This window comes from Desulfonatronovibrio magnus (genome assembly GCF_000934755.1).
Taxonomy (GTDB): Bacteria; Desulfobacterota; Desulfovibrionia; order Desulfovibrionales; family Desulfonatronovibrionaceae; genus Desulfonatronovibrio; species Desulfonatronovibrio magnus.
Map to the genome: position 1 here is coordinate 1 of NZ_JYNP01000029.1, position 57,671 is coordinate 57,671.

Here is a 57,671-nt window from a genome sequence, read left to right on the forward strand (position 1 = left end):
ACTGGTTTTAACCATGAACCCTGAACAATTGGACATGCCATGGAACTGAAGATTTTCTGGGTCGTCGACATGACGAATGGGGCTTGTCTAGACATTTACTGACTGGACTATGCCTAGATCCTGATGGGTGTTTGGTGCAGTCATATTAAGAGCTGCAACCAGTAAAAAGAAATAACAGGAATATGTCAAAGATCGGCTAAGCGGCTCGTCGGCCAAGTGCTAACGCGTCCTCAGCAAGAAAACCAAAATTTCTTGCAACAGGAGAGTATTGTCTCTTGACAGAGGGCCTTTTAATGGGAGTTAAATCCAGCGCAGCTGGAACGCAAGGCGTTATTTAACCGGGCAGGGACTATAAAGGCAGACATAAGAGAAAGTCATTCCCTCGCCAAAGGCAATGACATTTTTTTATACCGGCAAGTCGCCGGGTGAACAATGTTTTAGTCTGTCTTTAACGTCTGACTTATCGTCTGTGGTTAAAATAAGATAAGAATTGATCAGAGTGGCCAGACGAATATCGGAAGTTTTTCCAGCAAAGTATGCGGAGACCAAGAAAAGCTGACATACTCCCGGGCATGCTTGAAGGCTAGCATAACCAGGAGAAAGGCTACCCAACATGCATCTCCATGAATGATTGGATAAGCCCTCTGCCGACTTAACTTTCCAGGCTCTAAAGCCGGAAGAGCTACAAATGTTCCCTCCATGGGAACTTTATCTTGACAGCCAATCTGGGAACAATTAGGTTGAGAGTGTGAACATAGTCAGCCGAAAAACACTGAATTGCTATTGCGAGAAATATGCTGATGCGAGAGGAAGCCTTCTATCTTGGTATGATCGCGTTTCGAAGAAAAAATACTCTAATCATGCGAAGCTGAAAGAGGATTTTCCAAGTGCTGATCATGTCGGCGACAATAGGTATGTATTCCATATAAAAGGAAATCATTTCAGGCTGATTGTTTGGATTCGGTTTGAGACAGGTCAGATACTTGTGAAGTGGTTTGGACCTCATGCCGAATACGATAAAATATTAGCAGCAGAGGTGAGTTATGATGATCCGTGCCATTAAAACAGATGCTGACTACGAAGCAGCGCTGGCTCGGGTCGAAGAAATTTTCGACTCGGAACCCGGTAGCCCTGAGTTTGACGAACTGGAGGTCTGGGGTACTCTCATTGGTGCATATGAAGATGAGAATCACCCTGTTCCGCCGCCAACTCCGCTTGAGGCTATTGAATTTGTCATGGACCAGCAGGGGCTGAAACAAAAAGACCTTGTTCCGTTTATTGGTTCAAAAAGCAAAGTATCTGAGGTGCTTGCTGGAAAAAGAAAGCTGACACTGAAAATGATACGTGCACTGCACGAAGGATTGGGTATTCCCGCAGACACTCTCCTGAAGGAGCCGGGTAAAAAATTGCCTGAGACCTTGGCTGACGTTCATTGGAGCCAATTCCCTGTAAGGGAAATGGCCAAACGTGGTTGGATTAAAGATGCCAAAGACTTGATGGATAGAGCCGAGGAGGCTGTGCGAAATCTCATGGCGCAGGTCGGCCAGCCAGACTGCCTGCCCACAGCGTGTTATCGTTGCGGGATTTCCAGGACTGCGGCTGACATCGATATGTATGCTGTTCAGGCGTGGCTGCTTGGGGTTCAGCTCAAGGCACAACATATTGAAACAACAGGTACCTACGACGGCAATCTGGATGAGACCTTTTTAAGTCGTTTGGCCAGGCTGAGTATGTTTAGCGATGGCCCGCAAAAAGCAGTTGAGTATCTCAGTTCAAAGGGGATTAAGCTGGTTGTTGAGCCGCACTTCCCCCATACGAAGCTGGATGGCGCTGCAATCCTGCAATCAGGCGTGCCCATCGTCGCACTGACGTTGAGATACGACAGAATTGATAATTATTGGTTTACTTTGCTTCATGAATGCGCCCATGTGATAAAGCATCTTTCGGAAGACAACAGCCTCATTCTTGACGATTTTGAATCCGAAGCTGTTGATGCAAGAGAACACGAAGCTAATATCCTTGCTCGTGATGCCGTTGTGCCTCTTGAGACATGGGAGAATCATAAAATAACGAAGGTAAAGCACCCCAAGAAGGATCATGTCATTGGCCTCGCAAGTCAGATGGAGGTTCATCCTGCGCTGATCGCTGGGCGTGTTCGATATGAAAGAAAAAAATACAATATTTTTTCAAACCTTGTTGGGAATCGGGATGTGCGTAAATTATTTGCTTAAATAGTTTTTAGCCCTTGAACATATGCATGAAAGCTGGATACGTATCCTGGATCGCTGGGGTCCCCTACCCTTTTCAAAACAATATCCGCCACCTGCCGAGAGAAGCAGTTTTTGAGTGCCTTGAGGGACTGTATGAAGCCAGCCAGGCCATGAATGGCTCCCCTGCAAATTTCAAAGACTGGATACTTTCAATTTTTGGACAGGTAATTTCAGACTGTTTCATGCTTCCATACAACAAAAGACAAGTCGCCGGGTGAACAATGTTTTAGTCTGTCTTTAACGTCTGACTTATCGTCTGTGGCTAAAAATAAGAAAAGAATTTCAAGCAAACTTATTCAACCCTTCGAGTTCAAATGGTGATAACAGGCAAACTTCTTTTGAAGGTTGATTATTGTATGGATTAATAAGGTAAAGCCCCTGGCTTTGGCTGTAATTCTCACAGAATGTGAAAAGCCCCTGAAAGTCAGATACCTTCAGGTGGCTCTTGTACTTGATCTCTACGGGAACTGGACCGCTGTCGTGGTTTAAAACCAAATCAACTTCCTGTCGATTTTTTGTTCGCCAGAATTTCAAGCGATCCGGCTTGAATCCATTTTTTATCAGCTCTGAAATCACAAATCCTTCAAACAAAAAAGAGGCGTCTGGCCGGATTTGCGGGCCGTTGAAGTTATTCAAGAAATAATTTCTTACTCCATTGTCTAAAAAGTAAATCTTGGGCGTTTTGACCAGCTCCTTGTTGCGATTGGTAAAGAAAGGAGTATGGACAGTAATGATGAAGGTTTCCCGCAGGATTTCCACATAATTCTTGGCGGTTTTTTCGTTTATCGAGGCGACTTGAGCCAGCTGACTGTAAGGAGTCTCCTGACCGTTATTTATTGCCAGGTGCTGAATGAGGGTTTTGGCATGTTTGATACGGTCCAGGGCTAAAAAGTCCACCAGATCTTTTTTCACGTAAAGATCAAAAATTGAAGCAAGAACTTCTTCTTTCTCCTGGTCCTGGACCTGGGCGACTTCAGGATAGCCGCCATAAATCATGAATTTTTCAAGTTCAGTAAATACCTCAGGAACCAGCACTTTAAGATTTTTACTTTTAACCCCTGAAATATTGTTGACTTTTTCCAGCAGTTCACTTTGATCGACAAACTCTAAGTATTCCTTGAAGGATAAAGGATACACCCTGACAGTTCGCTTACGTCCGGCCAGACTTTCCTGGACGCGCTCATTAATTGCCAGTGAGGATGAGCCTGAAGCAAATATCTTTACATCAGGATGATGGTCCGCAAGATTTTTTAGAACCAGACTTATATCCGAATACCTTTGAAATTCATCAAGAAAAAGAAAAAAGCGCCGCTCGTGATTGGGTTTGTACCCGTTAAGCTTCAGAATATTCAAGCAATTTTCATAAGTGCTCACTTTTTCATAGTTGGAGTACACATCAAGGTCTAAAAACAGCTTGGGGCAATCTTGAGGAAGCCTTCTATATATTTCACTGAGCAAGGTTGTCTTTCCAACCTGCCTTGCTCCAATCAGAAGCGTAATTTTATTATTTTTACTCTGTTCTTCTAATCTGGAAAATATTTGGCGGTTTTTATACATTTTTATATCACCTTTTTCGGGTTTTCTTTCCGGAAAATATTAAACTATTCCGGAATGAGGGGCAAGAAAAAGATTAATGGCCACAGACAAAAAGGGCAGACGAAATCCATTTCAGCTGGCAATTTGCCAGCTGAAATGGATTTCGTACTTAGTGATGGCCAAAGCATCATTGCCGTGGAAGTCAAGCCGGGCCGCATGGCCCGTCCTTCTGTCTCTCGTTCCGCCAGAAGCTTTTTGGAAGCCTATGCGCCTCGCATGCTTTTTGTGTTCAACCAGACTTTGGATACAACAATTACCGTACAGGATCGACCCGTACGGTTTGTTCCGCTGGAAGCTGCCATCCCGGAAATTGTGAAGCACGCATTGGAAGATGTCCGGTTTTGATAAGTCTGTTGGCCACTCCGAAGAAACGCAAGCCAACAGGGTCAGGCAAAATATACTTTTTCGCTGTCCATGATAGGGAATCTCGGCGGCAGGATTCATAGCATTTAGTACTTGACAATTCAAAGTGGTCCAAGTCATGTCTGACACAGAATTAACATCTCATATAAGGAATTTTTCCACGCGATCCCGAAAGTTCAGGTCGTTATCCTGTTTGGGTCTGTAGCGCATGGTCGCTTGACAGCTTCAAGCAGCCGGCACCCATAAACATGTACGTATGTTTTGATCGGCTCCGCAATGAAAAAGTTATCACCGAGGGGGAGAGTTCATGAGCGAATTACAGCCTTTTACCAACATTCCACCTTTCATTAACCGCGACGTGGAGATGCGTTTTTTGCAGTCATGGATCGAGGAGAAGCCCAAGAATATCTTGTTCTTGTACGGCCCCAAATCCAGCGGCAAGACCACGTTGATTTACCAGTTCATTGAACGTAACCTTCCCCGGACAGAGTATGACATCAAGCATTTTAACCTGCGCAAATTGTTGCTGATCAACTACGAGAGCTTTTTGCGGGCCTTTTTCGAGCGTAAGGACAGCCAACAGGTCAAGGAGACCAGGCAATACGACCTGAAGGTGTTCAAGCTCAGCGTGGAGACGCTCAAGGGGCTGGAGAGCAGGGAGCTGGATCCGTTCATTGTCATGGAAAAGGAGCTGGAAAAAATCAACAAAAAAGGCAAGCGCCCGCTGATTATCATTGACGAGCTGCAGGCCCTGGCCGAAATCTATTTCAACGGCGGCCGAGAGTTGATCAACGAGATGTTTAACTTCTTCGTGGCCATGACCAAGGAATCCCATCTGTGTCACGTACTTATTGCCAGCTCGGACGGATATTTTATTGAACGATTGTACAACGACAGCAAGCTCAGAAAGACCAGCGAGCTGTTCGAGGTGGACTACCTGCCCAAGGAGGATATTGTTTACTGGCTGAACAATCTGGAAAAAGAGTCCAATATCACCGATTTTATCTTGACCAGTGAACAGATTGAATACTTCTGGGAACACTTTGGGGGCAGTATCTGGGAAATATCTAATTTGCTGGGAAAAATGATCTCAATAGCCCAGAAAAGCACTGTGCCCCGGCCCGAAATGGAGCGGATTGTTTCCCGATACATGATGCAGGCAAAGAGTTATTTCAAGGAATACGGAGCACTTGATCCCTCCAGAACTGCTTTGCTTCGTGAAATATATGCCGCTGTTTCCAGGAATGGTTGTTTCGATGAATTGGCTTTGGGCGGTTTACTGAACAATGAAGTTTATGCCGACAAGAAGGCTTTGCAGGAAGAGCTGCGCTACCTGGTGCAACAAAACTTCCTTTACTACAATCCAACTCTTGCGGAATACAAACTCCAGGGGCGAAGCATGGAGATTGGATTGGGGATGTTTTTGCATGAAGTCGACGCAGTGCGCGCATAGCCTGTACCAAAGTCGGGCGTAAAATGATTTTTTACACCCGGCTCTGAAAAGGCTGCCCTTGTGTTTTCTTTCTTCGTGAATTTTGTGCCTTTGTGGTTCTATACAAACTTTTATTTATGCAGGAGTTGACCATGCGTTACAAAAAGGAACCCGCATTTATTAATCGGCAGGCCGAGTTGGGTTATCTCAGTTCCTGGATAGAAGAACGTCCGGAGCATATTCTGTTCCTTTACGGTCCCAAATCCAGCGGCAAGACCACGTTGTTATACCAGTTCATTAAACGTAACCTTCCCCGGACAGAGTATGACATCAAACATTTCAATCTGAGGGAGTTGCTGCTGATCAACTACGAGAGCTTCCTAAGGGCCTTTTTCGAGCTCAAGGACAGCCAACAGGTCAAGGAGACTCGGGCAATACGACCTGAAGGTGTTCAAGCTCAGCGTGGAGACGCTCAAGGGGCTGGAAAGCAGGGAACTGGATCCGTTCATCGTCATGAAGCGGGAGTTGGAAAAAATCACCAGAAAAGGCAAGCGCCCGCTGATTATCATCGACGAGTTGCAGGCCCTGGCTGAGATCTATTTTAATGGTGGCCGAGAGCTGCTCAACGAGATGTTCAACTTTTTCGTGGCCATGACCAAGGAATCCCATCTGTGTCACGTACTTATTGCCAGTTCTGACGGGTATTTTATTGAACGATTGTACAACGACAGCAAGCTCAGAAAGACCAGCGAACTGTTCGAGGTGGACTACCTGCCCAAGGAGGATATTGTTTACTGGCTGAACAATCTGGAAAAAGAGTCCAATATCACCGACTTTACCTTGACCAGTGAACAGATTGAATACGTCTGGGAGCATTTTGGGGGCAGCATTTGGGAAATATCAAACCTGCTCGGGCAGTTTTTGAAGGTGTGTCAAGACGGAATGGTTCCCCAGGAGGAAATGGAGCGTGTCGTTGCCAGGTATGTCATGCAGGCCAGGAGCTACTTTGAGGAGTATGCCGGTCTGAAGAAACATCGTCATTCTTTTTTTTCTGAAGTCAACAAGAGTCTTGCCAAAGGATTTTTCAAGGAGACTGACCTGGTGGCTCTTGTGGAAAGTGGTGTGTTTACCGAGGATGGGCTGCGAGAGGAATTGAACGGTCTGGTGCAGAAGAACTTCTTCTACTACAACCCCACCCGGGCAGAGTATAAACTCCAGGGGCGAAGCATGGAGATTGGATTGGGGATGTTTTTGCATGAAGTCGACGCAGTGCGCGCATAGCCTGGTGCCAAAATGGTATCAATGTCTTGCATGGTTGGTTTAGCCCCAGGATTTGAGTGAAAACACATCAAAAAATCTGCCTGGAAAATTCAGTTTCAGATCTGTGTTCAAAAAAATATAAAGAGCGTCTATGGGCTCTGTAAATGAGCTACTTGTGAAGAATTTTCTCAAGGTAAGACTGATCTCGCATAGAGGTGTCATGATGGCACTTTGGCTGTATTCAGATGTAGAGCGAGTGATGATGGCCCCAGTCACCAGCCCAAGTGAAATCAGTTCCGCTGGCCATTAAATCAAAGATCAAACTGAGGCTTGACAAAGGGACTTGGACGTCGAATAGTCTGACAATCAAGCATTGACAGACAATTGTGACAAGAAAAATATGTGCATCTGGTCAAGATGAAAATATGAAAATAAACAGCTATCATAGTGCAGGCTCGACGTACCCTAAACTTAAGCCCCAAAAGACAATAAATATTTCTGATGTTGAATGGATTGGTTTTCGTTTTTTAGACAATATTTCCAAAACTTTTAAATATAACAACAAATATTACAAGGCCATTTATCCTAATGCTATGGAATACACTTTGAACTTGTTTAAAAGTGGAATTATTGATGGGCTAATAGAAAAAAAAATTATCCCTGAAACAACAATTACAAACTATACTATTGACAAATTTCCATTAGTTTTGATGCAGGAAACTGAATTTTTCAACATTGACTCAATTAACTGGAACCCATTAATGTTGAAAGATGCTGCAAAAAAAGTTATTGATTTACAAAATTTTTAATTAGGCATGACTTAATGCTTAAAGATGGCCACACTAAAAATATAATATTCCAAGAAAACTGTACACCTAAGTGGTGTGATATTGGCAGCATAGTATCACTCAATGACAAGCAGCAATTTTGTACACGTGATATAATAAGTGATTATTTGTATCCATTAATGATCAGAGAACACTCTATCAGTTTAGCAAGAATTTCAAGATATCTTTCCAAATATCATTGCACTGAACGAGAATTCTATTATATCACAAATAAACAATTAAATGTCAATAGCGATAAGGCAATTGATAACATAAATCAAATTGAACACTTAATTAACAACATAAGCTTTAAATTTTGCAAAAATTTATACCTAAACAAATATAATGAATCCTGTTTAAGCAAGATAAGGAGTAAAAGATAGACCTGAATAATTTCAGAAGGCATCAAAACAGCACAAGAATTGACATAATCAAAAAAATATTAATTGGGCTTAAGCCCCAAACAGTCCTCGATATTGGTTCCAACCTGGGCGTTTTATCTATATTGGCAGCTCAGACCGGGGCAGAAGTATTAGCAGTAGGTGAGGATGAATGTTTTTCTTGTATGTGTTACGAAAATCTGAAACTCTATGATGGGCTCAAAGCAAAAACAGTTTTGGCATCAGCTGAGTACCTTCCTGGAAATATGCCAGATTTAGTTTTAGCAATTGATCTGACGCACATTTTATTTTTTATAGGCTGTTACAGGCTGGAAATTATCGCAAAGTTGTTAGCAAATCGTACAAGCAATGCTTTACTTACAGAATTTAAGCCTAATGGTATGGATGAATGTATCCCAAAAACCGGATCTTTACAAAAAAACTATAACATAGATCTTTTTCTAACTGAGTTATCGAAATTTTTCAAAACAGTGAGGCCCATACCCCCACCTGGACAAGAAAACGCAGAAGAAAGCATTATTATATTAGCAAAAAACAAAAGAATATCTGGATAGTAACAGTTTAGCCATTTGCATGTGGCACGGCTTCCTGCCCGGAGGCATACAGCCCGGAGGGGGACTGGCTCTCCCAGCCCTTGTTTTATTGAGTCTGTGTTTTACATCAACAAAAAACAAGGGCAGAGGTGCCTGTCCCATGCTTTCCTTAGAAAAAAACTAAACTATTACTCTGGATAAATTGCTAAACTTTCATCAATTTTGAGCCTTCAGTATGTTCGGGAGCATTACCCGTTTCTGAAAAGTCAACTGGGGACAGTCCCGAAGCCAGAGAAAATCTCCGAGTCAAGCTGTAAAAAATCGGGCTTATACCCCGAAACAGCTATGACATACAACTCGGATTTAAAGTATCTGCAGGGAGCATTACGCGTTTCTGACAACCAGATAGGGGACAGTCCCGAAGCCAGGGACAGTCCCCGTGCCAAGCCATGATAAACCGCTTTTAACCCCAAAAAAGCCTGTGACAAACACATCAATTTTTTCAGTTGTCAGAAACGCGTAATGCTCCCGATTTAAAGTTTTTTGAAACGGGTAATGCCCCCCTTTTATAAACCTTAGCACCAGGCAGGCTGCCTGTTGTGGTGAATAGTTACATATGAAAAACACTGACTGCATTATCAACGTATGCCAGAAGCCCTTTCAGACTGCCCTCACCCTTTACAGTCTGTTGAAGCATTCTGGCAAGCACATTGACAAAATTTACTTCATAGAAGAAAATGTTCAGCGTGCCGGGTACGTGCCTGTTGACCACAGTCTGGTCATGTCAGAGCTTGAAGACAGAATTGTTTATTTCCAGCCCAAGCATTTTTTTTACAGATCTACAATCAATACCAGCTATCTCAAGGACCAGCAATATAGACACTCCATCCGATACCAGTATGGCTGGGAAAAATCTGACAAAAAATTCATTTTCCTGACTCATAACGACTGCTATTACAAAGGCGACGTAATAGGTCTGCTGCTTGAATCTATAGGGAATAATATTGCGGCGGGTGAAGTCGGCCAGTGCTGGAACTGCCCTGCTCGTCAATTAAGCAAGTGCCAACCTGAAAATTACCAGGATTATAGACCAAGTCTGGATGAACTGAAGCAAATCTATGCTGCAAAAGGAATAAAAAAACGTCCCTATGATGTGCCCAGATTTGGTCATGAATTCCGTGAAAAGCCATGGCCGCTGCCTGAATGCAGGGTCAGTGAATGGGCAGCACTTATTAACCTGAAGAAAGCCAGAAAAATAACCATCCCCTATGGCAGGGCCTTTCCTCTTGGGGCTTTCAGGTTGGCCGGAGCAAACATTCTGGATACTGGTGTAGCCTGGTTCAGAGACATTTCACATATGGGATTTAAGTGTGTCCATGTTAATCTGCGAGATCATTTCCAGCATTTTAAGGGACATAAAGCACTGGACAACGAAGATATATATACTCAGAAAGAAGAAAAGGCATTAAAGATTCTTGGCAAAGAATTCAATATTATCGTACATAACGGTCTAAATTCATAATTATATCTATAGCCCACCAAACAATATGAATATCCTCTTTGTAAGTCATGATTTCTTGCAGACTCCACAATCCTGCAACGCACAATTTATTGAAAAAATTGCAGAAAAAATAAATAAAAAATCTGGATTCAAAGTTGATATTCTCTGTTTGCCTCCAAGCTCAACGGCTGTCAATATTGCCGATAAAAAAAAATCGTCCGCACTGAACATCTTAACAATCAACAGCAAACCCAGATTATTCACTTTTGATGCTGTACGCTCAAAACATGTGTCACATGAAGTTGAAAAAATTTTCATCAAAAACAGTTATGACATCCTCCATATTTTTACTGTAGGAGAATTAACCGTCGCCCCAGTAGAATCAGCCAAAGAGCATGGGTTAAAAATATTTTTTACTCTTTGCGATTTCTGGTTTCTGTGTGAAGAAAATTATGACTTGGCTTCTGATGATTCAGAATGCACAGGTCCGGAAAGTAATGAAAAGTGCGTTCACTGCTTCTTAAATAAATACATACCTGATCACAAAAAAAATAAACTACTGTTTCCAGTCAGGGATCACAAAAAAAGTCGAACCGGCTATCTGAAAAAAATATTTAAAATAGCAGATAACATTGATTCCTTAACATCAGGAGTAAAAAAAACATATGAAAAATTTGGGGTAAAAAATCTCAACATTTCTTTAGACAACTTTGAGTACGATATAGACAGAATTACTGATCATTATATTCACAAATACAATAATATCTCATCTGCAAAAAAACATAGAAAAACAAACCCGCAAAACAAAAAAAGGATTCTTTTTTATTGTTTTGATAAAATGCACATCCCGATTCTGAGTCCCATATATTCAAAAATGAAGAATAAATATCCGAACCATCAATTCGGGTTTGCAGCAATGCCCAAATATAAACATTTTTCCGCAGGCTTTGAAGAAAGCGATCTGAGACTTTTAAAGACCTTTAAGGAATATGTTACTTTTCACCCCCAGAAATTTTTCCCCGACGTAACTATCCTTCCAGACTCTTATTACCCGCACGGATGCGGCAAAATGGTTCATGTAGGACACGGCGTGCTCAGCAAGGGCATATACTATACTGATTCAGCCAGGGCTAAACAGGAAGAAAACGCAGACATGGTGTGCGTACCCGGTGCATATCACCAGCAGATGCTTGAAAGCATAATCAGCAGCCCTGTAATGGCTACAGGAATGCCTAAGCTGGACAATCTTTTTAATGGCAGAATCAACAAGAAAGCAGTATGCAGGCTTTACAATCTACCCGAAAGTTACACATATATATTATACGCGCCCACCTATAACCAGGAACTGACATCTCTTGATTATCTACTGGAAAACATGGACCAGGTTTTAATGACCGATCAGACGATGCTGCTTATAAAACTGCACTCCAGATGCAAGCCAGGACACAGATTAGCGGCTCAAAAACTGGTGCACAAAGATCCTCGAATAGTATTTATATCTGGACAAAATATTACAGAATTCCTGGCCTTAGCAGATGTAATGGTTTCTGATGTTTCTTCAGCAATGATGGAGTTTGCAGCCTTAGACAAGCCCTTGGTGCTCTTCAACAATCCGGCCTGGAAGGACTACGAACACTTTAACCCCAAAGATATTGATTTTGCCTGGAGGGACATAGGATTACAGATAACCCGTTCTGACCAGTTAAAAGATGCTGTTCAGGAATGCTTGCAATACCCTGAAAAACTTTCTGGAATCAGGACCAGGTATACTGACCAGCTTTTTGCCAACAAATACAATGGAGATGCCTCGGACAACATTGCCAGACTTGTGAGCGGACTTGCTGAATCATAGGGGGTGACAAAAAATTGTAATGTGAACAGGTTCCGGGAGGTTAGCCTCGTTGGAATAAATAACATCTAAGACCATCCTTACGAAATACAGCAGGCGTCCACTTCTACAAAGAATAAGGATTCGACTGCAAAAACCTGTTTTTGCAGTCGCAGGTGTCAGGAGACAGTGGTCAGGAGTCAGTAAAAACAAAGAGTTATGAAGATACTTTTTGCCGAGTCGCCTCATTTTTTGACTTTTTGCAGGGAAATCAATAAGGCTTCTATGCAATTCTTAAAATTTAGCCTGCCTGTTGCAAACAGCCAACCGAAACCACGCAACAATTATTTTTACCACGTAAGGCATGATTGATCCCTCAAAAAATTACCTGAAGCCTGATCATAGTTTTAACCAACCCACCATGGCACTCTTATTGCTTATATTTAGGTAAAAAATCAAAAAGCAGGAGCAGACCCATGAAAGCAGTAATCCTTGCCGCAGGTGTAGGCAGTCGATTAGGTCGACCATTCCCCAAATGCCTGACTCAAATGCCTGGTGGAGAGCCCATCCTGGGCAGACAGATCAGAATTTTCAGGGAAGCGGGTATTTCAGAAATAATTGTGGTAGTAGGTTTCAAAAAAACCCTTATCATGGAGCAATACCCGGAAGCTCTCTACAAATATAACCCATTTTATTACATTACAAACACATCAAAGAGCCTTTTATGCGCCCTTGAAAATGTTTACGAAGACGTTGTCTGGGTTAATGGAGATGTGGTCTTTGATCCCCAGGTTGTTAGAGATGTTGTTGGCTCTCCATATAATACTGTGGCTGTAGACCGCAAAAAATGCGGTCAGGAGGAAGTAAAATATACTGAAAACGAACAGGGTTTCATTGACAGCATATCCAAAGAAGTCAAAAATCCCTTAGGCGAGGCAGTCGGGGTGAACAAGATTCAAAAAAATGACATACAGAAATTCATACGGGCTTTGAAACATTGTCATGATGATGACTATTTTGAAAAGGGTATGGAGCTGGCCATGTCTGAAGGCATCAGGTTTAAGGCTCTGGATATTTCTAATTACAGATGCATTGAAGTTGACTTTGAAGATGATCTCATACAGGCCAAAAACATGTTTAATCAATCTGAGAAAGGAACTGAACCAATATTAACCTTGCGTAAAAAAAACATTAAAATTTCTCAAAACGGCCTTCCACTGGAACTGATAGAAGCCAAAAACATAAAAAGAGCCTGCTCCTGAAATCTTGATGAATATGAATCAGACAAAAATCCTTTTTTTTGTAGAAAGAAACCTGCACCTGCCATATCTTGAGCCTGTACATGATTATTTTCAGACAAACTATCCGGAAATCAATCTTGCATTCAGTGCTCCACCTTACAGGTCCTCAACCACGGATCTGCCCGGCTGTGGTTTAGATGAATCAACCATCCAAAGGCTGGCTGGCAAATCCAAATTTATAAAAGATCCTGCTGGATTTGGTCCTGATGCAACCTTGGTCTCGGACATCAATGCTGCCATATATTTACGGGGTTGCGGTCGGATTATAAATGTGGGCCATGGAATGATCAGCAAAGGGTGTTTCTATACTCATCGTCCAATTATAAGACGTGAAAATCTGGCAGATCTGATTTGCGTTCCCGGTCCAATTCATAAAAAAAAATTAAGAAAAAATGTATTCATCCCCATTGAAACCACAGGATTTATAAAATCTGACAAACTTTTCGGGCTAAACGCCCTGAATAGATCCCAGTTCTGTCAGGAATATAACATTGACCCCAAAAAAAACATCATCCTGTTTGCACCTACCTATAACCCGGAACTGTCTGCTATTCCTGTAGTCCAGGAAAAGATCTTTGAACTAACAGGAAATGATAACCATTTGATTATCAAGCTGCACGGCATGACAGATGTAAATTGGGCCAATTATTATAAAACTGAGACCAAAAACAATCCGTTTTGTACTTTTATTGAAGACCAGGATTTGACACCTTGCCTCACAGCCTCTGACCTCCTCATAAGTGACGTTTCTTCTGCCTTTGTTGAATTTATGCTTTTAGACAAGCCTATTGTACTGGTAGAAAATCCCCTTAGAAAAAATTTTATCCATTATGATCCAGAAGATATCGAATACGACGCAAGAAAAGCCTGCGTTGTAGTTAAGGACTTTCAATCCCTGAAAAATTCGATCCACAAAGAATTGAAAAATCCTGACAGACTTTCAGAGTTGAGAAGAAAATGCAGCCGTGAACTTTGTTATGGGCAAGATGGATATTCTGTAAAAAGAACTACTCAGGCTGTTATTGACAACCTGAAAACAGCTTATCCGGTAAAATTTTCAGTTGTTGTTATCTGGGATCATATGCCAGAGAAAAAAGAACTTTTACTGTTCTGGGAAAACTTCAGCGCCTCGACTAAAGGATTTGACTTAGAAGTAATCATGGCCGGACCAAAGCCTGAACTTCCATCACTTACAAGACTATCTTCCAGGTGGATTGAATGCAAGCATCCTGACGCTGAAGTGTTTAACATTGCCGTTAATAAAGCAGAACATGAGCATATAGCTCTGATCAAGCCTAACACAGCCTTGCCACCTGGATGGCTTAAATTCTTATACAACCATTTTAAATGGAACGACAATGTCTTTATTGTACAGGCAATGCATCCAGAAAATGGATACAAGGCTGTAATGGATAAGTTTTTTGATGAAAAAAAGCACCTTCCTTATTCAGAAAAATCATTCATGCTTAATCGGTTTCTCATAGGTTCCAGTATATTAAACAAAAAAATTGACTCTCCATGCATGATGTTCAGTAAAAAAAACTATACCACAATGAATCTTGTGGCAACTAAAAACATATCTATTGATTCATATTTACAAAAATTGTCTGAAGTACAAAGTAAATCCGGAATCAATCCTTTAATGGCCCTTGATGTGTTTGCTTATCCTTATCAAACAATAAAAGACTCCCCAAGGTATCTCCGGAGAAATTCAATTTACGCTAAACCAAAAATGTCAACAAGCTTGATTATACCTGTACATAACAACCTTAAGCTCACCAGACAATGTGTTGATTCCATTCTTAAACATACAGACCTGAAACATTCTGAAATTATTATTATTGACAATGGATCCACTGATGGATCATCTTCTTACCTGACAAGCCTTCATACTCAAGGGCAAATTAAGCTGATCAAAAATCTGACAAACAAGGGTTTTGCCAAAGCTTGTAACCAGGGTGCAAAAGCAGCCCAAAATGAACTATTGTTATTTTTAAATAATGATACCATTGTTACTGAAGACTGGTTGCATAACCTTAATACATGCCTGAAGCGACACCCAAAATGTGCTGCTGTCAGCCCAAAGCTATTATACCCGGATAACACTGTCCAACATGCAGGAGTTGTCTTTACCCGCAAAAAAACAATATGGCATATATATAAAGGCTTACACTCAAATCATCCCGCAGTTAATAAAGAAAGGTCATTTCAGGCCATAACCGCAGCATGCATGTTGACTTACCAACACCTTTTTTTTGAGGTTGGCATGTTTGATGAACGCTTTATAAACGGTTTTGAAGACATTGACCTTTGCCTGAAGTATGCTCAGGCAGGATATAGTTGTTTTTATTGCCCAAAATCTGTTGTTTATCATTTAGAAAGCAAAACTCCTGGCAGGTTCGAAAGAACAAAGGATAACGAGAATTTATTGTTCAGACTATGGTCAAATAAAGTCTCGTGCGATGAACATTTATACTATAATGAAGATCTGATCAACACTGATTATCATACTTGCAAATCAGGTGAAAAAAGCTTTATAATGTATGACCACAACGATAATCATTACTGGAATACCGCCAAAAAACTATGCACAAATACTGAATACAATGAAGCTGAAATGATGTTTCACAAAGCATTACAGTTCAATCCATTTGATGTCAGAAATTTTCAAATTATGGATGACCTGGCTGAATTATACATCAAGATGAATAAGATTATGCTGGCAGAAAAATGTCTTTCTGACCTTGTCAAAGTTGCCCCTTCAGTGGAAAGAGAACAAAAACTGTCTGTTATTCGAAAAAATAAAGAACGGTGAAATTGTGAGTTATATTCCAGACCTGAAGCAAGAGTACGATATATTGTTTTATGCAGAAAGAAGCCTCCACCTCCCTTACCTGGAGCCCATTCACGACTTCCTGCAAACAACTTACCCTCATCTTAAGTTGATATTCTCCTCTCCACCTTATGCTCCTACTAGTGAAGATCAATCAGGAGTTGGATTATGCAAAAGCGATGTTCAAAAGCTTAATCACAAGGGTATGTTTTGCCACGAAACTTCACAAATACAGGCAAAAATTGCAGTCGTTGCTGATGTTTGCCACTTGAGAATACCCCACATCAATCGAGTAGTAAACGTAGGACATGGATTAATATGTAAAGGGCTGTACTATTGCAGAAGCAATGTCACAAAACGTGAAAACCTTTCAGAGCTGCTATGTGTACCCGGACCGTGGCACAAGAGAAGGCTTGAAGATAATGTATTCATTCCCATTGAAGTAACCGGGTACATTAAATCCGACATGCTCTTTGGTCCAGATGCTGTAGATAAGAGCAAATTCTGTATGGACATGAACATAGACCCGGAAAAAAAAATTATTCTCTTTGCGCCAACTTTTAATGAAGAGCTTTCAGCCATTCCTGTGATCAAGGATAAAATATCTGAACTGACTGGACCGGACCGCATTGTGATGGTTAAGCTTCACCATATGACAGACCCGCATTGGGTTCAGATGTACCAGAATATGGCCAGGGAGCACCCTGATATAATTTATTTAGATGGCACTGATTACAGCGGAATGATGCATGCAGCAGATGTTATGGTCAGTGATGTTTCATCCATGTTCATTGAATTCATGTTCTTAAACAAACCAGTGGTTCTGTATAAAAATCCAAAGCTCGAAGAATATCCAGCTTTTAACCCCAATAATATTGAATACAGAATTAGAGATGCAGTTCAAGAGGCAGATACATTCAGTCAACTGCAGCACGAAGTGCAAAAAGCTCTGGATAATCCTAATATGCTCAGCAATAAACGCAAGATGTATATTGAAGAACTTGATTATGGGCAGGATGGGCAGAGCGCAAAGAGAGCAGGAGAAGCAATCTATTCAAGGATTGATCAAAAAAAATATATCCCAAGACAACAACAAAGCTATTCAATCTTTCTTCTACTTGATGAAAGTCATGATAGTAGCATTGTGCAAGCTACTCTTGAGGAAATCTCAAATAAATCAAGTCAACATTCCATTGAAATTTTTCCAGTTAGTGAAAATGACTTAGATATTTTTTCCTTGGAAAATTCAAAATACTCCATTATGGCTAATGGTTGTAAGACAGTAAAATTTAAGCAATCTCTTGCCATGGCAAGAGGAAGCATGGCTGTCTTTCTTTATCCAGGCTGGCACTTTCCCGACAACTGGCTCAAGTGGCTGAACAATCATTTTTTATGGAACCAGGGCACAGGACTGGTTAAGGCTGTCCAGGATATAAACCTAATCCGCTCTACATTTGAAAACACTATTTCTGACACAAAGCTCCCTGTCCTCTGCAAGTCAATGTCCGTTGCCATTCTAAATCTGTGCATTGGCAAGGCAGAAGTCAATGACGGACTCCCCTCATCCTGCGCTATGATTCCACTGCCTGTCCTGAGGGCAAGCGTTGAGGCTGTTCCAGAAATTTACAATGGGGAAATACTTAAGAACTTAGATATATTTGTTACTAATATGGGGCTCACAAGCCTCACTGCCTTAGACACTTTAATTTACCCAATAGACCAGCTATTTTTTATATGGGATAAACAAGCATTGATGGAAGCTGTTACTATACTTAAAAATGAAGGATTGATGGAAGAGGCTGTAAAGTTGATGAAAGAAAATATTCTACGTTTCAGTGAATAACCTGCGACTTTTTACCACTGTCAAAAAGCTGCTTTTGCCTGAAATTAATACCCTTTTTGTCAAGGCCCTGTCCCGAGTCATAAATACCGACAATATCTGTAACCACTTCAACAGTCTTTGCCCTTCTGTAGTATTTCAGCATATTCAGGTAATCTGCTTCATAGCCACCACTACTCTTCCAGCCTCCACATCTGTCCACCACCAGTTCTCTGGAAAGACACAGACATAAAGGATCAATATTTCCCTGCCTGACCAGTGACCTGCCAGGAACATCTTGAGGTAGATATTCACAAGCAAAAGCCCTGCTGACATCAATCCTGGCAATGATCAACTCTGCCTTGAAATATTGCAGGTATATCTGAAAAGCAGAACTGGTTAACTCATTATCATCATCAAGAAAAACTACCTTTTCGCCTTTTGACCTTTTGAGAAGGATATTCCTTATTCCATTACCCCAATTTTTGTCCTCTGGAAGATCATAGTAATATACATTATTTTCTGTAACAACCCTCTCACCCTTCTGACCATCAAAACCTATAAGCACTTCGAACTGATCATGGTTTAGCCCGGCATTATCCGCAGCCTTTAAAACACTTACAATAGCCTGCTCAAGAGCAACCGGTCTGGTTCCACGACTGGGAATAATCAGTGAAAAAAGAATTTCATTGGTATTCATATCTTATAACTTAAAAACCATGCTTAAGGTGTGTCAATAGTCTCTTGCTCATCCAGTAATTTTTATTTATCATATGATGATATGGTAACAAATCCTTAAGCCGGAAGCATTACACTGTAAACTATTTTATCCTCTGGGAGAAATACTTATGAAAAATGGAAAGCTGGTTATTGTCTCGTGTATTTCTGTGTTGTTAGTTGTTCTTCTGTCCACTGCTTTTGCCCAAAAAAATTATCCTGCCCCGGAAAGCTATCTCAAACAAAATGATCCGGAAAGTTTTGCTCTGGAGGCCATGGACTTTCTTGCAGAGCATCCTGATTCACATATGTCTCCACGGGTAGCTTTTGATCTGTACATGGTAGCTGCTGTTTTTCAGCACAGCCTGTATGAAGCCAAAATGGAAGAAGTGCTTGCTCTTGATTACCCTCAAAGTCTGCAAGGCAACTATTTTAGAAGCACATTCAGTGATGCTGATGCTTACCGTGGTCTTCTCTCCAGGCTTCTTGATGATTTTGCTTCTGATCCGCAAGCTGATTTTATCCCGCGTTTTGTCCATGGACTTGGCTATGCCTTAGATGACTTTGGTGACTTGCTGCTGAGTGATCCTGATTTTGTGCTTAAATCAGCATATATGCTGAAGGCAGCAGGCGAGACTGATGCCCAAAAGAGCTTTCTGAACACACTTGAACCAATGCTCACAAGAAATGCTGAACTTGCTGAAATATCAGCAATTGCTGCAGATGATCAAAAGTCTGTGCAGGACAAAATCCTTGCCTTGCATGATAAGTCATCCCAGCACAGCGCACTTTTTCTGCGCAATCTTTTTTTATTCAGCTTGTCAGATGACGAATTAGAAACCGCTGCCATGCGCCAGGTTGTTGCTGAAGCTCTTATTGAAGCCAGGAGGTTTTCCGATGCTCTTATACTGCTTGAAAAGCAATCCCTGGACCACAACGGCGACCAAATCCTGTTCCAACGCGCATGGTGCCAGGCTGCCATGCATCAACGGGATCAGGCGCTTTCCTCAATTGCCCGGATTGGCAAAGATTATCCAGACAGCCCCTGGTTGAATCAGGCCTTAGTGCTGCAACAGGCCGTGCAGCAGTACGATGCACGCTTAGAAACCTATACCAGCGCCCTGCTTAAACTTACTGATTCCATTTCAGATCTTGACGCTTTGGAAGTTTCTGTTTTGTACACACCAGAGGGATATAATACGGTGGCAGCACTTTATATGGCCATGAACATGGTTGATCATTTTTTTGAATCCCAGCTGCGAGTCAATAATAACTTGGAATTTGCCTATAAATCCAGCCCGCAGGAATCACTACTGTTTGTCAGAGGTAATGATACAATCCATCACGCTCTTGAACCCGGCCCCTTACCATCCTTAAATCTGGATCTTTTTCAGGACAGAAATGACAAATTTCAATTCAATCTTGCCTTGAACCTTGTTAACGATTTCCAGGACATGGCCCTGAGCAACCAGTCATTTCTGGAGTCACCCTTTCTAACAACCCAGGAAGGTGCACATGAGCTGCTAAATTATACCATTACATCCGGATATTTGCCAGGCCAGATTGAAACAGACGATTATGGTACAGTTTTCAACCTGCACATGCCTGATGCACGCACCCCAAAAGGCATGAGTACCAGCAAATTTATCTTAAATAAAGCCGGTAAACTTGAAGGGCTTGAAATCAGTGGTGTAAAAATACAGAAAATTAACTACGGTGATGCGGCCAGCTTGAGTTTTTCGCCACCAGAATGGCCGGATCTTGATAAAGTGACAAGCAGGGAATTTAATGCTGGATATTTCTTCAATGTTTTCGGAAACATTTTACAGCTGCTTGCAGACCCTGATGACAATTAGCTCGCAGGGGCAATAATTATGAAAATTATCATTTTCTATCCTCCGGCCGGCACTACTACCGGAGGAATGATGGTTCTTGTCCAGCTGGGAAAAACTCTTCGCCAGCTGGCAGTCAGCGTGGAGTTTTGCGCCTGGGACAGGGATCATGTCCCCTATCTCAGCGAGATGGGCTTTAAGGTTGTCACAGGATCAGAAGTGCGGTTTAAAGCAGGAGACATTTTCATTGTACCTGAAGGATGGCCCAACGCCCTTGCTCTGGGCTTAAAATCCAAAGCGAGGTGTTTTGTCTATTGCCAGAACTGGGCATATTTATTCAGTGCGCTGCCGGATAATATTTCCTGGAATGACCTGAACGTTGACTTTATCGCAGTCTCTGATCCGGTGCGTCAGTTTATTCATGCAGCCACAGGCAGAAATTGCAACATAATCAGACCATATATTGATCAAAATGTTTTCCTGGCTCCTGAATCAAAAAAAACTGAAAAAATCCAGGTAGCGTGCATGCCACGCAAAAATAAAGCGCTAATCAAGCAGATCAAGCGCTTTGTACTTTCCAGAAATCCAGGTCTTTCAGATGTCCAATGGGTTTACATCCACGGTCTTGAACACAACCAGGTGGCCGCTCTTCTGCAAAAAAGCCATATTTTCCTGGCCACTGGATTTCCCGAAGGCTGTCCACTGCCCCCATTGGAAGCTATGGCCAGTGGATGCCTGGTTGTAGGGTTTGCCGGATTTGGAGGCTGGGATTATATGCGCGGTCAGAACAACCACTACCTGCCTGAAATCAGTCTGCGTGATGTACCATGGAAGGGTAACGGATTTTTCAGCGCTGATGGTGATGTATACAGTGCTGCTCTGAATCTGGAAAAATCAATCATCCAGACTCGAATGCATGAACCAGAACTTAAGGAAATCATAAACAATGCTCAGCTGACTGCACAGTTCTATTGTTCCGAAAACCAGAAAAAAGAAGTTAAAGCATGGCTTGGCCAAATGGTTAGTTAGTACCTCTGCAGAAGAGTATTAGTAGCTTACAAGTAACTTCAAAAAACTGGACCCCGGATCAAGTCCGGGGTGACGGTTAAAGCAAACTATTACTCTTTATTGTCATTCCGGCGAAAGCCGGAATCCAGGTTTTGATGTTAAGAAGCTCCTCACCTGGGCGGACCGGGACCGAACTTGTGAGTAACTGTTTTTAAAGTGGAGCCTGCATCCTGCAGGCTATTTAACTCCAGGCGGCTGGAAGCCGCCTCCACCTTGAAGAACAGTCCCATATTTGGAAATTGGGACAGTCCCCGCGAGGTACTATAAAAAAGATTGATGCTGCATTGGTTCCTGGAAAAATTTGCTTAAATGAAAAAATTTACACAGCGAGGGACAGTCCCTGTGCCAGGCGCAAAGCTCTCATCTTTGACGGAACTTTTCTGGTAATTGAGAATCAATCATATGTAAAAATCTTAAAATTGTGAAAACTATAACCGTCTGATTTTGTTGATAATTTGATTTTAGTTACTTAGAAGCGGCTGGAGCCGCAAGAACTAAACGTCCCCAGGCTGGAGCCTGGGAACGAGGGGGATAAGTTACTCACACGTTCTGTCCCGGGCGCGCCTTGGTGAGAAGCTTACAAGTTTTATAACCTTGAAAGAGCAATGATGCCCAAGATCCTTATTCTTCAGCCTCCAACCTTCAGCCTCCAACCTTCCACCTTCAGCCTCCAACCTCCAACCTTCAGCCTTCAGCCTTATGGCCTTAGGCCTTCAGCCTAAGGCCAAAGGCACAGCCAGCATTAGACATCACCTCGTTTTTCCTTGCTAACCTCCTGGTCATGGTCCTCCTCATGTCCCTCTATTTTTTTCTTTTCTTCTTCAGATTCTTCCAACTCACGCACCACATCAGCGGACGCTTCAGACTCTGAGGCATATTTTATTTCAGGTTCATGCTCAGGTTGACTGTATGTCGTCTCAATGGCTTTTGTTTCTGAATCATGAACCTGCTCATCTTTAACAAGACGCATAGGAGGCGCTGATCCATCTTTGTCCACGCCAAACCAGATAGTCTGATGAGGGAATGGAATTTCAATGCCACGTTCATCAAATATTCGTTTCATGCGCTCAAGAAACGCCCTACGCACAGAAAACTGACGCATGGGTCTGGTTTTTATCCTTACTCTGACTTCAACTGCTGAATCAGCCAGATTATTCAGACCAAAGACTTCAAGTTCGCCGATTATATCCGGACCCCATACTTCATCTTCCTGAAGCTCGAGAGCCACATCCTGAAGAGCCTGCACCACCTGGCCATAATCCTCTCTATAAGCAACCCCTGCATCAACCAAAGCATACCCATAGTCTCTGTTGTTATTTTTGACAGCAGTCACATCACCAAAAGGAATCACCGCCACAGCACCTGTCAGATCGCGCAATGTCAAGGTACGAATCGTCAAGTGCTCCACAGTTCCGGCATATCCTCCAGCCTCAACCCAGTCACCCACTGCAATTGAGTCTTCCATTAGGATAAATGCGCCGGTTATAACATCCCTGACAAGTGTCTGGGCTCCAAAACCAACAGCCAGACCAATCACACCGGCACCAGCCAGCAACGGGGCAATATTTATTCCAAGATGCGAAAGAATGCTCATTCCCGCTACAAGGATGAGGGCAATGCGCACCACATTACTTAAAAGAGGCAGCAATGTAAGTGCCCGAGTATTTACCTTACCAGTTTGATCACCCTCTTTTTCCTTAGTCAGATACTCTTCAACCTTAAAGCTGAAAACTTCCCAGAACAAAAAAGCTCCGCCACCTATCAAAAAGATAACCAGCAGACTGGAAAGAATGGCACCTCCCTGCGGAGACATTACCCAGCTCATGGTACCCATGCCCCAGATCTGTAAGACAGAAAAGACGGCCACAAGATAAATAATGGTTTTGATGCTGTACTTGAGTAATGGAAGGTACTTGTTGGCTCTGGCCTCTAATTGTGGGTGTTCAAGCTTCAATTCTTCACTTATTTTAAAAAGATTTTCCAGACCGCGCTTAGTAAGCTTGATGACAAGATGGGTCAACGCAATAACCATAAAGGTCAAAACAACTGCTTTGGCAACAAAAAACAGACCACCTTCAATTTCCAGCGCCCAGACAACATACATGGCCACTATCAACAAAATGACTCCAACATGCCAGAAATCCGCCAGACGCTTACGCAGAGCACCAACGGCTTTAGCTTTTTTCAGCAAGCTGAGTTTATCGTCAGATTCAGGTGTTTGATCTTGTCCAATTTCAGGCTGAGAACCACGGAGCCATTTGGCAACTTCCGCCCTGTTCTGCAGGATTAAAATTATAAACATTAAGGTAACAGCCAGGCCTAAGACCTTGAGCAGAAACAGGTAAAGTCCTTCTGAAAGCCCCATAATCAAGGTTGCTTCAAGAATAAAGTATCCGTAAACACCAATTCTGGAAACCCTGCGTGACCAGATATAGAGATATTGCACAGATTCATTGTCTATGGGCAAAAATCTCAAACCCGGTGCATTGGGGACCAGCATCAGTCTGACAAAAGCCAGAATAAGCCGGACCAGCACATTGGCATTAATTAGAGTCAGTGCTACAAGCTGAGTAACAGGCTCAGGATCCAGTAAGGGTAACAGGCCATAGGCTGCACCCGCAAAAGCGGCAATGGGGACAACCTCCAGAAGCGTATTCCCAGCCATTAAAAGCAGTCTGTATAATTTGCTGTAAGCCTCCTTGTCTTCCAAGGCTTTACGCGGCTTGGAAAGGAGCCTTGAAACAACTATCTGCGCCAGCAATCCTGCAAGAAGCACCAGAATAACCTTGCCCAGCATTTCCGCCCAGGACTTGAGCACATCCTGATCCTGAGCCTGTTCAACAATGTCCTGAACTACAGTTGGAATTTCCAGGACATTGCTTCCAGCGTCTGAAATTATTTTATTCACATCCTGAACGTAATCTGTAGCCAGACTCATCAACTGTCCCACAAGCCCTCTTGGTTCAAAATCAGGCTCTTGGGAAAGAGCCTGCTGAGCCTGCAGTAATGCCCTTAGATCTTGCTTGAATGCCTCAAGCCTTTGAGGATCTTCCAGGTCTTTTAGCAGCTTTTCAATGCTGACCATGTTTACCTGACCAGCCTGAGACGTACCGGACTCCTGAGCCGCCGCAGGACTGAAGTAAATCAAACCCATAAAAAACATCACAATCAATGAGATGGTTAACTGTTGAGACCAAGTTACAAATTGCCGCATAATCACTCCTTAAAAAAATATGGTACCAGGACACCTGCCCCGACATCAAAATGGTTCTGTTTCAAACAGGCAGCGCTCGAGATCCAGAGTATCTGTTTTGCGCAATTAAGGAAGGCCCATACTCATGCTTTCCTTTAAAGGGCAAAACTGATACGGTTCAACGTAATGCAATCACGGCCGGTATATCCTTGAATTAAAAAGCGGCTGAAGCCGCAAGACCAAAACGTCCCCAGGCTGGAGCCCGGGAACGAGGGGTGTAAGTTACTTATCGGCTTTGTCCCGGACCGTCCAATTGAATCGCTTACTAACAACTATTCAGAAATAAGTCTAAGCCTTTTTGCCTGTCCTGAGAATATATGTTCTGGTATACTGTTACAATTAGGAGAAATATATGACTACCCCCAATGAATGCCCATCCTGGAAAAAGCTGCAGAATCATTACCATGAAATTAAAAACTTGCATATGCGTGATATGTTTGCTTCAGACCCTGACCGGTTTGATAAGTTTTTTCTCTCAAGTCAGGATATCTTTCTTGATTACTCCAAAAACAGGATTACTCCCCGGACCATGGAACTGCTCATGGAGCTCGTTAGAGAAACCAGGTTGCAAGAAAAAATCCAGGCCATGTTCACAGGAGAAAAAATCAACTCTACAGAAAATCGCAGTGTGCTTCATGTAGCCCTGCGCAACCCCGCTGATAAGCCTGTTTATGTACAAGGTCAGGACGTTATGCCTGAAGTTCACCGGGTTTTAGACAAAATGAGAGGTTTTGTTCATCAGGTACGCCATGGCGAGTGGACCGGCTGGACAGGAAAAAAAGTACGCCATGTGGTCAATATTGGTATCGGTGGTTCAGACCTTGGGCCCAAGATGGTTACTAAGGCCTTATCCTCTTTCAACAATGATGGTCCGGAAATGCATTTTGTTTCCAACGTTGACCCTGCTCATCTTGAAAATACCCTCAAAAAAATTGATGCGGAAACCACCCTTTTCATTATTGCCTCTAAATCATTCACTACTCAGGAAACCATGTTCAATGCCCGGCAGGCCAGGTCCTGGTTTTTAGAACATGCCAAAAATGAAAATCACATTGAGAGACATTTTGTTGCAGTGTCCACAAACACAGACAGGGTCAGACAATTTGGCATCAATCCTGACAATATGTTTGAGTTCTGGGACTGGGTTGGCGGTCGGTTCTCCCTGTGGTCTGCCATTGGCCTGCCCATTGCTCTGTCAACCGGAATGAATTCCTTTGAACAACTGCTCCAGGGCGCCCATGATATGGACAACCACTTCAGAAGCGCGCCCATAGAAAGCAATATGCCCATTATTCTGGCTCTTTTAAGCATCTGGTATACAAACTTTTTCCAGGCTCAAACCCAGGCTGTTTTGCCCTACAGCCAGTACCTCAAGGACTTTCCAGCCTATCTTCAGCAGGGAGAAATGGAGAGCAACGGCAAGTCTTCCACCCTGGACGGTAATTTTGTAAATTACGCAACAGGACCTGTTATTTGGGGAGAACCGGGCACCAATGGTCAGCATGCCTTTTACCAGCTTCTGCACCAGGGGACCGTAATGGTGCCTTGTGACTTTATCATCTTTGCCAGACAGCCGGAACATAATGACAGACAGCACAGGCTGCTCATGGCCAACTACCTGGCTCAGACCCAGGCCCTTATGACAGGCAAAACTGAAGAGGAAGCAAGGCAGGAAATGAATGCTGCGGGTATGCCGCCGGATAAAATAAACAAACTTCTGGCCCATAAGATCTTTCCCGGCAACAGACCTTCCAACTCCATCATGATCCCTGAACTGACCCCCAGAAATCTGGGAAAACTAATCGCTCTGTACGAACATAAAATCTTTGTTCAGGGTGCGGTCTGGAATATAAATTCTTTTGATCAGTGGGGAGTTGAGCTGGGCAAACAGCTTGCCAGAGCAATTGAGCCGGAATTGGACCATGACCGCCCTGTTACCAGCCATGATTCTTCTACCAATGGACTGATAAATTTATGGAAAAAACTGTAACTGTTTACTACTTACAAGTAACTACAATCGTATGTGCAATAAAATCAAGGTATTATGGTTTTACCATACAGATTGCTTCTGTCGCTTTGGCTCCATCGTGGGTGAAAGGTTTTCAGCAACTACATCCCTGACAGCTCAGGTGTCATTGCGAGCGAGTCTTCGAGCGCGGCAATCTCTTACGTGCTAAGGCTGATTTTTTAGTTACTCGCAGGTTCGGTCCCGGTCCCCCCGGATGAAGAGCTTACAAGTAACTACAATCATTTTGATAATAAAATCAGATGTTTACAGTTTTCATATTTTGACGATTTTTGCTTATGATTGATGCACATTTGCCTGAAAAATTCCGTCAAAGATGGGAACTTTGCGCCTGGCACAGCTTCCTGCCCGGAGGCTTACAGCCCGGAGGGGGACTGTCCCTCGCTGTGTAAATTTTATCATTAAATCAAATTTCTACCTGGAACCAATGCAGCATCAGTCTTTTTTTATAGTACCTCGCGGGGACTGTCCCAATTACCAGAAAAGTGACAGTTCTTCAATGTAGAGGCGGCTTCCAGCCGCCTGGAATTTAATAGCCTGCAGGATGCAGGCTCCACTTTAAAGACAGTCACCCGCAGGTTCGGTCCCAGGCCGCCCGGGTGAGGCGCTACTAAATATCTTCCGTCTTAAATTCAATTTCCTGGCTTGAGACTTCATCAAGGATTTCGGTTATCTTTTTCCTGTATTTAGAAACAGCAAGAACGGGTTCCAAGCTGTAAATATCCAAATCAACAGAATATCCATCGGCTTGCGAAGATATAGACTCTGAATAATCCTGCATCAGCTTGACCTTCAGGTTATTATCCAATGTAGCTCTTGACAGCTCAGAAATCATTGGGAATAGACTGTCCCAGTCCATTTGCAATCGGTCATAAGCTGACTTTATGCGTTTATATTTTTCAGGAAAGTGTTCTGGATGATATCGCATGGAAAGCTTAACAAAAGCCTTTCTAACCTTTTCAGGACCATCATCTCTCGACACCCTGAGCGCACTATAGTCTTTTTCAAACATATTTTTTTCCTTGTTGCAACATAATCACTTTTTTAATCCATTAAAAATCGTATTTTCATTTTCCGAACTGTCTTTTTGGCTCCAGACTTCTTTTTTTGCTTTGCTCCTAAAATTTTTCGGACTTCTTCTATTGCTTTCTGCAAATCTTTGGAGATATCTTTTCGGTGCAGAAATCCTCTATTTTCCCAAATTTCCAATAGACTGGAAGACAAAGCAGTCAACCTTCTCTGTTTCAAAATAGATGTCAACAATCTCCATTTTTCATTGATTGTGATGTATTCAGCAAGATGATTAATAACTTTTTTTAGAAAAGTATTGTTGTAGGGTGATGACTTCCATTCAAGAATATTCAAAAGCAGCATAAAAAACTGCTTATCAGGTGGAGGATGCAGCAGCAATACTTCAGGGTTTGCGGTTTTTCCGGGTATTTTGAAATTGCCTTTTAGCACTTTGCCAAAAAACAGCAATACACCCAAAAGAGGAAAATCTGTGTCTACATCATCTGCAAGTTTTCGCAGCAAGGACGGATCAAGCTCGTAAAAACTCAGTTCTGATGAATCATAGTCAAAAACATCATCATCTTTAAAAGTGATATCAAAAAGCTTAGTCACAAAAACATGGACCAACTCACGATAGTCAGCTGGATCGAGACATAATTTATAGGCAGAAAATACACTTTCCAACTTAATTATATAAAACAGATCATTGGATACCTCATCAATTTCATCCGATGTCAGCTTGAGAGGCCCCCTTACATCATTGATCTGTTCAATATATTTAATCTTGTCTTTCTTCAGAGAGCTACTTTCAGCCCTTTTCTCAATTATCGACAGCAGGTATCTATCAGAAAGAGAAGTGCTGCAGACTGTCTGAAGCAGAATGTCCAACTCAGTATCAACATTATTCAATGGATAATCGCTGAGGCTTGAATGCCAAAACTTAACGGCATTATTCAGGATTGACTTTTCGTTCAGGCCTGAATCAGATACAAGCTTTGCAAGTGTTGTTAGTGCAACGATTTGTTCTCCAGCATATCTTGCAATTTCTTGTATCTTTGTCTGCTGAATCATAAAACCAAAAACATCATACAAATCAAGAATACATTCACTTAGATACTTTTTTTTGACCATTATGTCTGCAATGCAAAATACAATTTTTTCTCTTAATGTCCATACATCATGCTTTATTAATTCATGAAGAATAGAATACGATTTTACGCCCTGTTTTCTCAAGTCTGTCATTACGTCACACTGCTCGCGCAGGTAGTGAGGCATGGGTATTGAAACAGAAGGTATATAGGATTGCAACAGCATACGCATTGATATTTCCCAGTTTGAGCCAAGTTTTTGTTTGCCGGCCCAGAGCATAAGGTTTGCTGTTGCTGTTTCTACAGGATGTCCTGAATATTTAAAGTCTTTGTTAATAAGATATTTCATAGCTTTTTCTGGCTGCAGGCTATGATAACTTTTAACAAATATATCGCTGCACAACTTGGATAGCAGTGCAACATTCTCAAGAACCTTCAGAGGAATACCTTCGTTATGAGACGCAGCTTTAGACAGTTCTGAAGCTGCTCTATCAAGTTGTTTACACTGAACTTGCAGGGGAATATCTGAATCTTTCCTTACAATTCTTTCAAACGATTTTAAAAACCATGAGGCACGGGCATAATGCTTTTCTCCTTTTCTGGCTCGCTTAAGTTTATCCTGTAAATAGTCATCAAGAGGAGTGGACTTTCTTTCCTGAAGAAGAGATTTCAGTTTCAAAGCCAGGGCAGCAAATGGTGCAGGCAGTTTATCAGAGCATTTCTCCTCCAGCCCAGGATACCCAAGGCCATTATAAACATTTATAAGCACATAGAGCACTTCAAGACAACGGACATTTTCAGAAGATAAATTCTCAGATTTACTCAATCCCGCATATGCTCTTTGAATCCTGGCAATGTTTTTGTCAACAAAGGTAACCTGAAGCAAAAGGTTATAAACTGCAGAATCCCATAACTTAGCAGCAGAGGTTTTCTCGGCTTTTTCCTTCTGACGCTCATAAAGAGTTATGAACTCCTCCCAAGACTGTTTTTTCCAATATCCATTAAGCTTTGACTCGAGCTTCTGCAGAGGGTTACTTGTTTTATTTTTTTTGGCTCGTGAGCTTTTTTTAGCCATCAATCACCCCGCTCCTTGAGCTCATCAATATAATCCACAAGGGCTTCTTCAGTCTCGTCCACTAAATCCTCATCGTCACCCTTTAAGGCCTTTTCGTAGTCGTGTATCAAGGCCTTCAAGGTATTTTTTTCTGCCTCAGAAGTGAGTTCGTTCAGTGTATCGTAGGATTTATGGAGGATATAATTTGTAACCTGGTTATCCTGCTCCTGGGTATCATCCATATCGTCCGGGTCAAAATCATCTTCGTCATCTATAGACAAATCAAACTCGAGAAATGATTGACCCCGCAAGGTGCTGTCCAGGTCAACTTCCCGTTTTGCTCCATAACCTTTCTGCTCAACTTTTACACGAATTATACCATTTAAGTCATAACTGTATTCAATTTCAATAGGTGAATGAGCAGGGCTGGGATGCAATTTAAGGTCAAGGCTTCCTATAAGGGTATTTTCAGAGGGCTCTTTAGACTCGCCTTGAAACACCTCTACCTTTACCACCTGCTGTTCATCGTGGTTTGTATAAAAGATCTGCGATCTGGTAACCGGAATTTGCGTATTGCGCGGAATTATTGGAACACAGATAACCTTGGGTACAAGCTCACTGTAAGACAATGCACTTGCAGATAATGAGTGAGGATTAACATCTATAAGCACCTGATGAATATGCTCACCGGTAATGATTCCACCTTGAATAGCCGCCCCCTTGGCAACGCTTAGGTCTGGGTCAATGGGTGGCAGACAGGATGAACCAAAATATCCTTCCAATAAAGAAATTACCGCTGGAATACGGGTGGAACCTCCCACAAGGAGAACATTCTGAATTTGATCCGCTGTAAGCCCTGATTCTGACAACGCTTTACCTACTTCTTTTTTGGTGATTTCAAGATAATGCTCGATCATTTCCTCAAACTCACTTCGCTCCAGCTCAAAAAAAAGATCAATTTCAGCATTACCCTGATTGGGTATAAGGTTTCCTTCAATCCGCGCATAAGGATGGTGGGAAAGATGAATTTTGGCCTGTTCCGCAGCTGCTTTAAGACGGGCTTCAGCAGGTTTGTATCCTCGCAGGTCTATGCCATGTTCTCTCATTATCCTGGTCATGCATAGTTCCATTATGGTCTGATCAAAATCATCTCCGCCAAGCTTGGTATTACCAGTTGTAGCCAGCACTTCATTCAGCTCACCTACCCTGAGAACTGAAACATCAAATGTCCCCCCACCCAGATCATAAACAAGGATATTGCTTTCAATGGTTTCGGACTTCTCATCTATCTGCAGATATTTATAAAATAAGGCCGCTGCAGTTGGTTCATTGATGATGCGTTCCACTTTAAGTCCGGCCTCTTCTCCGGCCTTTTGTGTAGCCCTGCGCTGCGAATCTGAAAAATAAGCAGGCACGGTAATGACCACATTCTTCACTTCTTTGCCGCAAACTTTTTCTGCTTCTGACTTCAAAAAGCTGAGTATATATGAAGATATTGTTTCAGGATTATAAAGCTTCTCGCCAATTTTGACTGTTTCGTCAGAACCTATAATCCGCTTGACAGAGCTGATAGTATTCTCAGGATGAAGAAGCTGGCGATTTTTGGCCCTTAAACCAACAATTATTTCATCCGCCTCAAAACTCACTATAGACGGTACAAGACTGGAATCCTGTATGGCAATCACTTCAGGCTTACCTTCCTTTAGCATGGAAATGCAGGAATTGGTTGTTCCCAGATCAATTCCGAAAATAGTCTTCATACACGTTCTCCTGAACCTGAAAGTTAAAAATTTGAAAAATGAGTTAGATTTACTATGAAACCCTCACATAAAAAAAGAAAGATTGAACCGCGAAAGACACCAAAGGACACAAAAAAGAAAACTCAAAAGGCAGCATTTTTTCAAAACCGTTACCCGGTTTTCAAAAAACATCCTCGAAAAATGTCTTCAACTTAGTAACCTTCGTATCTTTATGGTTCAATTCTTAGCTACAGGAAAAAAACACTTTAGAACCATTACGTATCCCTGATAACTGAAAGATACTCGTCTTGAGGGGATACTTTACTGGTCACCACAACCGCCGGCCGAACCATTTTCTGACCCACTATAAGCCCGGGACGGACTACTTCAATTACTGTATTCTCAGGGAAAGAGATGTTAACTTGAACATCACAGGCCTGATGTCTAACATCATCAAAAGGTTGATGAAGATCCAAGATGAGTTGAACATTCAACTCATGGAGCAGAGTTTCAAGCTTGAGCCATAGTTGACATAAAGTCTGATCTTTCTCGTGATTTCGCAGATAATAGATGGCAAAATTTTCAGCAAATGACATGAAACCCTCATACTGCGGGCCGGAAATAAGAAGTTCCTGCATCTTATCCATCTTGGAGCCAAGTTCTACAAGCATTCTTTCAAAAGCCTGAGCCTGACGTCTTTCCCGCTTTTGCAGGTTACGAATCATTTCTTCCACCATCTGAAACTCAGTTGGCTCTGTTTCTTCTATCTCTACTTCTTTTTCTTCAGCTTTGTTTTTTAACGGAGACAATATTTTTGACCAGAATGACATATCTTACCTTTGATTCAAATATTTAATGAAGTTTTCTACCGTCAGTACTGCCCTTGAGCCACAAATAAGTAATATTCTGTAAGGCAACACCGGAATTTTCAGAAAAGTGACAGATTCGTAAAGTTACTCGCAGGTTCGGTCCCGGGCCGCCCGGGTGAAGAGCTTACAAGTAACTGCAATCGTTTTGCCAGTAAAATCAGACATTTACATTTTTCAGGTTTTTACTATTTTTGCTTATGATTCATGCACATTTGCCAGAAAAGTTCCGTCAAAGATGGGAACTTTGCGCTTGGCACAGGGACTGTCCCTCGCTATGTAAATTTTTTCATTAAAACCGATTTTTGCCAGAAACCAATGCAGTATCAAACTTTTTAACGTTTCCTCGCGGGGACTGTCCCAATGTCCATAGAGGAGACTCATTTTCAGTTACTCACACGTTCGGTCCCGCTCCCCCCGGGTGAGGAGCTTACATAATCATAATTGCACGCAAGAATTTTACCTGCATAAACAAAACGCTAAGTCCAGTATTTGTAAATCAACATGTTTTTTTTTTGACGTTGCGTATCTGATTTCCATCTTAAACGCAATCTATTGAAATCTTCATTTTTTATTGTAGTGACTTACCGCTTCAATTTGTAACAAAAAAAACAAGAAAATTCTGAACACACAAGACCACTAATGCCGGCTGTGCCCACACCCCATATTAAACAAAAATAGTTAAGTTGTGGCGATAACTTGACTTTTAAGTCTTCAGTCTTCAGCCTGACTTTTGCTGCTAACCCCCAACTTAACAATACTTGCTTAAGTTGGGTTGCGGGAAAAAGCCACTTTTGATAACAGACTTTGAAACAATTGCTGAACATATTACCCGTTTTTCTCTCGGAGGAATCCAGGAAATTAAAAGGAGGAATAATGGACATCCCTCACAACAAACAGATTAAAATGCTTGAAACCATGATCCTGTCCAGAAAGTTCTCGGACACTTTGGTGGAACTTTGCAAAATCCAGGGGAAAATACCTGGCATGATGATTTTATCCACTGGACAGGAAGCTGTGGGCTCAGGAGTATGCGCTGCTCTGGAACCCGAAGACGTAATCATCACTAACCATCGCAGCCACAACCACCTTCTGGCCAAAGGAGCAGACCCTAATGAGCTTATGGCAGAAATTTACTGCAAAAAAACAGGCTGCAACAAAGGCAAGAGTGGAACTCTGCATCTCGCTGTGCCAGAGGTCAATGCACCATGCACCACAACAGTAGTGGGCGCAACTTTGCCCATAGCTGTGGGCCGGGCCTTTGCCCAGCAGTACAGAAATGAGAATGCCATAACAGTCTGTTTTTTTGGAGACGGCGCTGCTGATGAAGGTTCTTTTCATGAGGCCCTGAATCTGGCAGCCTTATGGCAGCTGCCAGTTATTTTCCTTTGTGAAAACAACATGTATGCCGGGGCTCAGCGCTATGAAGAACATACCAGGGTCAAGGACATGGCCGAGCGGGCCCAAGCTTACAACATGCCTGGAATAATCGCTGACGGAAACGATGCATTGGCTGTTTACACGGCCACTCTGGAAGCCAGACAGAGAGCATTGGAGGGAAAAGGTCCGACTCTTCTGGAGTGTAAAACCTACCGTTGCCGCGGCCACGGTGAAACCGATCCGCAACATTACCAGCCCAAGGATGAAATCAAGGCCTGGCAGGATAAGTGTCCAATCCCAAGGCTCGCAGATGCCCTTGTTAAAGCTGGCATTATCCCTTCCTCTAAGCTTGAAGAAATGGAGTCTATTGCTGATAATATTGTGCAGGATGCAGTGCGTTTCGCTGAAGAAAGCCCTTATCCAGAGCCCCATGAAGCCTTAGAAGATGTTTATGTTGATTAGTTTTGAGTTTTAAGTTTTGAGATTTAAGATCAGCATCAAATTTTTGAATTATAAATGGTCAGAATTGTTCGGCCATACATTATTAAGGAATTATGTCATGCAGAAATTAGGAATGGGACAGGCCGTTAATCAGGCCTTGAAAGAAGAAATGTACCGTGATCCCAATGTATTTATCGCCGGAGAAGGCGTCGGGGTCAGTATTCACGTCAACCCAATGTTTCCCACTCATGGTCTGTTAGAAGAGTTCGGGCCAGCAAGGGTCAAGGATACTCCTGTGTCTGAAGCAGCCATTGCCGGACTGGCTGTGGGTGCGGCTGAGGCAGGACTCAGGCCCGTGGTTGAAATCATGTTCAATCCATTTTTCACCCTGGCCTCAGATATGATTGTCAACCATGCAGCAAAGCTCAGATACTTATCCGGCGGGAAGTCATCCTTTCCATTAGTGGTACGCATCAAAAGCGGAGCCGGATTTGGAGCAGGGTGCCAGCATTCCCATAACTTAGAAGCCTGGGCTGCACATTGTCCAGGACTGAAAGTGGTCATGCCTTCAACTTCAGCAGATGCCAAAGGACTGCTCAAATCGGCCATCAGAGATGACAATCCAGTAATTTTTATTGAACATATGGGTCTTTATTTCGCACAAATGCCTGTACCTGAAGAGGAGTACCTGACTCCTCTGGGCCATGCCGATATCAAGCGGCCAGGCAGAGACCTGACTGTGGTTACCTGGTCCGGAACTTTGGGCGCCGCCATGAATGCAGCTGAACAACTAAGCCGGGACGGAATTGAAATGGAAGTAGTGGACCTGCGAACTCTTAATCCGCTGGACAAGGAAACCATTCTTGGCTCAGTTGAAAAGACCGGCAGGCTCATTGTCATGCACGAAGCTACCCGTACTGCTGGTTTTGGTGCTGAAGTAGCTGCTGTGGTCATGGAGGAAGGATTTAAGTTTCTCAAGGCTCCCTTAAAGAGAGTGACAGGACCTGACATTCCGGTCCCTGCCAGCCCTCCTTTGGAAAAATTTTATATTCCTGATGAAAATGATCTCATCAAGGCTGCCAGGGAAATCTTAGATAAATAGTAATAGTTTAGCCCTTTTCTAAGGAAAGCAGGGGGCAGGCACCCCAGCCCTTGTTTTTTGTTGATGTAAAACACAGAATTAATAAAACAAGGGCTGGGAGAGCCAGTCCCCGTGCCACATGCAAATGGCTAAACTGTTACGATAAATAATTTCGAATATCAGAGGTGAGGCTCAATAATTATTTTGAACAGTTTAATATTCCAGGAGGCAACATGACCATAACCAGAAGAAAATTTTTGCACTACTCAGCTTTGGTCACTTCTTCCCTGGCTGTTTCAGGTATGCCCCTTTATGCCTATGACCCCAATGCCGGGCCTGAAACCCATGATGAAGTCAGAAGAAGCTATTGCGGCCTTTGTCACCCTCGATGCGGAATCCTGCTGCACATGAAAAACGGTCGGGTATTTGAGGTCAGCGGAGATCCTGATCATCCGGTAACCAGAGGGCTTATCTGTGAACGTGGATTGCTCATGCCCGAGCATATTCATCATCCGGACAGGATCAATTATCCTTTGAAAAGGGTTGGAAAGAAAGGAGAAGGTAAGTGGGAGCGCATATCCTGGAACCAGGCTCTAAACGAAGTAGCTGAAAAAATCAGTCAGCTGCGGGATAAACACGGACCGGAAACTCTGGCCTTTACCCACGGAACCAGCCGGACCCATCACTGGGACTGCAGACGTTTTTTCAACCTTTTTGGCTCCCCCAATGTCTGCGGGGTGAACAATATCTGCATGTGTCCATCCTATGCCACAGAGTATGCTACATATGGCGGCATGGCCAGGGGCAATCCCCGCCAGGCAAAATGTGTGGTCATCTGGGGCCGGGCAGCAGCCAATTCCTCACCGGTCCAGACCTGGCCGGCCCTGCAGCAAGCCAGGGAACAGGGAGTCAAGTTTATAGTTATAGATCCCAGGCGCATTCAGGAAACAGAGTTTGCCGACATGTGGCTGCAGATCAGACCTGGAACGGATCTGGCCCTTATGCTTGGCTGGATCAGGCTGATTATTGAAGAAGAGCTTTATGACAAAGACTTTATATCAAAATGGACTGTGGGTTTTGATGAACTGAAAGAATCAGTCAAGGACTATACTCTGGAAAAGGTCAGCCGGATTACATGGATTCCAGCAGACGACATTAAGGCTGCTGTTAGAATGTACGCCACTTCCAAGCCGGCTCAGATCCCTTATGGCTACGGTCTGGACAAGCAGGGAGTAAATTCCACCCAATGCGCCAGGGCTCGGGCCATTTTGCGGGCCATCACCGGAAACTTAGAAATAGCAGGCGGTGAAACCTTCAGCCAGACACCACAGGCTGCCAGCGTACGCGGAGAATTTGACCTTGTGGCTGCAGAAGCCATAACCCCGCAGCAGAGGGCCAAGCAGCTTGGTGCTGATACCTATCCCTTTTTCGGCTTTCCCGGATGGGAGCGCAACCTGGCCAACAATCAGAAACTCCCCAAAGGCATGGTTGGCGCACCGTCCATGTACAGAACCTGCGTGGCCCATGCCAGGGATGTTTTTCAGGCAGCCATCACCAGAAAGCCTTATCCGGTTACTGCCATGATTTCTGCAGCCAGCAACCCCATGCTTTCATTTCCTGACTCCAGGGTAGTGTTTGAGGCCCTTAAATCTCTGGAACTTTACGTAGTCATGGAGTACTATATGACTCCTTCAGCTGCCCTGGCTGACTATATTTTTCCCTCAGCTACAACCGTTGAACAACCTCAACTCTGGACCACCGGCGGCTTTTGCATGAGCTGCCCTCCAGGCATTGAGCCCATGTATGAACGCAAGGATACCTATCAGTTTTACCGTGGGCTTGGTCTTCGCCTGGGACAGGACAATGACTGGCCCTGGGAAAACTTAGAGCAGGTATTTGACTATTGCTTAGAACCAGTAGGCAAAACTTTCCAGGAATTGACCCTGGACTATGGTTTTTTCGGCAGGCCGGAATTTAAAAGGTATGAACAGCACGGATTTGGCACCCCTTCAGGCAAAGTGGAGCTTTATTCTTCCATTTTTGAAGAGCTGGGATGTGATCCCCTGCCAAAGTACAAGGAGCCCTTATGGAGCCCTCAGGGTGATTCTCAGGTTGCTGACAGTTATCCTTACATTCTAATAACTGGCAGCCGGTTTATGCCCATGTATCATTCAGAACAGCGTCAGATTGAATCTGCCAGAAATGCGGCCCCGGACCCGCTGGTACTGGTGCACCCGGATACTGCAAACGAACTGGGACTGAAAAACAATCAATGGGTGAATATTATTTCCCCTAAGGGCAAAGCAAAAATGAAACTTAGAACTTCATCTATTGTTCATCCCAGAATGGTTGATGCTCAGCATGGCTGGTGGTTTCCAGAACGTGAACCTAAACTGCCGGAACTGTACGGAGTCTTTGAATCCAACGCCAACACTCTTTGCCCTATGGATAAGGAGCAGTGCAGCCCGGAAATCGGCAGCTGGCCACATTCAGCACTGATGTGCAGGATTGAGGCTGTATAACACAAATTGTCTTTCCTACTCAGCTTTTGGTGGATTTTTATGAGCAGGAACAATGGTGATAAACCTTTTTTTTGAACTATCAAGAATCATCTGGACTTCTCTGGCCTCTTCCTCCTGAAATGTGGCTTTAAGTTCTGATATATATATCTTTAGAAGGTAAGAGATGTCTTCAAGTCCTTGATCACTGACCTGCTCCAAGGAAACATCAGCTCCAGTTGCCAGACGAAACCTTACAGAATCGAGGGTAAAACCCAGTTCAGGATACAGGCACTGGTAAATCACTCCACCAGTCATGCCGGAACATATCCATGGCCCTGGATCACTTAGAACAACTACCCTGCCGCCGGTCATATACTCAAAGGCAAAGCCCTTGAGATGTGACCTTGCGGCCAGGTTGCCCAGCTCATCTCTGACTTGTTCAGTAATTCTGGCCCCAAACACAGCGTCTGCCCCGGACATGCGAATGCAGGCCCTGGAATCAGCATAGTTCTGGACCATAAGCGTGCCTGCAATGGCACCGTAAGCAAAGCTTTTGCCTGTGGAGCCGTCAATTCTGCGGCCCATGAGGTTGGCTCCCTTGAATACTCCGCAAGCTCCCCCAAAACTGCTCTTGGCGGTTCCATCCTGGGCTCCGCCATCCACAACAATTTCAATCCCTGGAATATTAAAAGCGCACAAACCATTGCCAGGCACTGAAGAATCCAGCCTGACTCTGAAACTGCGCTCTCCAGTGTCCCCGAACTGCCTGACCACAGCCCCTGCCAGATATGTACCCATGGCTCTGTCCACACTTCTTACATACCTGTCAGTATACCTGACTTCTTTTGTTTCCTCATCTTTAAATTCAGCCATGGAAATATCTGCTGCCAGCTTGGTCAGATAGTTAAGAGGCTTTCTCACCATGCGCACAGCGCCCAGAGGACCACTGGTTGAGCACATGCAAGGCGGGGACAGGACTTCTTCAAGATAAACATCCTGTTGATGCGAAATTTGCTGAAGCAGATCAGTCCTGCCCACTATATCCTTAATCCTGGCAACCCCCATTTTAGCCAGAATAAAACGCATTTCTTCACCAATGCAAGTCAGCAGGCGTACCAGGTTATCGGTCTCGGTTGCCACTTCCACTGGAGAAAAGCCTTTAACTCCCCTTTTGTCTGCATCTTTCCTGGTTCTGATCTGGGTTGAAATTCCCCTGGGGCAGGTATCCAGGTGACAGCGCTGACAACTGATACAGCCCACGCCCATCAGAGCCACTGTACCCATGCCGACCCTGTCTGCTCCCAGGAGGATCATCTTCAGGGCATCAGCCCCGCTTCTGAGTCCTCCATCGCACCATATTTCCACATCAAAACGAAGACCGGATTCTACTAAGGCCTTATGAGCCTGACTTACTCCTATCTCAGCTGGCAGACCTACATATTTCTTGCTGTGTTCCCTGGCGGCCCCGGTACCACCGTCAAACCCTGATATATTAACAATATCAGCCCCGGCCTTGGCCACGCCCACAGCAATGGTCCCGACACCGCTGGTCACTGGAATCTTTACAGATACTTTTGCAGCAGGATTGGCAGTCTTAAGCTCAGTAATAATTTGAGCCAGATCCTCAATGGAATAGATATCGTGATGGTTGGAAGGAGAAATCAGGGCTATTCCTGGTTTGCAATGCCTGGCCAGAGCCACCATTTCAGTAACTTTCTGGCCGGGAAGATGTCCGCCCTCGCCTGGCTTGGCGCCCTGACCTATCTTGATTTCCAGAAAATCAACTGAATTGAGAAAGGCCATATGCACGCCAAAACGGCCCGAGGCAATCTGCTGTCCGCGATTATGGCGGTATTTGCCAAGCATGTCCGGGATTTCACCGCCTTCACCGTTTATGCACACAATATTCAGAATCCTGGCAGCATCAGCATAGGTCCTGAAGGAATTCTCTCCCTGAGAACCAAAGCTCATGGCCGGAATAATCAGGGGCATGGAATGACTGCCCACTGAAATATCCACATCACCCATGGCCAGAACTTTTGGGTCTTCAGCTGGAATAAAGTCCAGGGCATGCCTTAAAGCCACAGGATTTTCCAGCTCCATGGACTTGAGCTCCTGGGCCATCTCTCTGAACCCTGCCTCTCCAGTGGCCGCCTTGCGCAAAACTCGCCCTACCCTGGTGTTGCGTGCCGGTGTTTTCCATAGACCTGCATCCTGGGAGTAAGCCTTTTTCAAACGTTTTGCCCCGATCTCTTCAAGCTTGGCAAAGGTCAGCCCCACCCCGGAAGAACCACAGAAATTGGGGCATTTAAAAATCCCGCTCAGCTCATCAGCCAGCCCTATGGAGGCAAAGATGCGCCCATACCCGCAAAGTTCATGAATTCCCATGGTGGACATGACCTTTTCCATACCCTTCTGCAGCACATCCATGGTCGTCCGGATTACTGTCTCTGCAGGGCGGTTCTCTGTGGCATGTTCCCTGGCCATGCGCCAGATCATATAAGGGTTGATGGCATCTGCACCCAGCCCCAGAAGGCACATTATGTCATGCAGGTTACGGATTGCACCGGACCTGACCACTATTGAACAGCGCCGTCTTAAATTCTTCTCTTCCAGGTAATTTCCAATATATGCCAGGCACAGAGCTGGATCAATATAGACCATATCCTGAGAAAAAGTGCTGGAATCATCAAGCACCAGCACAGAAGCACCACTTTCAACAGCCTGACCAGCCTCGATGGCCAGCTCTTCAAGCCTGGAAGCCAGCCCCTTGTCTGGATTGAAAACAGCATTAACAAAGGCAATTCTGCGCAGGTCACGGCCCTGGCCAGTGAAAAAACTCAAGACCTCATCCATGGTCTGTGTGCCGAATTCTCCGGCCAGACCATTCAAAGACCGGGCACATACCTCGCTATCAAGACATCCTCCCAAAATAAGTGGTGTCTTAAGTTCCAGCCCAACTGGAGCAGGGGCCTGATCAAAACCGACCTTTGGCCTGCTGCCGATGATTGTTCTGGTGGTGAAGTGATCAGCCTCTCTTTCCCGGTCAATGGCCGGATTGGTAACCACAGCCACATTTTCCTTGAAATATTCTGTAATATTAGGCAACCCACCTGAATTAAAACAGGCTAATGGCCCCTGGTAACCCATGGAACCAATTACTGCGCTGCCAGTGGTGGCTGTTTTCCTGCGAATATCCACATCATACTTAAGCCATCCCATGGCAGCCAGATAATTATCCGCCACCATATCTCCAGGGCTTAGCACAGTCTTGTCTGCAAGACAGTTTTTCAGTCCAAAGGGCTCCCCTTTCTGCTCCGGAATATCCTGGTATAGTGAATCCACCTGCCCCATAATTCCCTTCCTGACTCTGGCCAGCTTGACCAGCTGGTTCTGATAAGACTGATAGTCCAGAACTTCTGCCCTCCTGCCCGGATTGGAAACAATGGCAATCTTCTCTCCAGGTGCCAGAGGCCTTGGGTCAGTAGCTGTATCCTCAAGATCAACCACACCCTTTTCAGAGGACAGGTAGTAGTTGTAATCACTTTCGCCGAACCACAAAGGCCGCAGCCCCAGGGCATCGACACTGCCCACGCAGATATCTTCATGTCTGGCAATGATGGCTGCCGGTCCCTGGGCTGAAGGGGGAAAAAACCAGCGGTAAAAACTGTACACCTTGCGCAGTTCTTCCGGGTAAAACTCAACCTCGCTGTATACTGCCGGAAAAACCATGGCAAAGGCTTCCAGGGGGTCAAACCCGTATTTGTGCATAAGCCCGTCAACTGCCCGGTTCAGGTCCTGAGAGTCGCTTCCTCCAGGCACTGGCACTATGCCCAGATTTTTTGACGCCCCCCGCAAACGCTCAATGGTATTGATCTCGCCGTTATGCGCCAGAATGGAAAAAGGCTGGGTTCTTTCAACTGTAGGCAGGGTATTGGTTGAATAGCGGCTGTGCCCGAGGCAGATCCTGGAGCTGGTCAGCTGATTCTGTAAGTCAGGATAAACCCTCTGCAAAAGCTCCGGCCCTCCTCTGACTTTATATACCACACTTTCAGAAGACAGCGATGCAATGTGCAGGTCAGGCAACCTGGACTCTATCTCCATCTGAACCTGAAAAAACAGCTCTCCCGGCCTGGCTTTAACATCCTGACGAACAAGACCTGCCAACTGCCAGAATAAAGGGGCTTCAGACCTGGCCATGGGGCCTAACTCATGGTCATTGGTGTTCCCTTTGAATTCCAGAATGATATCCAGTCCACGCTCATCAAATATTTGCGAAACATCCTTAAAAATATTATCAGCTTGTTTGCGGATGGCATGAGGCAAAATCAGATGCCCCACAAAAAAACCGCTGGACTCGGCCAGGTGCGGTGATAACCCTGCATCATAGAGCCTTTTGCTCCAGAGCTTTCTTGGAATATCTGTCATGATGCCGCACCCGTCACCCTCATCATTGATATCCCCGGACCTGTGGGCCATTTTTTTCAGGGCCTCAATGGTTCTGATTATGTTGGCGTGAGTATCCTTGCCTCTCTTGTCAATAAAGGCTATAATGGCGCATGCATCCTGTTCCTGACAGATGGGTTTAGCTTGAGTATTCAAAAAAACCTCCAAAAAAGATTGTTGCTCTAAACCATGAGGTATTAGTCAAAATTTCGTAACTGTTCACCACATTTTTTCACTTTTGCGTAAAGCCTGCATCCTGATTGGTTTTCGCCATTGCTGCCTGTTTGACCAGCCCTGAGCCCGTTAGTCAAAATCAAGGACATAAAGACGGACTCTCAGCTACTTGAATAAATTACTGGTTTTGACTTGCGGGCTCATGCTGGGAGTTTGCAGCAACAAAAAAGCAATCAGGATGCAGGCTGTCCTCACAGCATGATGAATAGATACCAAATTTCTTAATTTTTTTACGATAATGTCCAAGAAAGCTCAATATATTAAAAAAAAGCATTCCATTAATCAAAGTTTTTCTGCATGATATTCAAATTTATTTCCCATCCTTATCAGGATGAAAGAGGTTACCATGCCAACATCTGTTCGCCTGCCAGAAGAATACGAACAAAGACTAAATTTTTTAGCCAAGCACACTGGAATGTCTAAGTCTTTTTTTATCAAAAAAGTAATAATGGATCATATTGAAGACCTTGAGGACATTTACTTAGCTGAACACAGGCTGAAAGAATTGCATCAGGGACGTGATAAAGTATTAAATAGCGAGGAGTTCTGGAGTGGGCTGGACGATTAGATATTTAAAGTCAGCTCGTAAAGATGCCCTTAAACTTGATCCACAGTCGAGACTCCGCATTCGAAATTACCTTGAAAAACGAGTAGCAAAACTTGATGACCCTAAAACCGCTGGAGAACCTTTAAAAGGTAATCTGGCTGAGTTTTGGCGATACAGAGTTGGCCCTTATAGAGTTATCTGCGAAATTCGCAACCAGGAGCTGGTAATTCTTGTAATTCGAGTGAGACATCGAAAAGAGGCGTACAAGCCCTGAACTTAACGTTTCGTTCAAAAACCGAAATAACAACTTAGCAAATCTCATATGGTCAAAAACAAATCCAGAGTACTAATCATTGATGATGAAGAGGACATCCGCCTTTCCCTAAGGGGAATACTTGAGGACGAGGGATATGAAGTAATGGATGCTGAAAGCGGCGAACAGGCCCTGGCAGTGATCAACAGATCCATAGACCTTGTCCTGCTGGACATATGGCTTCCAGGAATGGACGGACTTAAAGTACTGACCAGACTTCAGGATAAATATCCGGATCTTCCTGTGCTTATGATTTCCGGCCATGGAAACATCCAGACCGCAGTCCAGGCCATAAAAAACGGTGCTTTTGATTTTATTGAAAAACCATTGTCCTTAGAAAAGGTACTGATAACCGCCCAAAAAGCCTTAGAATTCTCAAACCTTAGAAGAGAAAACCGAAACCTGCGCCTGAGCACCAAGTCGCCGCAGATTCAGAAAATTTCTGGAAAGTCCAGGGCCATTAATGAGTTAAGGCAGATAATTGATCAGGTATCTCCCACTGAAGCCTGGGTACTTATTACCGGTGAAAACGGAACAGGCAAGGAAATTGTTGCTCGCTCCATTCACATGGGCAGCAAAAGGGCTGATCAGGCCTTAGTAGCGGTCAACTGCGCAGCCATCCCAGAAGAGCTTATTGAATCTGAGCTTTTCGGACACGAAAAAGGCTCTTTTACTGGCGCTTCAGGTTCAAAACAGGGCAAATTTGAGCTGGCTGATGGCGGAACCCTGTTTTTGGACGAAATTGGAGATATGAGCCTCAAAACCCAGGCCAAGATCCTGCGCATCCTGCAGGAGCAGAGTTTTGAAAGGGTTGGCGGCTATAAAACCATCAATGTCAATGTCAGGGTTATAGCAGCTACCAATAAAGATCTGCACAAGGAAATTAAAAATGGAAATTTCAGAGAAGACCTTTACTATCGGCTGAACGTATTTCCCCTGACACTGCCTCCTTTAAGAGAACGTAGTGATGACATATCCCTTCTGTTATCTGAATTTGTAGACCAGCTCAGCCAGGAGCATAACTTCAAGCCTTTGAGCTTTTCTGCTGACACAACCAAAATCCTGAAAAACTATCCCTGGCCAGGCAATGTACGCGAACTGAAAAATTTTGTGGAGCGTCTGTACATTCTTTACCAGGGAATGGAAGTAACTCCGGATATGCTTCCAGGAGAATTTGGTAATAAGGATTTACAAACGGAAATGAGTGATAATCTTTTTAAGCAGGGTCAAGACTTGCCCCAAGACTTCAAACAGGCCAGGTCTAAATTTGAAGCCTGGTTTCTGGATTATAAGCTCAAAGAGTATGAAGGAAATATTTCCAAACTCGCAGAAGCCATAGGGCTTGAAAGAAGCTATTTATACAGAAAGCTTAAAAGCTATGAAATCAGCTCTGAATAGCTTAACTGCTCTGCTTATCAATACCAGGCAATTCAGTTTTCAATAACCACAAAATTTCCCTGGCGCCCACATTGCTTTGACCCGCGGTATGAAAAAAACAAATCCTCATTACATTTAGTACAAATATCTACAGAAAAAATGTTTTTCATCCTGACACCACCATTAACAAGCTGATCCCTGCTCAAGCTCCACAGGTCCATGGTTTTGCCTGCCATATCATAATAACTTTCAAACCGATGATCCCAGTGCTCATGAAAATCATTAAACTCCGAGCAACAAGGCCCAAGACTTGGCCCCCGCACCACAGAAACCTCGGCAGGGTTTATTCCGTAATGCCTGCAAAACATTTCCAGCCCTGTGCCGGGAAAATTCATCCTGTTGCCCCGCCAGCCCACATGTAGAGCACAAATGTATCTGCCTGACTCATGAACCAGAAAAATGGGCTGGCAGTCTGCAGTTTTGATCATCAATGCAGCCCTGGCTTCTGAAGTACAGATACCATCCCCTTCATACCTGCTTCCTTCAAGAAAATCCCCATCAAGATCAAAATGGAGTACATCTCCATGTACCTGCTTAAGCTCAATCAGACGTTTAAAATGCAGTTTATGCTTTGCAAGTTTACGGTTTTCAAGGACGTTTGCGCGCAAATCACCTACTTCAAAGGAAATATTATTTCCCTGGAAATAATCCCTGCTCTGTCCCCCAAGCCTTGTGCCAAAGGCGCATGTTATGTCAGGAATTTTCGGAAATTTAAACTTGATATATTTGGGTTGAGATATCATTTTAGTGTTAATGTATAATTGAATCTTATGATCATGTTTAGAAAGCTCCTTTTTTGCTGAAGCTTCAAACTTTACTTGCCAGACCAAGATCTTTCTCTACTTCTTCCAGAGTAAATATTTTGCTCAGACCAGACTTTACCTGATCTAATCTCTTCTCTGCCAGATAAATGTCTTCCATTAAATCAAGATGCTCCACAATGGCCTCTTTTATGTAATAAGCCTTGGACCGTCCTGTTGTTTTTGCTAAAAATGTCAACCTTCTGTCTACATCATCAGGCAATCTTACTGATGCGGGCATGCCAACCTCCTTTATGAATACATGTATTCAGACGTAACTTCATGTCAAGTCATGGCTGTTAGCTCAACTATCTGCTGGGATCAATATCTGACTTTCTGTAACCACTGCATCCACTGGAATATCCCACTTGTCTCCAGGCAAAGCATCAACTACTTGAAAATCGTATACAAAACCAATAAGCTGAGGTCTTGGACCTGGTAGCTCACACAGGTAACGGTCAAAAAATCCCTGGCCATATCCCAGGCGCTGCCCATTGCGGTCAAAGGCCAGACCAGGCAGTATGCAGACTGATGATCCAGTGTTAACATAAAGTTTAGAAGAACTTGAGCAGGGCTCGGCAATGCCACAATAACCAGGACTCAACTCAGTTAAGTCTGACACCTCATAAAAATCCATGCACCCCCTGCGCTTCTGACTGCACCTGGGCGCATATATTTTTTTGCCGGCTTTAAGCAGACTGTCTATAAGGGATCTGGTATCAACCTCATTGTTAATGGGCAGATACACAAGAAAAGACTGATACTTGTCCATATCAATCCAGTTCAAAAACTTCTTGGATATCTTTGAACTTTTTTCAGATACCAGATCCTTATTCATGGACATTCTGATACTCTTCATCTTGTGGCGATATTCTTTTTTGGTCATGGCAGGCGGGCTTCACATCATGCAATTGACAGGTTGAAACAAAAACGGAGAAAAGTAATGAACAATCCATATGTAAGAGGAATTATCTTAGGCGGTTCAGTGGGACTCATAGCCACCTGGTTTGGCATGGATCCCATAAGGGCATTATTCCTGGGCATCCTGTGCGGGCTTCTCGCTGTTTTGACCCGTATGGCAGCGCAAAGACGTAAATAAGTCCTTGAAACGCCCATAGCAGAGCCTTCATTTTGTTTGTTTTTCGCCATTGCTGCTTGTTTGACCGGCCATGAGCCCGTTAGTCAAAATCATGAAACAGGCACGTTCTCACAACTACTTGAAAAATAAATGATTTTGACTTACGGGCTCACGCCGGGAGTTTGCAGTAACAGAAAAAAAATAAAATGAAGGCTGATCATAAAACCAATCGATACATCCAAAAACAAAAAACTATAGATCAAGATACCTGCCAGTAACTGATCCGGGATTCCGGCTGATCTCCTCTGGTGTGCCCTGAGCAACTATGATTCCGCCACTGTCTCCACCGCCAGGGCCGAGATCAACCACATAATCAGCGCAGGCTACAACATCAAGATTGTGCTCTATGACCACAATACTTGCTCCCCGGTCTACAAGCTTGTTCAAAACCTGAATAAGCTTGCCCACCTCATGGGTATGCAGACCCGTGGTCGGCTCATCTAAAATATAAAGAGTTCCGGGCAGACTCTTTTTGCTCAGCTCCCTGGAAATTTTGATCCTCTGGGCCTCACCTCCGGACAGGGTGGTGGCTGGCTGGCCAAGCTTTATGTACTCCAGACCAACTTCTTCCAGAATTCCGAGTTTTCTCTCCAAAATGGAATAGCTGGAAAAAAAATCCCTGGCCTGACGCACAGACATATCAAGAATCTGAGAGATATTTAGACCCTTGTACTGAACATCAAGGGTTTCGCGGTTATATCTTTTGCCGTCACAGACCTCGCATTTGACATACACATCAGGCAAAAAGTGCATCTCCACCTGAATCTGCCCGTCACCTCTGCACGACTCACACCGGCCCCCGCGCACATTAAAGCTGAACCGTCCCGGTTTGTATCCCCTCTTTTTTGATTCAACGGTCTGAGCAAAAATCTTTCTGATCTCATCAAATATCTTGGTATATGTAGCCGGGTTGGATCTTGGAGTCCTCCCAATGGGTGACTGATCAATGGAAATGATCTTTTCCACAAGCTCTGACCCGTCAATGCCTTTAATGCTTCCTGGATTATCGACCTTAAGTCCTCTGGCCAGGGCCAGGTGTTTGTAAAGGGAGTCCACAACAAGAGAACTCTTGCCGGAACCGGATACTCCTGTAACTACCACAAATTCCTTCAGGGGAAGTTCAAGATCAACATTTTTCAGATTATTTGTCCTGACACCTCTGACAACAATGGAGCCATCACCTTTGCGCCTTTCTGCGGGCCTGGGGATACTCAGCTCCTTTCTTAAATACTTTCCTGTCAAGGAATCTGAACTGTCCACCAGATCCTGCACTTTACCCTGATAAACAATCTCACCGCCCAGAGCTCCAGACCCTGGCCCCAACTCCACAACATGATCAGCTGACTTAATGGTGGCTTCATCATGCTCCACCACAAGCACAGTATTTCCCCTGGTCTGAAGCTGTCGCAGCGTATCTATGAGCCGGTCGTTGTCTCTCGGATGCAGTCCAATGCTTGGCTCATCCAGAACATAAGTAACCCCCACCAGGCCAGAGCCCAATTGTCCGGCCAGCCTGATCCTCTGAGCCTCACCCCCGGACAGGGTGGACATATTTCTGCCCAAACTTATATAATCCAGGCCTACATTGACCAGAAACTTGAGCCTGTGGGTAAGTTCCTGGATCAATGGCCCGGCAATTTTCTGTTTCATCTCGCTGAACTTAAGATTTTCCAGCCAGGACAGGGATCTGACAATGGGCAGCTGAGTAAAATCTTTTATATTCAGGTTGTCCACATATACAGATAATGCCTCAGGCCTGAGCCTGGCTCCCTGACAGCCAGGACAGGGACGCGACTGTCTGAATCTTGACAATTCATCCCTCCAGATATGTCCAAATCCATACCCCTGCTCAAGCAAAGAAAGCACCCCTTCAAACCCTAACTCCAAATCTCCCGTAAACAATGCTTCCATGGCTTGTGGAGAAAAATCCGACAAGCTGGTATTAAGATTAAACCCGTACTTTTTGCCCATCAGTTTGAGATCGTCTTTATATCTTTCCAGAACTCTTGGATTTTTCCAGGGAATGACTGCTCCTTTGTTCAGGCTCAAGCCCTTGTTGGGGGCAATTAGATCCGGCTCAAAATATTCTACACTGCCGATACCAGAACATGACCCACAGGCTCCTTGAGGACTATTGAATGAAAACAGCTGTGGCGTAGGAGCTGGCAGAGATATCCTGCATGCAGGACAAACCGCTTCAGTACCAAAAAAAATATCCTGACCATTAATTACAGACAGGGTCAAGGTTCCATCCCCATAACTCAGGGCAAGTTCCACCGAGTCTGCCAGGCGCTTGCGCACCTCAGGCTTGAGAACAAGACGGTCCACCACCAGTTCCAGAGTATGCTTTTTATTCTTTTCCAGAACAGGTAAAGGCTCAAGAGGCTGGACTTCCTTGTTGATTCTGACTCTGGCAAAGCCCTGTCCTTTAAGCTTTTTTAAAAGATCAGCATGGGTTCCTTTCTTGTTTTGAACCAGAGGACTCAAAATCATGCATTTCAGCCCCGGCTCCATGGACATGATGCTTTCAATAATCTGTGAGGCAGACTGAGCACTGACCGGTTTGGAGCAACTTGTGCATATTGGCTGGCCTAATCTGGCAAAAAATACTCTCAGGAAATCATAGATTTCTGTAACAGTACCCACAGTTGAACGCGGATTTCTGGAAAGTGAATGCTGCTCAATGGAGATTGAAGGAGAAAGGCCTTCAATCTTTTCCACCTGAGGCTTGTCCATCTGAGGCAAAAACTGCCGGGCATAGGCTGACAAGGACTCCACATACCTTCTCTGACCTTCAGCGTAGATTATATCAAAGGCCAGGGTTGATTTGCCTGACCCGGAAGGCCCGCAGATAACAACGAGATTATGCCTCGGGATATCAATGGATACGGATTTGAGATTATGATGCGTAGCATTGGTAATGGATATATTTTCTTTCATTTTTGTTTACTATTATTTAGGTTTATTCTAACAAAATCAAAGCAAGTTGAATAATTGGAATCACATAAAGATGAAGCGAAAACAAATTACTGTCAATGGCCGAGTTCAGGGCGTAGGTTTCAGGCCTTTTGTTTACCGTCTGGCAAGCGAACATTCCCTGACCGGGTCTGTATCCAATAACGAGCAAGGCGTGATCATAGATGTCCAGGGCAGATCTCCGGATATTGATATGTTTGAATCAGCTCTCGCTACCAGGCACCCTCCCCTGGCTCAAATCACTGAACTGTCTTCTACTGACTTGGATAGGCTGAACCATCAGGAAGACTTTGTAATCACTCCCAGCACTTCAGGTCAGCAACACTCTGTTCTTATCAGCCCTGATGCATGCATTTGCTCTGATTGTGCCGGAGAAATAATTGATCCCCAAAACAGAAGATATCTCTACCCATTCACCAATTGCACCAATTGCGGACCACGCCTGACCATTACCCGCTCCATCCCGTACGATCGCCCCATGACTTCCATGGCCTGTTTTGAAATGTGCCCGGAATGCCTGAATGAATATAATGATCCCATGGATCGAAGATTCCATGCCCAGCCCAATGCCTGTCCGGTTTGTGGGCCGCAGGTCTGGCTTACCAGCAATACAGGCCAGAAACTGGCAGAAAACAATGAGGCCATGCTCCATGCTGCCAAGATGCTTGTACAGGGAAAAATCATTGCAGCCAAAGGCTTGGGTGGCTTTCACCTGGTATGTCACGCCCGGATCAACCGGGCAGTAGACAACTTACGCCGGCGAAAACACCGCCCTGGCAAGTCCCTGGCAGTCATGGTTCAAGACCTGCAAACAGCTGACAATATTGCATACCTGAATAATGTCCAGAAAAAGATCCTTTCAGGAATGGAACATCCCATCGTTATTCTGCCTGTCAAAAAACCTTTTCCCTTGAGCCCGCTGTTGTCTCCAGATACTGATAATATTGGGCTGATGCTTCCATATACTCCTTTCCACATGGTGCTCTTTCATCACCTAAGGACCATAAGCCCCCAAGACATGCTGCCGGCACTGGTAATGACCTCAGGCAATTTTAGTTCTGAACCCATCAGCCTGGGCAACCGGGAAGCTCTGAAGCGTTTAAGTTCCATTACAGACTTATTTCTCTTTCACAACAGAGACATATTGGTGCGCTGTGACGATTCTGTAGTCTTTGCTGAAGAACATTGCCCTGTGTTCCTGCGCCGGGCCAGGGGCTATACACCGACTCCGGTTTTTCTGGCCCGCAAAGGGCCTTGTGTGCTTGGAACAGGACCTGAACTTAAAAACACCATCTGTCTGACCAAAGATGATCAGGCTTATGTTTCCCAGCATATAGGTGACTTGAAAAACCTGGAAACTTATGAATTTTTCCAGGAAATTATTAATCATTTCTCTGACGTGCTCAGGGTCAGACCCAAGGCAGTTATCCGGGATTTTCATCCTGACTACATGAGTTCAGGATATGCAGAAAAAACAGGCCTGCCAGTATATCAATTACAGCATCATTTTGCCCATATCTTTTCTGTCATGGCTGAAAACAAGTTTCAGGGACCCTGTCTTGGCGTTGCCATTGACGGTACAGGCCTGGGCCTGGATAAAACTCTGTGGGGCGGTGAACTTCTCCTGGTAGATAATACTGATTTGAACATGAAGCGGCTGGGATCTTTCAGTCCCATTCCCTTGCCAGGAGGAGAAAAGGCCATTGAAGAACCCTGGAGAATTGCTGTTTCTTTTCTGCGAAAACTTGATGTCAACAGGGATAAATATCCTCAAGGCTTAAAGATGATGGGTCAGAAACTGGAAATTGTCCACCAGATGCTGGATAAAAACATTAATTCTCCTTTTTCCAGTGGATGCGGAAGGCTTTTTGATGCTGTATCTGCCTTGCTTGGTCTCACGCAAAAAATTGATTATGAAGGTCAGGCAGCCATTTTATTAGAAAAGATCCAGGATAGATCCATTACAGAATTCTATGATGTTCAGTCGCTTGAAAGTGACATTTTTTTGACTCTGGATACCATTTCCCTTTTTGAACAAATTAATACAGACTTAATGAGACAAATTCTTCCTGAAATCATCAGCAGAAAATTTCACCTGGGATTATCGCATGGGATTTGCAAATGGGTAATGCAGGCTTCAGAAAAAACAGGCATTAAAACAGTAGGCCTGAGCGGCGGGGTTATGCAGAACATGACCATTTTCCAAACGCTTGCTAAGCTCTTGGCTGATAATGGCTTAAATGTTCTGGTGCATAAACAGCTGCCTCCCAATGATGCCTGCGTATCCCTGGGGCAGGCCGTTTATGGACAAAGACTTCTGGAATCAGCTTAGCCCGCTTCAATGCTGACAACAATGTAGCTGTTCAGCAAGTTCGTATAAAAAGACATGGCCCCCGGATCAAAGCCTGTCCCGGACACTGATCCGGGATCCGGGGTGACGACTAAAGCAAGCGGTTGCCCTATTTTGTCATTCCGGCGAAAGCCGGAATCCAGGGTTTTTAATGGTCTTATTGCAAATGTGGTGAACAGTTACACAACAATTAACTGATAGCTTTTAACTCTCAATATCCAATGAATACAGCCCGAAATCAAAGACACGCCCTGCTAATTAACCTGACCAGATTTGGTGACCTGATTCAAAGCCAGCCGGTCCTGTCCAAACTGAAAGACCAGGGTTTAGTCACCCATCTGGTCTGCTTAGAAAATTTTGCCCGGGCAGCTGAACTTCTTCATGATGCTGACTTTATCCATGCCATGCCAGGTGCCAGATTTCTGGCTCTGTTAGACAGTACCTGGCCCATGGCCATTGTTGAACTGCAAAACTGGATCAATTCCACTGCCTCTGTTGAACATTTTGACCAGACAATAAACCTTACCCCATCCCTGAGCTCCAGACTGCTTACCAGTCAATTTCAATCAGAACATAAACTGGGCTTTTTTCTGGATGAACTGGGCTTTGGATGCTACTCTAACAATTGGGCGGCATTCCTGCAGGCCTCATCAGCGCACAGGGGAAGCAGTCCCTTTAATATTGTTGACATGTTTGTCAGGTCTGCCCACCTTCCAACCCAAAAAACAAAACTGAAAATCAAAGCCCCGGATAAAGAGCTCATCAGCCAGATGAGGAATGAACTTTCCACAAAAACCCAGAGAAATAACTTTGCCGGGTATGTGGCTTTCCAGCTTGGTGCCAGTGATGACAAAAGACGTTGGCCTGTTGAGTACTTTGCCCTGCTTGGAGAAATGCTTTGTAAAGAATTAAACCTTTGCCCAGTTCTTCTGGGAACGAAATCCGAGCAGCACCTTGCTCAAAAATATGAAAATCTTTCCCAGGCACCCCATATCAGTCTCACAGGACAGACCTCTTTGCAGGAATTGTCCGCCACTCTTTCCCTGTGCAAACTTTTAGTGACCAATGATACCGGCACAATGCACCTGGCCGCCGGCCTCGGAGTAAGAAGCGCAGCTTTTTTTCTGGCCACAGCCCAGCCCTGGGATACAGGCCCTTATCTTGACAACTGTCTTTGCCTTGAACCGGACATGAACTGTCATCCATGCTCATTTTCTCATACATGTGATACTGGGTTTTCATGTCGAAAGGCCATATCTCCTGAAACTGTTTTCAAAGCCATTACCCATTACATATCTACAGGCGAGTGGAGAAAAATGGAGGGTCAAGGAGCAAAAGTCAGGGCTACCTGCCTTGAAAATGATCTGTATACCTTACGCCCGTTAAACCCTGGGGCGCAGAACAACTATTCCCTGTGGATGTCCACCCAGAAACACTTTTACAACCTCTTTCTGAATGATGAAGCTCTGACGGTTCCCAAAGATACTACCCGACCGGAAAAAGATTACTGTCAGAATATTGTTGAGCATATCAATAGCATCCTGCCTCTGCTCAACCTGGCAGCCCAGCAGGCCAATGTTCTGAAAAAAGTTGCCGCACCTGCTGTCAAAAAAAAGTTTCTTTCCACCTGGCAGAGACTGAGCCATATCCTTTCCCAAAGCTCTTACTTTCCAGTATTGGGACTATTATGGACCCATCAGTCCCAGGCTGCCTCATCCAATCTTGAAGAGATCATTGCTCTTTGCCAGAGGTATGAAAAACTTTTGCAAAAGCTGAACAATTTTCTCAGAATGTAGTTATGCCTCTTGTTTTGCTCCCTCTGCCCGCTGACCTGGCACATTAATTGAATAGAGTATATCAAATCTTATTTTGCAGAAAAAAATTCCCATATTTAAGTTCAAAGATCACAGGAGGTCATAATGATCGTAATCGACGGAAAAACTACAGAGCTGAATGTTAAAAATTACAACAACCTTGAGGATCTTCTTGTAAACGTAATGGGAAACGACATGTTCAATCAGCGTGTTGTTACCGATGTTCTTGTTGACGAAGAAGCATTTTCAGAAATCTATCCCCACCAGGCAGAAGATATTGAGACAGATGAATTCAGCAAAGTGGAAATCAAGACCATGGATACTACAAACATGGCCATTAACATCACTCGTGAGCTTTACAAGGTTGTTACCTTGATGTCCAAGGGAGGCAGCCAGGTAGCTGAATATTTCCGTCAGGCTGATGATGCTGAAGCCCTTGATATGTATCAGGATCTGCTTGAAGTAACCAGAGACTTCATAGGCATGGTAGGCGCTTTGAAGGAAGGCTTTCAACTTAAAGACAGCTCCAGAATGGATAAAGCAGTAGAAAGGTTATCAGAACTTTTCAGCGAAATGATTGAGGTTCAGGAAAATGAAGACTGGGTTCTTTTGTCTGATCTTCTGGAGTATGAGTATCTGCCTCTTGTGGAAAGCTGGAAAAAAATAATTGCAGACTTTCGTGAAGAACTAAAAGAGTTATCCTGACAGATCTGAACCTTTTTCACAATCATTGGGGCTCCCTTTTGATTTTGCGGTTCTGAATGTGCCTGTCCCTATAACTGAGGCAATCGTAGCCATTAAGTTTAATTGTAGGGCTTACTCCAATGCGCTCTCAATTTTCAAATCAAGGCTGACAAGGCACGAAATAATTTTTTCGCTACTTCATAAATAAGGATGATGTAACCATGAACAACGCGTTTTCTCAATTAGATGAAGCTTATGACATCAGTCTCATGGAGCTGAACTCTCTTGAGGACCAGGATGTTGAAAAGGCTCAGGAACTTGCCAGACAAAGAGAACAAATATTTAATAATGTTTTTTCATCTAATCATAATCTGGATAAAGATATGTTTCTCGAAAAATTACTTAAATTGCAGAAAATGCAAGCCAGAATAACTGATTCGGCAAAAAAGCTGCACACAGTGCTGCGCGACGAATTGCAGAAAGTCAGATGCGAAAACAAGCGATTTAGCGGATATAAAAAAGCATCTACCGTGACACCCCTGTTCAATCCTTATCTCAATAAAAGAGGATAATAACTGCCTCCTCCTTGCTTGACCTCCGGACCGGAAGCGCCTGCAGGCTGACGCTTGCAGGCGCCGAGGTTTCTGTGCTTTTCTTGATCATAATCTGCCATATTAAATGCAAGCTATCCCTCCAGCATACTGAATAGTTCCACCTTTTTTTCAATTTCCCTATACACAAGTCTTGATTTTTATCCAGTTTTGTTTTATGCTCTAATCTTTATGATGAGTGGATTATTTTATTTTTGTTGCCAAAAAACAGTCTTTTCAGGAGGTCAAAAATGTTTGGTAAAACTTGGTTAAAGGTGGCTGTTATCAGTTGCCTGATGCTGCTTCTAAGTTCTCCAGCCCTTGCAGAAACTATTAGAATTGCTGTAGCTTCTCCTTTCACAGGAGCCCTAGCCGGCTATGGAGATAATGTTAAAGCAGGTGTTACTCTCAAGGTTGAAGAAATCAACGCCGCTGGGGGCATAAACGGCAAGCAGATTCGAGTGGACTGGATGGATGAACAGTGTGAACCACGTGAAGCAGCAACTGTTTCTTCACGCATTGCCCAGAACAGAAACATAGTGGGTGTTGTTGGACACCTCTGCTCTTCTGCTCACCTCGCAGCACTGCCAACATACCTCAGACACGGTGTACCGGTAATTTCACCTACAGCTACCAGTGTAGCCATATCTGATCAAAGCAAAGACCGCCAGGGCAATACCTGGGCTTTCAGAGTTGTTTATCGGGACGACTATCAGGGTGAGTTTCTTGCTCAATATGTTAATGAGGTTTTGGAGCTTGATAATGTAGCTGTTTTTTTTGAAAATAATGATTATGGCATTGGTTTGAAAAATGCTTTTGTTAACAAGGCCCAGTCAATCGGGCTCAACATTGTTGGAGAGGAAGCTTACGTATCAGGAGCTTCCGATTTCAACCCGCAGCTCACAAGGCTCAGAGGTAGAAATCCTGACGGACTTTTCATTTCCGGTTATTATCCTGAAGGAGCACTCATTGCAAATCAGGCAAGAGATTTGGGTATGAATGTTGCCAAGTTCGGCGCAGACGGTTTTGATAATGCCGATTACATCAGCCTTGCTGGTGCCGCTGCTGAGAATACTTATCTCACAGTTCCATTTTTGGCAGATGTCGCAGAAGGCGAGGCCAAAGAGTTTCTGGAAAACTTCAGGGAGCGTTTTGACCGTGAAGTAGACTGGATGAGCGCCAATTCATATGATGCAGCAGGCATTCTTTTGCAGGCCATTGCTGAAGTGGGTGCGGACAGAGCAAAGATCAGGGAATACCTCACTACCATCAATTCCCCTGAAAATGCCTACCATGGCATTGCAGGCATGACCTATTTCAACGAATATGGTGATACTCTGAAGCCTGCCTTTGTTAAGAAAGTTCAGGACGGGCAGTTTGTTGCTGCTCCAGTTCAGATGGATTAGTCCTTCATGCGTTGATTTATCTCATAACCTTACAATAAGGCAGACCGGGCATCAGTCCGGCCTGCCTTAATTTATTTTTTCCCTTTCAGTTCAAAGTTATCGGTTCAGCGATCTCGGATAAAATCATAACTTTTAAACTTTGCACGCCAAAACAGGCTCTGATCGCCGCTAACCTGAGATAATGGATTTTGCATCTATCTCTCGTACCTGATCAAGGCCGGAGCATAATTGCCTGTTGCCCTGCTTAGAAATCAAACAGTTATGACCAGCCAGGCACTGCTGTTCTGATATATCCAAAGGAAAAGACCTTGTTTGAACAACAGCTTATAAATGGACTCACCCTGGGTATGATATATGCCCTCATTGCTGTAGGTTATACTATGGTTTATGGTGTGATCCAGCTCATCAATTTCGCACACGGCGAAATATTCATGCTTTCAGCCTTCCTTGCTGTCACATTCATCACAGTATTCGGACTACCCTTATACGTTGTCATTCTCATGACCATGGGATGCTGCGCTCTTATTGGAGTGATGCTGGATATTTTTGCTTACCGCCCCTTAAGGCAGTCTCCAAGACTTGCAGCCTTGATAACAGCCATAGGCATGTCCATATTTCTTCAGAACCTGGCCATGATTATATGGGGCAGCAGGCCCAAACCATTTGTCCAGGAAGCTTTACCATCATTTTTGAGAACTACCGCCGTCACCATTGGGGAAGCCAATGTAAGCTGGCTTCAGATGTCAATATTTATTACAGCTTCCACCCTGATGATTATTTTGTTTCTTATCATCAATAAAACCAGGGTAGGCACTGCCATGCGTGCCCTGTCCCAGAACCGTACCAGCGCAGCCCTCATGGGCATAAATGTCAACAGAGTCATATCCTTCACCTTTGCTCTTGGTTCAAGCATGG

General features: G+C 44.0%; 42 protein-coding genes (1 of these 42 running past the window's edge). 30 read left to right on the forward strand and 12 right to left on the reverse strand.

Features of this window, described 5'->3' with window-relative positions; genetic code table 11:
* Positions 1–748: 748 nt before the first annotated feature.
* The 3 genes from LZ23_RS03615 to LZ23_RS03625 are packed head-to-tail and all read left to right on the forward strand — an operon-like array spanning position 749 to position 2,488.
* On the forward strand, positions 749–1,063 hold the full coding sequence (locus LZ23_RS03615; protein WP_045211675.1) for a type II toxin-antitoxin system HigB family toxin: 315 nt from the start codon (positions 749–751) through the stop codon (positions 1,061–1,063).
* Positions 1,044–2,231 carry an ImmA/IrrE family metallo-endopeptidase gene (locus LZ23_RS03620; RefSeq protein ID WP_045211677.1) on the forward strand — a complete coding sequence of 396 codons (1,188 nt, stop codon included), beginning with the start codon at positions 1,044–1,046 and terminating at the stop codon, positions 2,229–2,231. The genes LZ23_RS03615 and LZ23_RS03620 overlap by 20 nt, the downstream gene beginning before the upstream one ends.
* Before the next feature lie 26 nt (positions 2,232–2,257).
* Positions 2,258–2,488 (forward strand): hypothetical protein, encoded by a 231-nt coding sequence (locus LZ23_RS03625; RefSeq protein ID WP_045211679.1) that lies wholly within the window; start codon positions 2,258–2,260, stop codon positions 2,486–2,488.
* Positions 2,489–2,552: 64 nt separating this feature from the next.
* On the opposite strand, the gene LZ23_RS03630 is transcribed toward LZ23_RS03625, so the two are convergent.
* Entirely contained in the window at positions 2,553–3,827 is a 1,275-nt protein-coding gene (locus tag LZ23_RS03630) for an ATP-binding protein (RefSeq protein ID WP_045211681.1), read from the reverse strand.
* Positions 3,828–3,950: 123 nt separating this feature from the next.
* Here LZ23_RS03630 and LZ23_RS23880 point away from each other — a divergent pair, with 123 nt between their 5' ends.
* The 11 genes from LZ23_RS23880 (at position 3,951) to LZ23_RS03685 (ending at position 17,988) form a co-directional block, all read left to right on the forward strand.
* A complete protein-coding gene (locus tag LZ23_RS23880; RefSeq protein WP_157493095.1) occupies positions 3,951–4,211 on the forward strand; it encodes a DUF4143 domain-containing protein in 261 nt (86 codons plus the stop codon).
* Between the two features lie 325 nt (positions 4,212–4,536).
* Entirely contained in the window at positions 4,537–5,682 is a 1,146-nt protein-coding gene (locus tag LZ23_RS22260; RefSeq protein WP_052507084.1) for an ATP-binding protein, read from the forward strand.
* A gap of 131 nt (positions 5,683–5,813) precedes the next feature.
* Positions 5,814–6,254: an ATP-binding protein gene (locus tag LZ23_RS25275; RefSeq protein WP_052507085.1), complete on the forward strand. Its 441-nt coding sequence runs from the start codon at positions 5,814–5,816 to the stop codon at positions 6,252–6,254.
* The gene (locus tag LZ23_RS22265) at positions 6,187–6,942 is read left to right on the forward strand and encodes an ATP-binding protein (RefSeq protein ID WP_198145891.1); all 756 of its coding nucleotides are present in this window, start codon (positions 6,187–6,189) and stop codon (positions 6,940–6,942) included. Before LZ23_RS25275 ends, LZ23_RS22265 begins: the two co-directional genes overlap by 68 nt.
* A gap of 365 nt (positions 6,943–7,307) precedes the next feature.
* On the forward strand, positions 7,308–7,730 hold the full coding sequence (locus LZ23_RS03650) for a hypothetical protein (protein WP_157493097.1): 423 nt from the start codon (positions 7,308–7,310) through the stop codon (positions 7,728–7,730).
* Between the two features lie 523 nt (positions 7,731–8,253).
* The gene (locus LZ23_RS03655; protein WP_157493098.1) at positions 8,254–8,703 is read left to right on the forward strand and encodes a hypothetical protein; all 450 of its coding nucleotides are present in this window, start codon (positions 8,254–8,256) and stop codon (positions 8,701–8,703) included.
* Positions 8,704–9,298: 595 nt separating this feature from the next.
* On the forward strand, positions 9,299–10,204 hold the full coding sequence (locus LZ23_RS03665) for a hypothetical protein (RefSeq protein ID WP_045211690.1): 906 nt from the start codon (positions 9,299–9,301) through the stop codon (positions 10,202–10,204).
* A gap of 25 nt (positions 10,205–10,229) precedes the next feature.
* Positions 10,230–12,035, forward strand: coding sequence for a CDP-glycerol glycerophosphotransferase family protein (locus LZ23_RS03670; protein WP_045211691.1), 1,806 nt, complete (start codon positions 10,230–10,232; stop codon positions 12,033–12,035).
* 452 nt (positions 12,036–12,487) lie between these two features.
* Positions 12,488–13,273 (forward strand): phosphocholine cytidylyltransferase family protein, encoded by a 786-nt coding sequence (locus LZ23_RS03675; protein WP_084590880.1) that lies wholly within the window; start codon positions 12,488–12,490, stop codon positions 13,271–13,273.
* A 13-nt stretch (positions 13,274–13,286) separates the two neighbouring features.
* Positions 13,287–16,127 (forward strand): glycosyltransferase, encoded by a 2,841-nt coding sequence (locus LZ23_RS22270; RefSeq protein ID WP_198145888.1) that lies wholly within the window; start codon positions 13,287–13,289, stop codon positions 16,125–16,127.
* 4 nt (positions 16,128–16,131) lie between these two features.
* Entirely contained in the window at positions 16,132–17,988 is a 1,857-nt protein-coding gene (locus LZ23_RS03685) for a CDP-glycerol glycerophosphotransferase family protein (protein ID WP_157493099.1), read from the forward strand.
* On the opposite strand, the gene LZ23_RS03690 is transcribed toward LZ23_RS03685, so the two are convergent.
* Complete coding sequence (locus tag LZ23_RS03690) at positions 17,978–18,664, reverse strand: glycosyltransferase family A protein (protein ID WP_045211695.1); 687 nt, start codon at positions 18,662–18,664, stop codon at positions 17,978–17,980. The two genes, LZ23_RS03685 and LZ23_RS03690, sit on opposite strands and share 11 nt — an antisense overlap.
* A 148-nt stretch (positions 18,665–18,812) precedes the next feature.
* Between LZ23_RS03690 and LZ23_RS03695 the strand changes: the two genes are divergently transcribed.
* Together LZ23_RS03695 and LZ23_RS03700 are read left to right on the forward strand one after the other, a co-directional pair.
* A complete protein-coding gene (locus LZ23_RS03695) occupies positions 18,813–20,537 on the forward strand; it encodes a tetratricopeptide repeat protein (RefSeq protein ID WP_045211696.1) in 1,725 nt (574 codons plus the stop codon).
* Between the two features lie 18 nt (positions 20,538–20,555).
* Entirely contained in the window at positions 20,556–21,542 is a 987-nt protein-coding gene (locus tag LZ23_RS03700) for a glycosyltransferase (RefSeq protein ID WP_045211698.1), read from the forward strand.
* Between the two features lie 781 nt (positions 21,543–22,323).
* On the opposite strand, the gene LZ23_RS03710 is transcribed toward LZ23_RS03700, so the two are convergent.
* Complete coding sequence (locus LZ23_RS03710) at positions 22,324–24,795, reverse strand: mechanosensitive ion channel family protein (RefSeq protein WP_052507088.1); 2,472 nt, start codon at positions 24,793–24,795, stop codon at positions 22,324–22,326.
* A 391-nt stretch (positions 24,796–25,186) separates the two neighbouring features.
* Between LZ23_RS03710 and pgi the strand changes: the two genes are divergently transcribed.
* Positions 25,187–26,824 (forward strand): glucose-6-phosphate isomerase, encoded by a 1,638-nt coding sequence (gene pgi, locus LZ23_RS03715; RefSeq protein ID WP_045211701.1) that lies wholly within the window; start codon positions 25,187–25,189, stop codon positions 26,822–26,824.
* A gap of 646 nt (positions 26,825–27,470) precedes the next feature.
* Here the strand turns inward: pgi and LZ23_RS03725 are convergent.
* The 4 genes from LZ23_RS03725 to LZ23_RS22275 all read right to left on the reverse strand — a co-directional run bounded on the left by LZ23_RS03725 (position 27,471) and on the right by LZ23_RS22275 (position 32,582).
* Positions 27,471–27,872, reverse strand: a complete 402-nt coding sequence (locus LZ23_RS03725) for a J domain-containing protein (RefSeq protein WP_045211704.1) — start codon at positions 27,870–27,872, stop codon at positions 27,471–27,473.
* Positions 27,873–27,904: 32 nt separating this feature from the next.
* Entirely contained in the window at positions 27,905–30,034 is a 2,130-nt protein-coding gene (locus tag LZ23_RS03730; protein WP_045211706.1) for a hypothetical protein, read from the reverse strand.
* Positions 30,034–31,773 carry an Hsp70 family protein gene (locus tag LZ23_RS03735; protein ID WP_045211707.1) on the reverse strand — a complete coding sequence of 580 codons (1,740 nt, stop codon included), beginning with the start codon at positions 31,771–31,773 and terminating at the stop codon, positions 30,034–30,036. Before LZ23_RS03735 ends, LZ23_RS03730 begins: the two co-directional genes overlap by 1 nt.
* Before the next feature lie 254 nt (positions 31,774–32,027).
* A complete protein-coding gene (locus LZ23_RS22275; protein WP_052507089.1) occupies positions 32,028–32,582 on the reverse strand; it encodes a nucleotide exchange factor GrpE in 555 nt (184 codons plus the stop codon).
* 912 nt (positions 32,583–33,494) lie between these two features.
* On the opposite strand from LZ23_RS22275, the gene LZ23_RS03745 reads away from it, so the two are divergent.
* The 3 genes from LZ23_RS03745 (at position 33,495) to LZ23_RS03755 (ending at position 38,042) form a co-directional block, all read left to right on the forward strand.
* The gene (locus LZ23_RS03745) at positions 33,495–34,460 is read left to right on the forward strand and encodes a thiamine pyrophosphate-dependent dehydrogenase E1 component subunit alpha (protein WP_045211709.1); all 966 of its coding nucleotides are present in this window, start codon (positions 33,495–33,497) and stop codon (positions 34,458–34,460) included.
* Between the two features lie 97 nt (positions 34,461–34,557).
* Positions 34,558–35,541, forward strand: a complete 984-nt coding sequence (locus LZ23_RS03750) for an alpha-ketoacid dehydrogenase subunit beta (RefSeq protein ID WP_045211711.1) — start codon at positions 34,558–34,560, stop codon at positions 35,539–35,541.
* A gap of 212 nt (positions 35,542–35,753) precedes the next feature.
* Positions 35,754–38,042 (forward strand): molybdopterin-containing oxidoreductase family protein, encoded by a 2,289-nt coding sequence (locus LZ23_RS03755; protein ID WP_052507090.1) that lies wholly within the window; start codon positions 35,754–35,756, stop codon positions 38,040–38,042.
* Between the two features lie 15 nt (positions 38,043–38,057).
* Here LZ23_RS03755 and LZ23_RS03760 read toward each other — a convergent pair whose 3' ends face one another.
* Positions 38,058–42,623 carry a glutamate synthase-related protein gene (locus LZ23_RS03760; RefSeq protein ID WP_052507091.1) on the reverse strand — a complete coding sequence of 1,522 codons (4,566 nt, stop codon included), beginning with the start codon at positions 42,621–42,623 and terminating at the stop codon, positions 38,058–38,060.
* Positions 42,624–43,047: 424 nt separating this feature from the next.
* Here LZ23_RS03760 and relB (LZ23_RS03765) point away from each other — a divergent pair, with 424 nt between their 5' ends.
* From relB (LZ23_RS03765) to LZ23_RS03775, 3 genes are read left to right on the forward strand one after another with little or no spacing between them, the layout of a single operon-like run.
* A complete protein-coding gene (gene relB, locus LZ23_RS03765; protein WP_052507092.1) occupies positions 43,048–43,269 on the forward strand; it encodes a type II toxin-antitoxin system RelB family antitoxin in 222 nt (73 codons plus the stop codon).
* Positions 43,253–43,522: a type II toxin-antitoxin system RelE family toxin gene (locus LZ23_RS03770; protein WP_045211716.1), complete on the forward strand. Its 270-nt coding sequence runs from the start codon at positions 43,253–43,255 to the stop codon at positions 43,520–43,522. The genes relB (LZ23_RS03765) and LZ23_RS03770 overlap by 17 nt, the downstream gene beginning before the upstream one ends.
* 48 nt (positions 43,523–43,570) lie before the next feature.
* Complete coding sequence (locus LZ23_RS03775; RefSeq protein ID WP_045211718.1) at positions 43,571–44,959, forward strand: sigma-54-dependent transcriptional regulator; 1,389 nt, start codon at positions 43,571–43,573, stop codon at positions 44,957–44,959.
* Positions 44,960–44,991: 32 nt separating this feature from the next.
* Here the strand turns inward: LZ23_RS03775 and LZ23_RS03780 are convergent, their stop codons facing one another.
* The 3 genes from LZ23_RS03780 to LZ23_RS03790 all read right to left on the reverse strand — a co-directional run bounded on the left by LZ23_RS03780 (position 44,992) and on the right by LZ23_RS03790 (position 46,684).
* On the reverse strand, positions 44,992–45,828 hold the full coding sequence (locus LZ23_RS03780; RefSeq protein WP_232300393.1) for a purine nucleoside phosphorylase YfiH/LACC1 family protein: 837 nt from the start codon (positions 45,826–45,828) through the stop codon (positions 44,992–44,994).
* Positions 45,806–46,039 carry a type II toxin-antitoxin system RelB family antitoxin gene (gene relB, locus LZ23_RS03785; RefSeq protein ID WP_045211719.1) on the reverse strand — a complete coding sequence of 78 codons (234 nt, stop codon included), beginning with the start codon at positions 46,037–46,039 and terminating at the stop codon, positions 45,806–45,808. The genes LZ23_RS03780 and relB (LZ23_RS03785) overlap by 23 nt, the downstream gene beginning before the upstream one ends.
* Before the next feature lie 63 nt (positions 46,040–46,102).
* A complete protein-coding gene (locus tag LZ23_RS03790; protein WP_052507093.1) occupies positions 46,103–46,684 on the reverse strand; it encodes a 5-formyltetrahydrofolate cyclo-ligase in 582 nt (193 codons plus the stop codon).
* Between the two features lie 57 nt (positions 46,685–46,741).
* Here LZ23_RS03790 and LZ23_RS24510 point away from each other — a divergent pair, with 57 nt between their 5' ends.
* Entirely contained in the window at positions 46,742–46,897 is a 156-nt protein-coding gene (locus LZ23_RS24510) for a hypothetical protein (RefSeq protein WP_198145889.1), read from the forward strand.
* A gap of 231 nt (positions 46,898–47,128) precedes the next feature.
* Here the strand turns inward: LZ23_RS24510 and uvrA are convergent, their stop codons facing one another.
* A complete protein-coding gene (uvrA, locus tag LZ23_RS03795; protein WP_045211721.1) occupies positions 47,129–49,876 on the reverse strand; it encodes an excinuclease ABC subunit UvrA in 2,748 nt (915 codons plus the stop codon).
* 70 nt (positions 49,877–49,946) lie between these two features.
* Here uvrA and hypF point away from each other — a divergent pair, with 70 nt between their 5' ends.
* The 6 genes from hypF to LZ23_RS03825 all read left to right on the forward strand — a co-directional run.
* Positions 49,947–52,244 (forward strand): carbamoyltransferase HypF, encoded by a 2,298-nt coding sequence (hypF, locus tag LZ23_RS03800; RefSeq protein WP_045211722.1) that lies wholly within the window; start codon positions 49,947–49,949, stop codon positions 52,242–52,244.
* Between the two features lie 239 nt (positions 52,245–52,483).
* Positions 52,484–54,058, forward strand: a complete 1,575-nt coding sequence (locus LZ23_RS03805; RefSeq protein ID WP_045211723.1) for a glycosyltransferase family 9 protein — start codon at positions 52,484–52,486, stop codon at positions 54,056–54,058.
* Positions 54,059–54,181: 123 nt separating this feature from the next.
* On the forward strand, positions 54,182–54,781 hold the full coding sequence (locus tag LZ23_RS03810) for a DUF8043 domain-containing protein (protein ID WP_045211725.1): 600 nt from the start codon (positions 54,182–54,184) through the stop codon (positions 54,779–54,781).
* 200 nt (positions 54,782–54,981) lie between these two features.
* On the forward strand, positions 54,982–55,332 hold the full coding sequence (locus LZ23_RS03815) for a hypothetical protein (RefSeq protein ID WP_045211727.1): 351 nt from the start codon (positions 54,982–54,984) through the stop codon (positions 55,330–55,332).
* Positions 55,333–55,601: 269 nt separating this feature from the next.
* Positions 55,602–56,756: an ABC transporter substrate-binding protein gene (locus tag LZ23_RS03820; protein WP_045211729.1), complete on the forward strand. Its 1,155-nt coding sequence runs from the start codon at positions 55,602–55,604 to the stop codon at positions 56,754–56,756.
* A gap of 308 nt (positions 56,757–57,064) precedes the next feature.
* Positions 57,065–57,671: the 5' portion of a branched-chain amino acid ABC transporter permease gene (locus LZ23_RS03825; protein ID WP_045211730.1), read on the forward strand. It continues 281 nt past the right edge of the window; the window shows 607 of its 888 coding nt (coding positions 1–607); the start codon lies at positions 57,065–57,067; its stop codon lies off the right edge, out of view.

Excerpts from the sequence above, each read along its gene's own strand:
- LZ23_RS03620 (WP_045211677.1), top strand. The coding sequence starts at position 1,044 with ATGATGATCCGTGCCATTAAAACAGATGCTGACTACGAAGCAGCGCTG.
- LZ23_RS03625 (WP_045211679.1), top strand. The coding sequence starts at position 2,258 with ATGAAAGCTGGATACGTATCCTGGATCGCTGGGGTCCCCTACCCTTTT.
- LZ23_RS03630 (WP_045211681.1), bottom strand. The coding sequence starts at position 3,827 with ATGTATAAAAACCGCCAAATATTTTCCAGATTAGAAGAACAGAGTAAA.
- LZ23_RS22260 (WP_052507084.1), top strand. The coding sequence starts at position 4,537 with ATGAGCGAATTACAGCCTTTTACCAACATTCCACCTTTCATTAACCGC.
- LZ23_RS25275 (WP_052507085.1), top strand. The coding sequence starts at position 5,814 with ATGCGTTACAAAAAGGAACCCGCATTTATTAATCGGCAGGCCGAGTTG.
- LZ23_RS03665 (WP_045211690.1), top strand. The coding sequence starts at position 9,299 with ATGAAAAACACTGACTGCATTATCAACGTATGCCAGAAGCCCTTTCAG.
- LZ23_RS03670 (WP_045211691.1), top strand. The coding sequence starts at position 10,230 with ATGAATATCCTCTTTGTAAGTCATGATTTCTTGCAGACTCCACAATCC.
- LZ23_RS03675 (WP_084590880.1), top strand. The coding sequence starts at position 12,488 with ATGAAAGCAGTAATCCTTGCCGCAGGTGTAGGCAGTCGATTAGGTCGA.
- LZ23_RS22270 (WP_198145888.1), top strand. The coding sequence starts at position 13,287 with ATGAATCAGACAAAAATCCTTTTTTTTGTAGAAAGAAACCTGCACCTG.
- LZ23_RS03690 (WP_045211695.1), bottom strand. The coding sequence starts at position 18,664 with ATGAATACCAATGAAATTCTTTTTTCACTGATTATTCCCAGTCGTGGA.
- LZ23_RS03695 (WP_045211696.1), top strand. The coding sequence starts at position 18,813 with ATGAAAAATGGAAAGCTGGTTATTGTCTCGTGTATTTCTGTGTTGTTA.
- LZ23_RS03700 (WP_045211698.1), top strand. The coding sequence starts at position 20,556 with ATGAAAATTATCATTTTCTATCCTCCGGCCGGCACTACTACCGGAGGA.
- LZ23_RS03710 (WP_052507088.1), bottom strand. The coding sequence starts at position 24,795 with ATGCGGCAATTTGTAACTTGGTCTCAACAGTTAACCATCTCATTGATT.
- pgi (WP_045211701.1), top strand. The coding sequence starts at position 25,187 with ATGACTACCCCCAATGAATGCCCATCCTGGAAAAAGCTGCAGAATCAT.
- LZ23_RS03725 (WP_045211704.1), bottom strand. The coding sequence starts at position 27,872 with ATGTTTGAAAAAGACTATAGTGCGCTCAGGGTGTCGAGAGATGATGGT.
- LZ23_RS03730 (WP_045211706.1), bottom strand. The coding sequence starts at position 30,034 with ATGGCTAAAAAAAGCTCACGAGCCAAAAAAAATAAAACAAGTAACCCT.
- LZ23_RS03735 (WP_045211707.1), bottom strand. The coding sequence starts at position 31,773 with ATGAAGACTATTTTCGGAATTGATCTGGGAACAACCAATTCCTGCATT.
- LZ23_RS22275 (WP_052507089.1), bottom strand. The coding sequence starts at position 32,582 with ATGTCATTCTGGTCAAAAATATTGTCTCCGTTAAAAAACAAAGCTGAA.
- LZ23_RS03745 (WP_045211709.1), top strand. The coding sequence starts at position 33,495 with ATGGACATCCCTCACAACAAACAGATTAAAATGCTTGAAACCATGATC.
- LZ23_RS03750 (WP_045211711.1), top strand. The coding sequence starts at position 34,558 with ATGCAGAAATTAGGAATGGGACAGGCCGTTAATCAGGCCTTGAAAGAA.
- LZ23_RS03755 (WP_052507090.1), top strand. The coding sequence starts at position 35,754 with ATGACCATAACCAGAAGAAAATTTTTGCACTACTCAGCTTTGGTCACT.
- relB (WP_052507092.1), top strand. The coding sequence starts at position 43,048 with ATGCCAACATCTGTTCGCCTGCCAGAAGAATACGAACAAAGACTAAAT.
- LZ23_RS03775 (WP_045211718.1), top strand. The coding sequence starts at position 43,571 with ATGGTCAAAAACAAATCCAGAGTACTAATCATTGATGATGAAGAGGAC.
- relB (WP_045211719.1), bottom strand. The coding sequence starts at position 46,039 with ATGCCCGCATCAGTAAGATTGCCTGATGATGTAGACAGAAGGTTGACA.
- LZ23_RS03790 (WP_052507093.1), bottom strand. The coding sequence starts at position 46,684 with ATGACCAAAAAAGAATATCGCCACAAGATGAAGAGTATCAGAATGTCC.
- LZ23_RS24510 (WP_198145889.1), top strand. The coding sequence starts at position 46,742 with ATGAACAATCCATATGTAAGAGGAATTATCTTAGGCGGTTCAGTGGGA.
- uvrA (WP_045211721.1), bottom strand. The coding sequence starts at position 49,876 with ATGAAAGAAAATATATCCATTACCAATGCTACGCATCATAATCTCAAA.
- hypF (WP_045211722.1), top strand. The coding sequence starts at position 49,947 with ATGAAGCGAAAACAAATTACTGTCAATGGCCGAGTTCAGGGCGTAGGT.
- LZ23_RS03805 (WP_045211723.1), top strand. The coding sequence starts at position 52,484 with ATGAATACAGCCCGAAATCAAAGACACGCCCTGCTAATTAACCTGACC.
- LZ23_RS03810 (WP_045211725.1), top strand. The coding sequence starts at position 54,182 with ATGATCGTAATCGACGGAAAAACTACAGAGCTGAATGTTAAAAATTAC.
- LZ23_RS03815 (WP_045211727.1), top strand. The coding sequence starts at position 54,982 with ATGAACAACGCGTTTTCTCAATTAGATGAAGCTTATGACATCAGTCTC.
- LZ23_RS03820 (WP_045211729.1), top strand. The coding sequence starts at position 55,602 with ATGTTTGGTAAAACTTGGTTAAAGGTGGCTGTTATCAGTTGCCTGATG.